Source organism: Streptomyces sp. NPDC088387, assembly GCF_044753385.1.
GTDB lineage: Bacteria > Actinomycetota > Actinomycetes > Streptomycetales > Streptomycetaceae > Streptomyces.
Genome location: NZ_JBIVNC010000020.1, coordinates 55,495 through 111,287, shown reverse-complemented (window position 1 = coordinate 111,287; position 55,793 = coordinate 55,495). Strand labels below are relative to the sequence as shown.

The 55,793-nt window shown below is 72.5% G+C and carries 52 protein-coding genes and 3 pseudogenes (2 of these 55 only partly in view); 25 read left to right on the top strand and 30 right to left on the bottom strand.

Annotated elements, in window-relative coordinates:
* Positions 1-89 carry the final stretch of a WD40/YVTN/BNR-like repeat-containing protein gene (locus ACIQAC_RS37050; RefSeq protein WP_402199278.1) on the top strand. It extends 997 nt beyond the left edge of the window, so 89 of the gene's 1,086 nt are visible here — the last part of the coding sequence; its start codon lies beyond the left edge, outside the window; its stop codon occupies positions 87-89.
* A gap of 319 nt (positions 90-408) precedes the next feature.
* Here ACIQAC_RS37050 and ACIQAC_RS37045 read toward each other — a convergent pair whose 3' ends face one another.
* On the bottom strand, positions 409-1,086 hold the full coding sequence (locus tag ACIQAC_RS37045) for a uracil-DNA glycosylase (protein WP_402199275.1): 678 nt from the start codon (positions 1,084-1,086) through the stop codon (positions 409-411).
* A 229-nt stretch (positions 1,087-1,315) separates the two neighbouring features.
* On the opposite strand from ACIQAC_RS37045, the gene ACIQAC_RS37040 reads away from it, so the two are divergent.
* Both ACIQAC_RS37040 and ACIQAC_RS37035 read left to right on the top strand, forming a co-directional pair.
* The gene (locus ACIQAC_RS37040; RefSeq protein WP_402199376.1) at positions 1,316-2,293 is read left to right on the top strand and encodes an N-acetylglucosamine kinase; all 978 of its coding nucleotides are present in this window, start codon (positions 1,316-1,318) and stop codon (positions 2,291-2,293) included.
* A gap of 110 nt (positions 2,294-2,403) precedes the next feature.
* Entirely contained in the window at positions 2,404-3,327 is a 924-nt protein-coding gene (locus tag ACIQAC_RS37035) for a sirohydrochlorin chelatase (RefSeq protein WP_402199273.1), read from the top strand.
* 103 nt (positions 3,328-3,430) lie between these two features.
* Here ACIQAC_RS37035 and ACIQAC_RS37030 read toward each other — a convergent pair whose 3' ends face one another.
* On the bottom strand, positions 3,431-4,462 hold the full coding sequence (locus tag ACIQAC_RS37030) for a lactonase family protein (protein ID WP_402199271.1): 1,032 nt from the start codon (positions 4,460-4,462) through the stop codon (positions 3,431-3,433).
* A 112-nt stretch (positions 4,463-4,574) separates the two neighbouring features.
* Positions 4,575-6,068, bottom strand: a complete 1,494-nt coding sequence (locus tag ACIQAC_RS37025) for an FUSC family protein (RefSeq protein WP_402199269.1) — start codon at positions 6,066-6,068, stop codon at positions 4,575-4,577.
* 246 nt (positions 6,069-6,314) lie between these two features.
* Between ACIQAC_RS37025 and ACIQAC_RS37020 the strand changes: the two genes are divergently transcribed.
* Together ACIQAC_RS37020 and ACIQAC_RS37015 are read left to right on the top strand one after the other, a co-directional pair.
* Positions 6,315-6,791 carry an Lrp/AsnC family transcriptional regulator gene (locus ACIQAC_RS37020; protein WP_402199266.1) on the top strand — a complete coding sequence of 159 codons (477 nt, stop codon included), beginning with the start codon at positions 6,315-6,317 and terminating at the stop codon, positions 6,789-6,791.
* A 47-nt stretch (positions 6,792-6,838) separates the two neighbouring features.
* Positions 6,839-7,519 (top strand): annotated as a pseudogene (locus tag ACIQAC_RS37015) (HAD family hydrolase); the annotation flags it as partial.
* Between the two features lie 28 nt (positions 7,520-7,547).
* Here the strand turns inward: ACIQAC_RS37015 and ACIQAC_RS37010 are convergent.
* Entirely contained in the window at positions 7,548-8,309 is a 762-nt protein-coding gene (locus ACIQAC_RS37010; protein ID WP_402199264.1) for a LysR substrate-binding domain-containing protein, read from the bottom strand.
* Positions 8,310-8,367: 58 nt separating this feature from the next.
* Between ACIQAC_RS37010 and ACIQAC_RS37005 the strand changes: the two genes are divergently transcribed.
* Positions 8,368-8,760, top strand: a complete 393-nt coding sequence (locus ACIQAC_RS37005; RefSeq protein WP_402199261.1) for a DUF5997 family protein — start codon at positions 8,368-8,370, stop codon at positions 8,758-8,760.
* Between the two features lie 74 nt (positions 8,761-8,834).
* Here ACIQAC_RS37005 and ACIQAC_RS37000 read toward each other — a convergent pair whose 3' ends face one another.
* The 6 genes from ACIQAC_RS37000 to ACIQAC_RS36975 form a co-directional block, all read right to left on the bottom strand.
* Positions 8,835-10,721 (bottom strand): ABC transporter ATP-binding protein, encoded by a 1,887-nt coding sequence (locus tag ACIQAC_RS37000; protein WP_402199374.1) that lies wholly within the window; start codon positions 10,719-10,721, stop codon positions 8,835-8,837.
* A gap of 55 nt (positions 10,722-10,776) precedes the next feature.
* Positions 10,777-11,307 (bottom strand): hypothetical protein, encoded by a 531-nt coding sequence (locus tag ACIQAC_RS36995; RefSeq protein WP_402199260.1) that lies wholly within the window; start codon positions 11,305-11,307, stop codon positions 10,777-10,779.
* Positions 11,308-11,455: 148 nt separating this feature from the next.
* Positions 11,456-13,096, bottom strand: a complete 1,641-nt coding sequence (locus ACIQAC_RS36990; RefSeq protein ID WP_402199257.1) for a thiamine pyrophosphate-binding protein — start codon at positions 13,094-13,096, stop codon at positions 11,456-11,458.
* A 23-nt stretch (positions 13,097-13,119) separates the two neighbouring features.
* Entirely contained in the window at positions 13,120-13,905 is a 786-nt protein-coding gene (locus ACIQAC_RS36985; RefSeq protein ID WP_402199256.1) for a cyclase family protein, read from the bottom strand.
* 90 nt (positions 13,906-13,995) lie between these two features.
* Entirely contained in the window at positions 13,996-15,195 is a 1,200-nt protein-coding gene (locus ACIQAC_RS36980; RefSeq protein ID WP_402199253.1) for a CaiB/BaiF CoA transferase family protein, read from the bottom strand.
* 208 nt (positions 15,196-15,403) lie between these two features.
* A complete protein-coding gene (locus tag ACIQAC_RS36975) occupies positions 15,404-16,048 on the bottom strand; it encodes a DUF6629 family protein (RefSeq protein ID WP_402199252.1) in 645 nt (214 codons plus the stop codon).
* Between the two features lie 74 nt (positions 16,049-16,122).
* Here ACIQAC_RS36975 and ACIQAC_RS36970 point away from each other — a divergent pair, with 74 nt between their 5' ends.
* From ACIQAC_RS36970 to ACIQAC_RS36955, 4 genes are all read left to right on the top strand, one after another.
* Complete coding sequence (locus tag ACIQAC_RS36970; protein ID WP_402199250.1) at positions 16,123-17,130, top strand: LacI family DNA-binding transcriptional regulator; 1,008 nt, start codon at positions 16,123-16,125, stop codon at positions 17,128-17,130.
* Between the two features lie 138 nt (positions 17,131-17,268).
* Positions 17,269-18,243 (top strand): alpha/beta hydrolase, encoded by a 975-nt coding sequence (locus ACIQAC_RS36965; RefSeq protein WP_402199249.1) that lies wholly within the window; start codon positions 17,269-17,271, stop codon positions 18,241-18,243.
* A 91-nt stretch (positions 18,244-18,334) separates the two neighbouring features.
* The gene (locus tag ACIQAC_RS36960) at positions 18,335-19,354 is read left to right on the top strand and encodes a helix-turn-helix domain-containing protein (RefSeq protein ID WP_402199246.1); all 1,020 of its coding nucleotides are present in this window, start codon (positions 18,335-18,337) and stop codon (positions 19,352-19,354) included.
* Between the two features lie 265 nt (positions 19,355-19,619).
* Positions 19,620-20,810 carry an NAD(P)/FAD-dependent oxidoreductase gene (locus tag ACIQAC_RS36955; protein ID WP_402199244.1) on the top strand — a complete coding sequence of 397 codons (1,191 nt, stop codon included), beginning with the start codon at positions 19,620-19,622 and terminating at the stop codon, positions 20,808-20,810.
* Between the two features lie 57 nt (positions 20,811-20,867).
* Here ACIQAC_RS36955 and ACIQAC_RS36950 read toward each other — a convergent pair whose 3' ends face one another.
* From ACIQAC_RS36950 to ACIQAC_RS36885, 14 genes and pseudogenes are all read right to left on the bottom strand, one after another.
* Positions 20,868-21,500 carry a DUF1345 domain-containing protein gene (locus ACIQAC_RS36950; protein ID WP_402199243.1) on the bottom strand — a complete coding sequence of 211 codons (633 nt, stop codon included), beginning with the start codon at positions 21,498-21,500 and terminating at the stop codon, positions 20,868-20,870.
* A 49-nt stretch (positions 21,501-21,549) separates the two neighbouring features.
* Entirely contained in the window at positions 21,550-22,614 is a 1,065-nt protein-coding gene (locus tag ACIQAC_RS36945; RefSeq protein WP_402199241.1) for a sugar kinase, read from the bottom strand.
* Positions 22,611-23,549 (bottom strand): SMP-30/gluconolactonase/LRE family protein, encoded by a 939-nt coding sequence (locus ACIQAC_RS36940; protein WP_402199239.1) that lies wholly within the window; start codon positions 23,547-23,549, stop codon positions 22,611-22,613. Before ACIQAC_RS36940 ends, ACIQAC_RS36945 begins: the two co-directional genes overlap by 4 nt.
* Positions 23,546-24,178, bottom strand: coding sequence for a bifunctional 4-hydroxy-2-oxoglutarate aldolase/2-dehydro-3-deoxy-phosphogluconate aldolase (locus ACIQAC_RS36935; RefSeq protein WP_402199236.1), 633 nt, complete (start codon positions 24,176-24,178; stop codon positions 23,546-23,548). Before ACIQAC_RS36935 ends, ACIQAC_RS36940 begins: the two co-directional genes overlap by 4 nt.
* An 84-nt stretch (positions 24,179-24,262) precedes the next feature.
* Positions 24,263-25,183: a hypothetical protein gene (locus ACIQAC_RS36930; RefSeq protein ID WP_402199235.1), complete on the bottom strand. Its 921-nt coding sequence runs from the start codon at positions 25,181-25,183 to the stop codon at positions 24,263-24,265.
* Positions 25,184-25,185: 2 nt separating this feature from the next.
* The gene (dgoD, locus tag ACIQAC_RS36925; protein ID WP_402199232.1) at positions 25,186-26,331 is read right to left on the bottom strand and encodes a galactonate dehydratase; all 1,146 of its coding nucleotides are present in this window, start codon (positions 26,329-26,331) and stop codon (positions 25,186-25,188) included.
* Positions 26,328-27,086 carry a FadR/GntR family transcriptional regulator gene (locus ACIQAC_RS36920; RefSeq protein ID WP_402199231.1) on the bottom strand — a complete coding sequence of 253 codons (759 nt, stop codon included), beginning with the start codon at positions 27,084-27,086 and terminating at the stop codon, positions 26,328-26,330. Before ACIQAC_RS36920 ends, dgoD begins: the two co-directional genes overlap by 4 nt.
* A 43-nt stretch (positions 27,087-27,129) precedes the next feature.
* Positions 27,130-27,900 carry an SDR family NAD(P)-dependent oxidoreductase gene (locus ACIQAC_RS36915; RefSeq protein ID WP_402199228.1) on the bottom strand — a complete coding sequence of 257 codons (771 nt, stop codon included), beginning with the start codon at positions 27,898-27,900 and terminating at the stop codon, positions 27,130-27,132.
* A 146-nt stretch (positions 27,901-28,046) separates the two neighbouring features.
* Positions 28,047-30,140 carry an alpha-galactosidase gene (locus ACIQAC_RS36910; protein WP_402199225.1) on the bottom strand — a complete coding sequence of 698 codons (2,094 nt, stop codon included), beginning with the start codon at positions 30,138-30,140 and terminating at the stop codon, positions 28,047-28,049.
* Complete coding sequence (locus tag ACIQAC_RS36905) at positions 30,137-31,003, bottom strand: carbohydrate ABC transporter permease (protein ID WP_402199224.1); 867 nt, start codon at positions 31,001-31,003, stop codon at positions 30,137-30,139. Before ACIQAC_RS36905 ends, ACIQAC_RS36910 begins: the two co-directional genes overlap by 4 nt.
* Positions 31,003-31,938, bottom strand: a complete 936-nt coding sequence (locus tag ACIQAC_RS36900; RefSeq protein WP_402199222.1) for a carbohydrate ABC transporter permease — start codon at positions 31,936-31,938, stop codon at positions 31,003-31,005. The genes ACIQAC_RS36905 and ACIQAC_RS36900 overlap by 1 nt, the downstream gene beginning before the upstream one ends.
* Position 31,939: 1 nt before the next feature.
* Positions 31,940-33,235: an ABC transporter substrate-binding protein gene (locus ACIQAC_RS36895; RefSeq protein WP_402199220.1), complete on the bottom strand. Its 1,296-nt coding sequence runs from the start codon at positions 33,233-33,235 to the stop codon at positions 31,940-31,942.
* A 257-nt stretch (positions 33,236-33,492) separates the two neighbouring features.
* Positions 33,493-33,801, bottom strand: a pseudogene (locus ACIQAC_RS36890) (hypothetical protein); the annotation flags it as partial.
* A gap of 81 nt (positions 33,802-33,882) precedes the next feature.
* Entirely contained in the window at positions 33,883-34,866 is a 984-nt protein-coding gene (locus ACIQAC_RS36885; protein ID WP_402199217.1) for a GlxA family transcriptional regulator, read from the bottom strand.
* 201 nt (positions 34,867-35,067) lie between these two features.
* On the opposite strand from ACIQAC_RS36885, the gene ACIQAC_RS36880 reads away from it, so the two are divergent.
* Positions 35,068-35,499: a Rid family hydrolase gene (locus ACIQAC_RS36880; protein WP_402199215.1), complete on the top strand. Its 432-nt coding sequence runs from the start codon at positions 35,068-35,070 to the stop codon at positions 35,497-35,499.
* Positions 35,500-35,530: 31 nt separating this feature from the next.
* Here the strand turns inward: ACIQAC_RS36880 and ACIQAC_RS36875 are convergent, their stop codons facing one another.
* Positions 35,531-36,439, bottom strand: coding sequence for a LysR family transcriptional regulator (locus ACIQAC_RS36875; RefSeq protein ID WP_402199212.1), 909 nt, complete (start codon positions 36,437-36,439; stop codon positions 35,531-35,533).
* 87 nt (positions 36,440-36,526) lie between these two features.
* Between ACIQAC_RS36875 and ACIQAC_RS36870 the strand changes: the two genes are divergently transcribed.
* Positions 36,527-37,852, top strand: a complete 1,326-nt coding sequence (locus ACIQAC_RS36870) for an aspartate aminotransferase family protein (RefSeq protein WP_402199210.1) — start codon at positions 36,527-36,529, stop codon at positions 37,850-37,852.
* 144 nt (positions 37,853-37,996) lie between these two features.
* Positions 37,997-38,320 (top strand): annotated as a pseudogene (locus ACIQAC_RS36865) (FAD-dependent oxidoreductase); the annotation flags it as partial.
* Positions 38,321-38,327: 7 nt separating this feature from the next.
* On the opposite strand, the gene ACIQAC_RS36860 reads toward ACIQAC_RS36865, so the two are convergent.
* The gene (locus ACIQAC_RS36860; RefSeq protein ID WP_402199208.1) at positions 38,328-38,765 is read right to left on the bottom strand and encodes a MarR family winged helix-turn-helix transcriptional regulator; all 438 of its coding nucleotides are present in this window, start codon (positions 38,763-38,765) and stop codon (positions 38,328-38,330) included.
* A gap of 57 nt (positions 38,766-38,822) precedes the next feature.
* On the opposite strand from ACIQAC_RS36860, the gene ACIQAC_RS36855 reads away from it, so the two are divergent.
* Both ACIQAC_RS36855 and ACIQAC_RS36850 read left to right on the top strand, forming a co-directional pair.
* Positions 38,823-39,356 (top strand): DUF6790 family protein, encoded by a 534-nt coding sequence (locus ACIQAC_RS36855; protein WP_402199206.1) that lies wholly within the window; start codon positions 38,823-38,825, stop codon positions 39,354-39,356.
* Positions 39,357-39,396: 40 nt separating this feature from the next.
* Positions 39,397-40,125, top strand: coding sequence for an SDR family NAD(P)-dependent oxidoreductase (locus ACIQAC_RS36850; RefSeq protein WP_402199204.1), 729 nt, complete (start codon positions 39,397-39,399; stop codon positions 40,123-40,125).
* 98 nt (positions 40,126-40,223) lie between these two features.
* On the opposite strand, the gene ACIQAC_RS36845 is transcribed toward ACIQAC_RS36850, so the two are convergent.
* A complete protein-coding gene (locus tag ACIQAC_RS36845) occupies positions 40,224-40,646 on the bottom strand; it encodes a YjbQ family protein (RefSeq protein ID WP_402199203.1) in 423 nt (140 codons plus the stop codon).
* A 123-nt stretch (positions 40,647-40,769) separates the two neighbouring features.
* Here ACIQAC_RS36845 and ACIQAC_RS36840 point away from each other — a divergent pair, with 123 nt between their 5' ends.
* The 6 genes from ACIQAC_RS36840 (at position 40,770) to ACIQAC_RS36815 (ending at position 46,146) form a co-directional block, all read left to right on the top strand.
* Positions 40,770-40,853 carry a putative leader peptide gene (locus tag ACIQAC_RS36840; RefSeq protein ID WP_401533603.1) on the top strand — a complete coding sequence of 28 codons (84 nt, stop codon included), beginning with the start codon at positions 40,770-40,772 and terminating at the stop codon, positions 40,851-40,853.
* A 159-nt stretch (positions 40,854-41,012) separates the two neighbouring features.
* Positions 41,013-41,951 (top strand): ABC transporter permease, encoded by a 939-nt coding sequence (locus ACIQAC_RS36835; protein WP_402199200.1) that lies wholly within the window; start codon positions 41,013-41,015, stop codon positions 41,949-41,951.
* A complete protein-coding gene (locus ACIQAC_RS36830) occupies positions 41,924-42,664 on the top strand; it encodes an ABC transporter ATP-binding protein (RefSeq protein WP_402199198.1) in 741 nt (246 codons plus the stop codon). Before ACIQAC_RS36835 ends, ACIQAC_RS36830 begins: the two co-directional genes overlap by 28 nt.
* A 136-nt stretch (positions 42,665-42,800) precedes the next feature.
* Entirely contained in the window at positions 42,801-43,832 is a 1,032-nt protein-coding gene (locus tag ACIQAC_RS36825; protein WP_402199196.1) for an ABC transporter substrate-binding protein, read from the top strand.
* Between the two features lies 1 nt (position 43,833).
* A complete protein-coding gene (locus ACIQAC_RS36820; RefSeq protein ID WP_402199194.1) occupies positions 43,834-44,991 on the top strand; it encodes an LLM class flavin-dependent oxidoreductase in 1,158 nt (385 codons plus the stop codon).
* A gap of 72 nt (positions 44,992-45,063) precedes the next feature.
* Positions 45,064-46,146, top strand: a complete 1,083-nt coding sequence (locus ACIQAC_RS36815; protein WP_402199193.1) for an NAD(P)-binding domain-containing protein — start codon at positions 45,064-45,066, stop codon at positions 46,144-46,146.
* A 78-nt stretch (positions 46,147-46,224) separates the two neighbouring features.
* On the opposite strand, the gene mltG is transcribed toward ACIQAC_RS36815, so the two are convergent.
* Both mltG and ACIQAC_RS36805 read right to left on the bottom strand, forming a co-directional pair.
* Positions 46,225-47,082: an endolytic transglycosylase MltG gene (mltG, locus tag ACIQAC_RS36810; protein ID WP_402199192.1), complete on the bottom strand. Its 858-nt coding sequence runs from the start codon at positions 47,080-47,082 to the stop codon at positions 46,225-46,227.
* Positions 47,083-47,125: 43 nt separating this feature from the next.
* On the bottom strand, positions 47,126-48,994 hold the full coding sequence (locus ACIQAC_RS36805) for an ABC transporter ATP-binding protein (RefSeq protein ID WP_402199189.1): 1,869 nt from the start codon (positions 48,992-48,994) through the stop codon (positions 47,126-47,128).
* Between the two features lie 92 nt (positions 48,995-49,086).
* On the opposite strand from ACIQAC_RS36805, the gene ACIQAC_RS36800 reads away from it, so the two are divergent.
* Complete coding sequence (locus ACIQAC_RS36800; RefSeq protein WP_402199187.1) at positions 49,087-49,548, top strand: MarR family winged helix-turn-helix transcriptional regulator; 462 nt, start codon at positions 49,087-49,089, stop codon at positions 49,546-49,548.
* 120 nt (positions 49,549-49,668) lie between these two features.
* On the opposite strand, the gene ACIQAC_RS36795 is transcribed toward ACIQAC_RS36800, so the two are convergent.
* Complete coding sequence (locus ACIQAC_RS36795; protein WP_402199185.1) at positions 49,669-51,339, bottom strand: peptide-N4-asparagine amidase; 1,671 nt, start codon at positions 51,337-51,339, stop codon at positions 49,669-49,671.
* 276 nt (positions 51,340-51,615) lie between these two features.
* Between ACIQAC_RS36795 and ACIQAC_RS36790 the strand changes: the two genes are divergently transcribed.
* The 3 genes from ACIQAC_RS36790 to ACIQAC_RS36780 form a co-directional block, all read left to right on the top strand.
* Positions 51,616-53,550, top strand: a complete 1,935-nt coding sequence (locus tag ACIQAC_RS36790) for an ABC transporter transmembrane domain-containing protein (RefSeq protein ID WP_402199183.1) — start codon at positions 51,616-51,618, stop codon at positions 53,548-53,550.
* Complete coding sequence (locus tag ACIQAC_RS36785) at positions 53,547-55,328, top strand: ABC transporter ATP-binding protein (protein WP_402199182.1); 1,782 nt, start codon at positions 53,547-53,549, stop codon at positions 55,326-55,328. Before ACIQAC_RS36790 ends, ACIQAC_RS36785 begins: the two co-directional genes overlap by 4 nt.
* Before the next feature lie 332 nt (positions 55,329-55,660).
* Positions 55,661-55,793 carry the beginning of a DUF5709 domain-containing protein gene (locus tag ACIQAC_RS36780; RefSeq protein WP_402199181.1) on the top strand. The gene runs 347 nt beyond the window's last position, so the window shows 133 of its 480 coding nt (coding positions 1-133); its start codon is at positions 55,661-55,663; its stop codon lies off the right edge, out of view.

Genomic DNA, 55,793 nt, shown 5'->3' with positions numbered 1-55,793 from the left:
TCGCGTCGGCCGACGACGGCGACAGCTGGGAGGAGCTGGCCTCACATCTGCCCGACGTGCTCTGCGTGCGAGCGGCGGCGGTGAGCTGACCCTGGCGGGCGCCGGCCGAGCGGGGCGCCGGCCGAGCGGGGCGTCGGCTGGGCGGGGCGCCGGCTGGGCGGGGCGCCGGCTGGGCGGGGCGCCGGCTGAGTGGGCCGACGGCCGGGCGTAGCGACGGCCCGACCGGGTGACGGCCCGCCGGAATGGTGGCCGGTCCCGCCGGTGGGTCGCCGATGGCGACCGCAGGCGGGGGTCAGGTCCGTACGCGACGGAAGCGCTCCTGGCGGACGAGGGGCCCATCCCTGGGAACACCCGCGTCCGTCAGGAACCTGCGCGGCGCTGCGGTCCCGGGTGGCCCGGGACCGTGCGCTACGGCAGTCGCCAGTCCACCGGCTCGGCGCCCTGTCCGGCGAGCAGTTCGTTGGCCCTGCTGAAGGGACGTGAGCCGAAGAAGCCGCGGTCCGCCGACATGGGCGACGGATGCGCCGACTCGATCGCCGGCAGCTCACCCAGCAGCGGACGGAGGTTGCGGGCGTCACGCCCCCACAGGATGGACACCAGCGGCTTGCCGCGTCCGGCGAGCGCCCGGATCGCCTGCTCGGTGACCTCTTCCCAGCCCTGACCGCGATGCGCGCCCGGCTTGCGCGGTGCCGTGGTCAGCGCCCTGTTGAGCAGCAGCACCCCCTGCTGGGTCCACGGTGTCAGATCCCCGTTGGACGGCCTGGGCAGCCCCAGGTCGGTATGCATCTCCCGGAAGATGTTCTCCAGGCTGCCGGGCAGCGAACGCACCTCGGGCGCCACCGCGAAGCTCAGCCCGATGGCCATCCCCGGTGTGGGATAGGGGTCCTGACCGACGATCAGCACTCGGACGTCGTCGAAGGGCTGCTGGAAGGCGCGCAGCACGTTCGCTCCGGCCGGCAGATACGTCCGGCCGGCCGCTATCTCGGCCCGCAGGAAGTCGCCCATCGCGGCGATGCGTTCGGCCGCGGGTTCCAGGGCCTTCGCCCAGCCCGCCTCAACAAGTTCATACAAGGGTCGTGGAGCCACAGCGCGTCACCCTACTGGCACACACCGGGGTCCCGCACAACACGCTCCCCTCACGCACGGACGCCCCGCCCGCCGCTACTCTTCCTCCTCATCAAGGTCGTCGAGGAGGAGGACAGCCCGTGGACCGGCGCCTGCCGTGACCAGTGACAGGGACGTCTCCCCCGGCACCCCCGCGTCCCCCGCCTCCCTCGGGAGCACCTCCTCCCCAGGAACCGCACCCTCCCCCGGAATCCTCGCCGTCGACTCGGGCGGCTCGGGCCTGCGGGTGGTCGTCGGCACGGCCGCCCGGGGCGCACTCGCCCAACGCGAGTCACCGGAACCCGTCCGCACCGGGCCGCGCGGCATCGACCCCGATCATCTGATGCGGCAACTGGTGCCGATGGTCCGGTCGTTGACCGAGGAGACGGCGGTGGCGGAAGTCGGTACGGCGGCCGTCGGTGCGGCCGGTCTCAGCACGCTGGGCGAGGCGCTGCGGGCCGAGCTGCCGGGCGCGCTGCACCGGGAGTTCGGCGTCTCGACGCTGGCGCTGGCCGCCGACGCCGTGACCGCCTACGCCGGTGCGCTCGGGGCGAGGCCGGGCGCGGTGGTGGCCGCCGGGACCGGGCTGATCGCCGTCGGCACGGATCTGTCGCGGTGGCACCGGGCCGACGGCTGGGGTCATCTGCTGGGCGACTGCGGCGGGGGCGCGTGGATCGGGCGCGCGGGTCTTGAGGCGGCGCTGCGGGCGCACGACGGGCGGCCCGGTGGTTCGGCGCCGCTGCTGGCCTGCGCGGAGGAGGAGTTCGGGCCGGTGCCGGGGCTGCCCGGGAAGCTGTACCCGCGTCCGGACCGGCCCGCCGTACTGGCCGCCTTCGCACCCCGGGTCGCCGCCTGCGCCGAGACCGACCCGGTCGCCGCCGGCATCCTGCGCGCCGCCGCGCGGCACATGGCGGACTCCGCCGCGGCCGTGTGCCCCACCGCGGGCGAGCCCCGGGTGGCGCTCACGGGCGGTCTGTTCCGGATGGGTCCCGTCCTTCTCGAACCGCTGGAGGCCGAGCTGGCGCAGCGGCTGCCGCGGGCGCGGCGGGTGGCCGCGGAGGGGGATCCGCTGCACGGCGCGGTGCATATCGCGAGCCGGCTCGCCACCGGTGCGTTGACGCTTCCGTTCGACAAAAACATGCTGTCTGTCACGCAAACGCCTAGCAGAACAGGTGCAGAAGAGATCTGATCCGTACATTTCCGATCGATACGTAACTCATCAGACAAAACCGGACGGATACCGTTCACCTGCACCCTCCCCGAACAGGGGAACCGAGGAAACCAGTAACATTCGGCGCCATGAGCTCCCCCACTGGGCCCGCGTCCGGCCTGCCTGTACGAATGCCGCGCCCCCGCCAGCCCGGTCGGCACCGCCGACCCGAGCCGCTCGCGGCTCCCGAGGGCGCGCCCGCCCTCGTTCTCGCGGTGCCCGGTACGCCCAGCGCCGCCTCGCGCAGCATCACCGAGGAGATCGTGAGCATCGCGCGCTCCGAGCTGCCCGGCCTGGACGCCCGGATCGGGTACCTCGACGGCGACGACGCGGAGTTCCCCTCGCTGCGCTCCGTGCTCACGCACGCGGCCGAGGAGCGTACGGCCCGCTACGAGCAGGCCGTCGCCGTCGGTGCGGACGCCAAGGAGCCCGAGGGCCCGGTCGCGGTGGTCGTGCCGCTGCTGGCCGGTCCGGACAGCGCGCTGCTGCGCCAGGTCCGGCAGGCGGTGATGGACAGCCGTGTCGCCGCGGAGCTGACCGATGTGCTCGGCCCGCACCCGCTGCTCGCGGAGGCGCTGCACGTGCGGCTGTCGGAGGCCGGCCTCGCCCGCGCCGACCGCGCCCGGCTGTTCACCGTGGCCACCGCCGCGGACGGCATCATCCTCGCCTCGGTGGGTGGCGAGGAGGCCGTGCAGGCGGCCGGGATCACGGGCATGCTGCTGGCCGCGCGGCTCGCCGTGCCGGTGATGGCCGCCGCGCTCGACGAGGAGGGCGCGATCTCCGCGATCGCCGAGCAGCTACGCGGCTCCGGTTCGCAGCAGCTGGCGCTGGCGCCCTATCTGATCGGCCCGGAGATCGACCCGGCCCTGATCGAGGCCGCCGCGACGGAGGCCGACTGTGCCGCGGCCGAGGCGCTCGGCCCGTACCCGGCGATCGGCAAGCTGGCCCTCGCGAAGTACACGACCGCGCTGGGCATCGCGCCGCAGCAGACGCAGGGCGCCCAGGCGCGCTGACCCGCAGTTCCGCCGCCGTACGAGCTCACGTACGCGAAGGGCCCGCTCCTGGCGCAGGAGCCGGGCCCTTCGGCATGTTCCGGGGGAACCCCCGGACGGCTTCTCAGCCGAAGACCACGCAGGACGCGGCCGGCACGCGGATGGAGCCGGCGCGGCGCGGCAGTCCGGTGGCCTCGTCCAGGGCGAACCAGGTCACGTCCCCGGAACGTTCGTTGGCGACGTAGAGGAAACCGCCGGACTCGGTGATCGCACGCGGCCAGTGGCCCCCGCACGGCACCGTCCCGACCAGCCGCAGCTCCTCGCCGTCGACGGCGAGCAGGGACAGTACGTCCTCGCCGCGCGTGGCGGTCCACACGAACCGTCCGTCGCGCGAGGCCACGATGCCCGACGGGTAGGCGTCCCCGTCCGGGGAGCCCGGCAGCACCCGTACCTCGGCCAGCGGCTTCAGTGAGCCGTCCGCGGCGTCCCAGCGGCAGACGGTGACGGTGGGGGTGAGTTCGTTGAGGACGTAGGCGTACGAGCCGTCCGGGTGGAAGGCGAGATGGCGGGGGCCCGCGCCGGGGCGCAGCGCGAACTCGCGGTGCAGGGTGAGCCGGCCGTCCGTGAGAGTGCACACGCGCACCGAGTCCGTGCCGAGGTCGACGCTGACGGCCCAGCGGCCGCTCGGGTCGGGCTGCACCTGGTGGGCGTGCGGGCCCTGCTGGCGCGGGGTGTGCGGACCGGCGCCGGAGTGCGCGAACACGTCGGAGACGGCGGGGCCGAGCGTCCCGTCCGGGCGCACGGGGACCGCGCTGACGCTGCCGGAGCCGTAGTTGGCGGTCAGGACGTGCCCCGCGTGCACGCTGAGGTGGGTGGGCCCGCTGCCGCCGACGGCCACGGGCGGCCCGGCGGGCTCGGGGGTGTCGCCGTCGACACGGTAGGCGGCCACCGCGCCCTCGGCGGTCTCGCTGACCGCGTAGAGCATGCGCCCGTCGGGCGAGAGCGTCAGGTACGAGGGGTCGGGGACGCCGTCCACGCCGCTCAGCGCGGTCAGGGCGCCGTCGTGGGGATCCACCGCCGCCGTCACCACGCCGGAGCCCCCGGCCGCCGTGAACGATCCGACGAACGCCCGTTGCCGCCTGCCGCCTTGCGTCACCGCTGTCCCCTCTCGGTGGCTGTGCCGTCCCGGCTGACGGTAGCAGTCGATCTACGGCGGTCTAGACCAGCCGTACGTCGACTGCGGCGCTCCCTCGGGGGCCGGCGTGCCGTCAGGCGCCCACGAGCGGTGAACCGGAGGGCGCCCGCAACGGCGTGGCGAGTTCGGCCAGCGCCCGCTCCAGGCCGTGCAGATGGGCGAGTGCGGGGGCGTCCGGCAGCAGCTCGGGCGCCGGGGCGACGTCCTCGCCGGGGCCGCCGGTCAGCGCCTCCACCGCGGCCTCCACCCGCCAGCAGGCGGCGGCGAGGCGGGCGTCGTGCGAGGCCTCCGGGTCGGCGGCGACGGTCACCAGACCGCGGATCTCGCGGGCGCAGTCGTCGAGCAGGTCGCGGATCCGGCGGGCCCGGCGCTTGCGGCCGAGCATCGGGTTCAGCGGGTGCACGAGCGGGGCCAGGGCGAGCCGGACCCGGCCGAGGAACTGCTCCAGCTCGGCCACGCGCGGCGCCGGATCGGCGCCCGGGACCCCGGCGAGGCGCGCCGCCGCCTCCGCGGTGCAGGCGTGCACACAGCGCAGCGCGCGCCGGACCCAGGCGTGGGTGACGCCGTGTGTGGTGACCGGCAGCAGGAACAGCACGGCGAGGACGGCGCCGAGCGCGCCGACGCCGGTCTCGGCGAGCCGCAGCGCCAGCAGAGCGGGGTCGAGGACGCCGAGCAGGCCGTAGAGCAGGGAGGCCAGGAGCGTGACGCAGAGCATCATCCACGTGTACGAGACAGCCGCGGTGTAGAAGATGCCGAAGACGCACGCGGTGAGCAGGACGGCCGTCGGCAGGGCGGCGCCGTGCACGGGGACGGCGACCAGCAGGCCCAGTCCGATGCCGATGACCGTGCCGAGGACCCGGCGGAAGCCGCGGACCAGGGTCTCGCCGCGCGAGGTGGTGTTGACGAAGATCCACCAGGTGGCGCCGACGGCCCAGTACCAGCGCTCGCCCGACAGCAGCTGTCCCACGACCAGCGCGAAGCCCGCGCCGGCGGTGGCCTGGACGGCCTGGCGGGTGGTGACGCGGGCGAGGCCGGTACCGTCCGGCGGGGCGGGGGCCGGGGCGGGCGGCAGGCGGCGCTCGTAGCACCACAGGCCGAAGCGGACGGCCGCCGCGATCAGTACGGACAGCAGGACGGCGGCGTAGAGCTCGGGCAGCCGGGCCGGGGTGGCGTGCAGGAACTGGGCGACGAAGTACGTCATGAACGCGAACACACCGAGGCTGTGGCCGCGCGGGCCCCACCTGCGCGCGTACACACCGGCGCCGACGACCGTGAGGAAGACCAGGTCGCGGGCGAGGGGCTGGTCGTGCAGTTCGGCCGCGGCGGCGAGCACCGGCAGGCCGACGGCCGGGAGCAGCGCGGTGGTGACCGCCTGTCCGCGCACGGTGGCGTCGGTGACGGTGAACAGGGTGAGCAGCGCGGCGAGGCCGCCGGTGACTGCGCCGACCAGCGAGTGTCCGGCGAGGCCGCAGACGACGACCGCAAGGCCGATGCCGAGGACCGCCCGCGCGGCGAAGCGCAGTCGCACGCGGTCCGGGTCCGGCGCCACGAACACCCTCTTCAGCACTGCTTCCCGCCCCCTCGCGCATGAGAAAGGCGCCGCGGGGTCCGCAGCGCCATCGACGGCACCATAAGAGCATCTCCGTCACCTCTGGCTCAAGTGGCGACGAGCATGGTGGTCCAATGGCCCATCATGAGGTGGCGTGGCCTGCGTGGCGAAGGACCAACGGACCAGGTGGGGTGGCCCTGGCCGAATCCGGGCCACTGAGCCATTGGTACAGTCACCGAAGATCAACTAGGAAGGGGCGCCGCGATGGCCGTGGACGAACTGGACACCCGCATCCTGCGGCTGCTCCTGGAACAGCCGCGTACCAGCGTGCGGGAGTACGCGCGCATCCTCGGTGTCGCCCGCGGCACGCTCCAGGCCCGCCTGGACCGGCTGGAGCGGGACGGTGTGATCACCGGCACCGGGCCGTTCCTCTCCCCCGCCGCGCTCGGCCACCCCGTGCTGGCCTTTGTGCACATCGAGGTCACCCAGGGCCACCTGGACGACGTGGGCGACGCGCTGGCGGCCGTACCGGAGATCGTCGAGGCGTTCTCGATCACCGGTGGCGGGGATCTGCTCACCCGGGTGGTCGCGCGCGACAACGGGCATCTGGAGGACGTGATCCAGAAGCTGATCAGCATGCCGGGGGTGGTGCGTACACGCAGTGAGGTGGCCCTGCGGGAGCGTGTGCCGCACCGGCTGCTGCCGCTGGTCGAATCGATCGGACGGGCCGCCGGGAAGTGATCACCCGGGTCCCCGGCGTCGGTCGCCTCCTTGGCATGCTGGACCACATGAGCAACCTCGGCGCCCTCTCGGTCATCTTCGATCTCGACGGAACGCTTGTGGACAGCGAGCCGACCTACTACGAGGCCGGCCGCCAGGTGCTCGCCCAGCACGGCGTCCCGGACTTCTCCTGGGCCGACCACGAGCAGTACGTCGGCGTCAGCACGCTGGAGACGATCACCGCGTGGAAGCGGCGGTACGGACTCGCGGCCTCCGTCGACGAGTTGCTCGCCGCGAAGAACGCCCGCTACCTCGAACTGGCCCGGACGGCCACGCGCGCGTACCCGGAGATGCGCGAGTTCGTCGGACTCCTCGCGGGCGAGGGCGTCCCCATGGCCGTGGCCTCCGGCTCGTCGGTCGAGGTGATCGAAGCGGTCCTGGCGGGCACCGGGCTGGACGCCCACCTGCACACCGTTGTCTCCGCCGACGAGGTCCCGCACGGCAAGCCCGCCCCCGACGTCTTCCTGGAGGCCGCCCGCAGGCTCGGCGCCGCCCCGGCCGACTGTGTGGTCCTGGAGGACGCGGCACCGGGCGCGGCGGCCGCCCACGCGGCCGGAATGCGCTGTGTCGCCGTCCCGTACGTCACCGCGCAGGCCGATGCCCCGGAGTTCGCGACGGCCGCGCTGCTGCTGCGCGGCGGCCAGCCGGAGTTCACCGCGCGGGCGACGTACGACTGGCTGGCGCGGGCGTCGGAGCAGCGCCGGATAGGCACCGGGCCTAGGACTTGCGGCGCGGGCGCCCGCGTCTGGCCGGGGTGCCCGAGCCGCCGCGGGTCCGGCCGCCGGCCGGCTTCTTGCCGGGCGGGGGCTTGCGGCGGGCCGCTCCCCCGTCGTCGCGGCGCTTGTCCTTCGCCTCGGACTCGGGCTTGGTCCGGCCACGGGTGCTGTTGACCGTGCGGCCGCGCACGATCCCGATGAAGTCGTCGACGAGGTCGGTCGTCGCCTCCTCCGGCCAGGACAGGGCGACGCTCGACTGCGGTGCGTCGACGACCGGGCGGAAGGTCAGGTCCTTGCGGTGGTGCAGACGGGCCAGCGACTGCGGCACGACGAGCACACCGACGCCGGCCGCGACCAGCTCGATCGCGTCCTCCGTGGTCGCGGGGCGCTCGATCGCGGGCTGTCCCGGCAGCTCGGTCCAGTCGAGTACGTCGTCCAGCGGGTGGAAGACCACATCGTCGGCGAGGTCGGCGACAACGACCTCCTCCGCGGCGGTGACCAGGTGGTCCTTCGGGACCACCACGACCGACGTCTCGGTGTAGAGGGGGATGGCGCTGAAGTACGTACGGTCGACCGGGAGCCGTACGATCCCCGCGTCCGCGCGGCCGTCGCGCAGGACGTCGGACGCCTCCGCGGCGGACACCGCGACGAGGGCGAGGGGGAGGTCGGGCCGGCGCTCGTCCCAGGTCCGCACCCACTTGCCGGGGGTTGTCCCGGGGACGTACGCGAGCCGGAACGTGGGGGGTGCCGCCGAGCCTGTCACCCCGCAAGGCTACCGGCTGTGGTCGGACGTCTCGTGTCCGGCGGATAGTCTGGACAGCATGAAGTCGCACCAGACCGCCCAGACGATGAAGCCCGCGACCGCGGCGAAGAAGCTGGGCGTGCACCTCCCCGCCACCCCCGCCGAGTTCCAGGAGGGTGTTGTCTCGCGCGCCGAGCTGACCGCGCTCCAGGCCGACCCGCCGGAGTGGCTGCGCGAGCTGCGGCTCAACGGCCCGCACCCGCGTCCGGTGGTCGCCGCCAGGCTCGGTGTCTCCATCGCCGGTCTCGCCCGCGGCGGTCTGACCGATCCCCTCACCACCGAGGAGATCGAGGCGCTGAGGCAGGAGCGCCCCGAGTGGCTGGAGAAGGAGCGCGCGACCCAGGCGGACGTCCGCAAGGAGGCGGCCCGGCTGAAGGCACGGGACGCCGAGCGCGAGGACTCCGCCGAGTAGCGGACGGTCCCCGGACCCAGGTCCTCACCGCCCGCCCCTCGACACGTCGCACGACCCCGTGGGTCCCGGCCGCCTCACGCCGCCGTGTCGATCTCCACCGCGCCGGCCGGCTCCCTGAACTGGGTCCGGTACAGCTCCGCGTACCGGCCCTCGGTGGCGAGGAGTTGGTCGTGGGTGCCGCGTTCCACGATGTGGCCGTCCTCGACGACGAGGATGAGGTCGGCGGCCCGGACGGTGGACAGACGGTGGGCGATCACCACGGCCGTGCGGCCCTCCAGCGCCTCGGCGAGCGCCTCCTGAACAGCGGCTTCGGAGGTGTTGTCCAGGTGGGCCGTGGCCTCGTCGAGGATGACCACACGCTGGCGGGCCAGCAGCAGGCGCGCGATGGTCATACGTTGCCTCTCGCCGCCGGAGAGCCGGTAGCCGCGTTCGCCCACGACCGTGTCGAGCCCGTCGGGCAGGGCGCGTACGAGGGTGTCCAGGCGGGAGCGGCGCAGCACGTCCCACAGTTCGTCGTCGGTGGCCCCGGGCCTGGCGAGGAGCAGGTTGGCGCGCACCGAGTCGTGGAAGAGGTGGCCGTCCTGCGTGACCATGCCGAGGGTCTCGCGCAGGGACCGGGCGCTCAGGTCCCGGACGTCGACGCCGCCGATCCGGACGGTGCCCGTGTCGGCGTCGTAGAGCCGCGGCAGCAGGGCGGCGACGGTCGACTTGCCGGCGCCGGACGAGCCGACGAGCGCGACGGTCCGGCCGGGTTCGGCGCGGAAGGAGACACCGTGCAGGACCTCGGTGCCGCCGCGGGTGTCCAGTGAGGCCACCTCCTCCAGGGAGGCGAGGGAGACCTTGTCGGCGGACGGGTAGCCGAAGCGGACGTCCTCGAACTCCACGGACACCGGCCCGTCCGGCACCTCCACGGGCTTGGGCTTCTCCTCGATCAGCGGCTTGAGGTCGAGGACCTCGAAGACCCGCTCGAAGCTCACCAGGGCGCTCATGATCTCGACGCGGGCTCCGGCCAGCGCGGTCAGGGGCGCGTAGAGACGGGTCAGGAGCAGGGCGAGGGCGACGACCGCGCCCGGTTCCAGGGTGCCGCGCAGGGCGAACCAGCCGCCGAGTCCGTAGACGAGGGCCAGGGCGAGTGCGGAGACGAGGGTCAGGGCGGTGATGAACGCCGACTGGGCCATGGCGGTGCGTACGCCGATGTCCCGCACCCGTGCGGCGCGCGCGGCGAACTCCGCGGACTCCTCGTCCGGGCGGCCGAACAGCTTGATCAGGGTGGCGCCGGGCGCCGAGAAGCGTTCGGTCATCCGGGTGCCCATGGCCGCGTTGTGGTCGGCGGCCTCGCGCTGGAGCCGGGCCATACGGCTGCCCATCCGCCGCGCGGGGATCACGAACACCGGGAGCAGCAGCAGCGCGAGGAGGGTGATCTGCCAGGACAGGGTGAGCATCACGGCGAGGGTGAGCAGCAGTGTCACCACGTTGCTCACGACCCCGGAGAGGGTGTTGCTGAAGGCCCGTTGGGCGCCGATGACGTCGTTGTTGAGGCGGCTGACGAGCGCCCCGGTCCGGGTGCGGGTGAAGAACGCGACCGGCATGCGCTGCACATGGTCGAAGACGGCGGTCCGCAGATCGAGGATGAGCCCTTCGCCGAGCGTCGCGGAGAGCCGGCGGGCCAGCAGCCCGAGCGCCGCCTCCCCCACCGCGATCAGCGCGATGAGCAGGGCGAGGCGGACGACGGTCTCCTCGTCGCCGCCCGACACGATCGTGTCGACGACGCGTCCCGCGAGGACCGGCGTGGCTACGGCGAGCAGTGCCGTGACCACGCCGAGCAGTACGAACCAGGTGATCCTTCGGCGGTGCGGGCGGGCGAATCCGGCGACTCTGCGGAGTGTCGCGCGGGCGAGGGGCCGACGGGCCTGCTGGGCGTTCATCACGCTCTGGAGCTGGGTCCAGGCTGTGGTTTCCATGCTCATGCGGAAGACGCTAGGACCTCAACCAATGTTGAGGTCAAGCGTTCGTCCGTCAGCGAACGCCCGTCCAGGTGTGTGCCACGTCCACCACGACCCGGTCGGTCAGCACCTGGACCCGGAACGGCAGCCGTGCCCGTACGCCGAGACCGAGCTGGGTCTCGCCCTCGAAGCTGCCGACGAACCGGGCGTCCCTGAACGTGCGGTACCCGGTGAGGTTCACACCGGGCAGCGGCTTGCCCGCGCGTGCGGGGTAGGTCGGCTTTCCGGTCTCGGGGTCGTAGGCGGGTGCGGTCACCCGGACCTCGATGACGGCGCCGCCGCCGACGGTGACGGGTGTGCCGGAGCCGTCCTGGTGGATCCGGTCGACGTACTGGACCGAGTAGCCGAGTTCGCCGCGGCCCGCGCCGGGGACGTCGACGACCATCCGGTCGTAGCAGTCCTGGCGGCCGGTCCTGACGTTGGTCACCGAGTCCACCGTGGAGGTGGCCAGGGTCTTGGCCTGACTGCCCCAGCCCGTGGGGCAGTTGGCGGCCGTGGCCGCGCCGGCGGCCGGGGCGGAGGCCACCACCGCGGTGGCACCCATGATCGCGAGTGTGAGAAGGACTGTTCCCTTGCGTGCCATGACATCCCCTAAGGACGGCAAAGTGGAGATGTGTTGTAGGACATCCCATTTGGCGGAATGGTTGCACGCCTGAGCGCAGGCCGCCGACCGCAAGCGCGGGGGTGATCGGTCAGTGCCCCCTGAACGCCTCCTCCAGCCACCAGGCGCCCCGGTCGCGGACCACCTTGGCGTCGATGAGCAGCGGCGCGGTGCGTGGGCCGGCGACCCAGGCCTCCACCGCCCCGAGGTCGTCGCGGGTGTGCACGGTGACCGCCTCGAAGCCGTACCCCCGGGCCACGGCGGCGATGTCCGTCGGCGGGAACTCGACCGTGTCGAGGGGGTGTCCGCCCGGCCCGAAGTGGTGCACCTCGGCGCCGTAGGCGTCGTCGTTGTGGACGACGACCACCATGGGCAGTCCGAGCCGCCGTACGGTGTCGAGTTCGGCGGCGCCCATGAGCGCGCCGCCGTCCCCGAGGGCGGCCACGGGGAGGCGGTCGGGGCGGGCGAGGGCGGCGCCGATCGTGGTGGCCAGGCCGAGGCCGATGGACTGGAAGGCCTGGGTGAAGCAGAAGCCGTTCTCGTCCGGCACGGACAGGAACATGCTCGGGTGGCCCATGAAGTTCCCCGAGTCCACACCGACCACACGCTCGCCCGGGAGGATGTCGTCGAGCGCGATGTTCAGGGTCCGCGGGTCGATCCGCTCGCGGGTTCCGGTGTCCTCGTAGGGCACGTCACGCCAGCGGACGCCCGCGGCGAGGGCGGCGCCGACCTCCGGGGTGCGGTAGCCCCGCCGTTGTTCCGTGGCTGCGTCCAGCACGCGGCGCGCGGTGAGTTCCGTGTCGCCGGTGACGCCGAGGGCCAGTGTCCGGTGGGCGCCGAGCGCGGACGGGTCGTCGTCGATCTGGACGACCTCGGCCCGCGGACCGATCAGCCGGCCGTGGCGTGTGGTCCACATGTTCAGGGCACAGCCCCAGCCGACGACCAGGTCGGCGCCCTGGACGAGTTCGGCGGTCACCGGGGACGCGAAGCCGCCGCAGACGTCGAGGGACCAGGGGTCGCCGTGGAAGAGTCCGCGCGCGACGGCGGAGGTGGCGAGCAGTGCGCCGTGCTGTTCGGCGAGTGCGCCGAGGGCGTCGCGGGGGCCCGGTCCGCGGGCACCGCGCCCGGCCACGAAGACCGGCCGCTGCGCCCGGCCGAGCAGCTCCGCCAGCGCCGCGAGGTCCTGTGCCGACGGCTCGACCGGCTGCCGCGGCGGCGGGGGCGCGACCTGGGCGAGAGCGCCGTCCGGCACCTCCAGCGACTGCACCGCGAGCGGGAGGTTCAGCAGGACCGTGCGGCGCTCGTGCAGGGCCCGGCGCACGGCCGCGCAGGTCTCCGCCACCGCGTCCCGAGCCGACGTCACCCGTGCCGAGACCGCGCCGACCGCGTGCGCCAACGCCTCTTGGCCGACATGGAAGTTGGACGTCGGCTCGGTCGCCTCCGCCGCCAGAACAACAAGCGGGGTACGGCTCTTGGCGGCCTCGGTGATCCCGGTCATGGCGTTGGTCAGGCCCGGCCCCTGGTGCACGCTCAGCACACCGAGCCGGCCGCTCGTGCGCGCGTAGGCGTCGGCCATGGTCGCCGCGCCGCCCTCGTGCCGGGCGGCGACGAACCGGGCGCCGGACGCCACCAGGGCGTTGGTGACATGGAAGTTGCCCGACCCGACCACACCGAAGACCAGGTCGACGCCGGACGCCGTAAGGGCCCGGCCGACCGCCTCAGCGACGTTCACCGGTGCTCCAGCCTCGGCGACGTTCACCGGTGCTCCACCAGGGCCAGGACGCGTGCGGGAGAGCCGGAGCCGGTGACGATGGGCAGGGGCCCGGCCATCACGACGGCTCCGGTCGGCGGCAGCGCGGCCAGGTTCCTCAGCTGGGTCAGTCCGTACTTGTCGCTGCCCATGAGGTACGAGTGGCAGGGGAACGCGGGGTCGAACCCGGTGGCCGCTCCGGCGTCGGTGCCCACGGTCTCCACCCCGAGGCCGATCACCGGCGACTCCCGCGCCACCCAGCGGGCGCACTCGGCCGACAGACCGGGGGTGTGCGGGCCGTTCTCGTCGGCGTTGAGGAACGCCTCCTGCGCGTGCGCGCGGGTGTCCCAGCCCGTGCGCAGCAGCAGCCAGCCGCCGTCGGGCAGGGGGCCGTGCTTCGCCTCCCAGGCCCTCACGTGGTCCACCTCGACGAGGAAGTCGGGGTCCTGTGCCGCCTCGGCGGTGAAGTCCAGCACCGCGGCGGGCGCGACCAGCCGGCCGGCCGGTACGGAGGCCACGTCGTCGAGGTCCCGTCCGGTCACCCAGTGGTTCGGCGCGTCGAAGTGGGTGCCGGTGTGTTCGCCGGTGCGGAAGTTGTTCCAGTACCAGGCCGGTCCCCGGTCGTCGTACCGGCTGATCTCCTCCAGTGCGAAGACCGCCGTCTGGCCGAATTCCGGGGGCAGTTGGAGCACCGGCGTCGAGGGGGTCAGCGGCGAGGTGAGGTCAACGACCTCGATCGATCCGTTCCGCAGTCCGGACACGAGCGAGGCGAGGACGGACGGCTCGGGCATACGTGCCTCCACGGGACGACGACGCTGGAGCGGACAGCATCGCAGAGCCCCGCCGCCCGGCCGACGGGGCCGGAACGGTCCCGCACACGTTCAGACAGTCCCGTCCGCCCGCAGCCCCTCGATGTCGGCGGCGCCGTAGCCGAGTTCGGCGAGGATCCGGTCGGTGTGCTCGCCCACCGCCGGCACACCGCCCATGCGCGGAGTGGTGCCGGCCAGGTCGACCGGCGGCAGCAGCGCGGGGACCTGTGTGCCGCCGGGCAGTGATATGTCACGCCAGCGGTCGCGGGCGTCGAGCACCGGGTGTGCCAGGAAGTCGGCCACGTCGTTGACACCGGAGTTGGCGATGCCCGCCGCGTCGAGCAGTTTCGTCGCCTCGGCGCTCTCCAACTCCCCGAAGCGGTCGGCGACCACGGCGTTGAGTTCGGCGCGGTGCGCGACCCGGTCCGGGCCGGTGGCGAACAGTGGGTCGTCCGCCAGCTCCGGCCGCAGCAGGAACCGCTCGCACAGGGCCACCCACTCGCGCTCGTTCTGGATGGAGAACAGCACGTCCTTGCCGTCGGCCGCGGTGTAGGCGCCGTAGGGGGCGATGGTGGCGTGCTGGGTGCCGAGCCGTGGCGGCTGGGTGCCGCCGAACCGGGTGTAGTAGGCGGGCTGCCCCATCCACTCGGCGAGTGCCTCGAACAACGACACCTCCACGGCCCGTACGACCCCCGTGGTGGCCCGCGTGAACAGGGCCGTGAGAACGCCCGAGTAGGCGTACATCCCGGCGGCGATGTCGGCGACGGAGATACCCACGCGGGCCGCTCCCTGCTCGGTGCCGGTGAGGGACACCAGGCCCGTCTGGCACTGCATGAGCAGGTCGTACGCCTTGCGGTCGGCCCAGGGTCCGGTGGAGCCGTAGCCGGTGACCGCGCACGGGATCAGGGTCGGGAAGCGGTCGGCGAGGGCGTCGGCGCCCAGTCCCAGCCGGGCGGCGGCTCCGGGGGCCAGGTTCTGCACGAACACGTCGGCGCCCGCGAGGAGTTGCTCCAGGACCACGCGTCCCCGGTCCGTCTTCAGGTCGAGCGTGACCGATTCCTTCGAGCGGTTGAGCCAGACGAAGTAGCTGGACTCGCCGTGCACGGTCGTGTCGTACCGGCGGGCGAAGTCTCCGTCCCCCGGACGCTCCACCTTGATCACCCGGGCGCCGAGGTCGGCGAGCTGGCGGGTGGCGAAGGGTGCGGCGACCGCCTGCTCGACGCTGACGACGGTGATGCCGGAGAGAGGCAGGTCGGCCGCGGGGTCGGTCATACGGGGGCCTCCAGGGGTGAGGGTGCGCCTGCCCGGGTGGGGGCGCGGGTCCGGGGTGAGGGTGCGTGTCCGAGGTGGGGGTGTGTGTCCGAGGTGGGGGTGCGGGTCCGACGTGGGATGCGTGTCCGGGGTGGGATGCGCGTACCCCCATCCTGTGCCCCTCAGCGGCGGATCCTGAAGAGGGGGTGCAGACCCGGTCACCCGGGAGTCATCGCACCGATCGCACCGGTTCCACGGATCCCGTGGGGCGACTCGTCCGGGACCACCGGAACAGGACGACCGAGCACACCGCCGCGACCGCGCACCAGGTGGAGATGAACTCCAGGCGCCACACCGTCCAGCAGATCAGCGCGCCTGCGGCGGCCAGCGCCCCGAGCAGCACCAGCCCCCGGTCCCCGGAGAGCAGCAGCGCGCCGACGGTGGCCAGGAGGTAGCCGGCGACCAGCAGCCCGGCGTGGGACAGGGAGACGCTGTAGCCCACGGTGTGGCCGCGGATCTCGGCGCTGACCGGGGTGGTGACCAGGGCGTACGCCAGCGCGGCCGAGGTCGTCACTCCGGCGGCGAGCGGAACGGCCAGTCTGCTCCGTGCGGGTGATGGCGCCGCGAGGAGGACACCCACCGGGACCCAGAGCGGCAGCAGCGGCAGGGCGATGACGGCCCACGCGAGGGTGGCGGGACCGGTCCCGCCGTCGCCGGCCCAGACCGCCGCCTCGATCATCTGGTGCGCTCCCAGCAGCAGCGGCAGCGCCGCCAGCGGAAGGTCGCGGCGACGGCGGGTTCGCGCCACACAGGCGACGCCTACGGCGGCCACACCGGCACCGGCGACGAGGTCGGCCTCCGCGCTCCAGCACATCGCTCCACCCAGGGGTCGGCGGACGGGACTCCATCGTCGCTGCGCACAGCACGGCCTGCACTAATCTTGCGCGCATGACACGACGACTAGCCGAGGTAGCCAGGAAGGTCGGGGTCAGTGAGGCCACGGTCAGCCGGGTGTTGAACGGCAAGCCGGGGGTCTCCGAGGGCACCAGGCAGTCGGTGCTCTCCGCCCTCGACGTACTCGGCTACGAGCGGCCCACGCAGCTGCGCGGTGAACGGGCCCGACTGGTGGGCCTGGTCCTGCCCGAGCTCCAGAACCCGATCTTCCCGGCGCTCGCCGAGGTGATCGGCGGATCGCTCGCCCAGCAGGGGCTGACTCCGGTGCTGTGCACCCAGACCAAGGGCGGTGTCTCCGAGGCGGAGTACGTGGAACTGCTGCTCCAGCAACAGGTGTCCGGCGTGGTGTTCGCCGGTGGACTGTTCGCGCAGGCGGACGCCCCGCACGACCACTACCGGCTGCTCGCCGACCGGATGATCCCGGTCGTCCTCGTCAACGCCGCCATAGACGACCTCGAGTTCCCCTGCGTCGCGTGCGACGACGCCGTCGCGGTGGACCAGGCGTGGCGCCATCTGGCCTCGCTCGGACATGAGCGGATCGGGCTCGTCCTCGGCCCGTTGGACCACATACCTTCACGACGCAAGCTCGCCGCGGCCGAGGCGGCGGCGCGCAGGACGGGGCGGGAGCTGCCCGCCGAACATGTCGAGCGGGCCATGTTCTCCCTGGAAGGCGGCCAGGCCGCCACGTCCCGGCTGCTCGACCGGGGGGTCACCGGGATCATCTGCGCGAGCGACCCGCTGGCGCTGGGGGCGGTGCGTGCGGCCCGCAGGCGCGGGCTGACGGTCCCCGGCGACGTCTCCGTCGTCGGCTACGACGACTCGGCGTTCATGAGCTGCACCGAGCCGCCGCTCACCACGGTCCGCCAGCCCATCGAGGCCATGGGCCGGGCGGCGGTCGAACTGCTCACCACGCAGATCATGGGCGGGGACGTGCCACCGGGCGAGCTGCTCTTCGAACCGGAGCTTGTCGTACGGGGGTCCACGGGGCTCGCGGCCGGCTGAGCGCCCGCGTCGGTGACATGGGCGGGCCTCCCGGCACCCGCCGGTTGGCGGGCACCTTCCGCCGTACGGCGGCCAGGGGTGCGGGTCCCGTGCGCCGACGATGGGGGCAGGAACCGATCCCGGCGCGAGGAGAGAGTCATGACGCTGGTCCCGCCCCCGTTCGACCCGGAGCTGTCCGCGGCGCTGGAGCTGGTCAAGGAGCTGATGCCGACGACGTTCACGCTGGACACGGTGCGTGCCTACCGGGACGGGTCGCTCGGGGCCCCGCTGGAGAAGACGGATCCGACGGCCGGCGGAACGTTCGAGGCGGAGAACCGGCTCGTGCCGGGGGCCGAGGGGGCGCCCGGGGTCGAGCTGCTGATCTGCCGTCCGGTCGCGCCCGCCACGGCAGGTCCGCTGCCGGTGCTGTATCACGTCCACGGTGGCGGGATGGTGGTCGGCGACAACCGGACCGGCGTCGACGCGGTCCTGAACTGGGCGGCGGAGCTGGACGCGGTCGTGGTGTCCGTGGAGTACCGGCTGGCGCCGGAGCACCCGTACCCGGCCGCCATGGACGACGTGCTCGCCGGTGTGCTGTGGACCGCGGAGCACGCCGAGGAGATCGGCGGCGATCCCGAGCGGATCGTCCTGGCGGGGGCCAGCGCGGGCGGCGGTCTGACGGCCGGGCTCGCCCTGCTGCTCAGGGACCGCAACGGTGTGCAGCCGCTGGGCCAGGTGCTGCTGTGCCCGATGCTCGACGACCGCAACGACACCCCGTCCGCCCACCAGATGGCGGGGCTCGGCGTCTGGGACCAGGCATCGAACGAGGTCGGCTGGACGGCACTGCTCGGCGACCGCCGCGGCGGCCCCGACGTGTCGCCGTACGCGGCGCCGGCGCGGGCCGAGGACCTCTCCGGTCTGCCGCCGGCCTTCCTCGACGTCGGCTCCGCCGAGACCTTCCGCGACGAGGTCGTCACCTACGCCTCCCGGATCTGGCAGGCCGGCGGTGTCGCCGAACTCCATGTCTGGCCGGGCGGCTTCCACGGCTTCGACGCCCTCGCCCCGCAGGCCGCCCTCTCCCAGGCGGCACGGGCGGCGCACGTGGCGTGGCTGCGCAGGTTGCTCGGTCGGTGACGGGAGGCGGGCGGCCGGCTGTCCCTCCTCCGGCTGCGGCGATCTGCGCCCCCGTGCCCCCGATCCCGCCCCCGAGGCGCACCATGGACCTATGAAAGAGCTGGTCGGTCGTCTGAGCGCGTTGGATCCCGATGCCGGGGCCGCCGTGCAGGTCATCGCGTACTTCGACCGGCTCGTCGAGTCCCGTGCCGGTCTGGAGGCGCTGGTGCGCGCGGCCGCCGTGCTGTCCGGTGTGCCCGCACGGCTGGTGGACGCCGACCGGCGGGTGCATGTCCGGGTCGAGGCGGACGGGCGGCGCCGGGACACGGAGCTGCCGCCCGAGCCGGGCTGGCCGTCCGCCGCGCTGACGCCGGGCGGCGCTCCCGCGCTGTGGCTGGAGCGCCCCGAGGCGGCGCCCAGTGTGGTCGACGCGGTGATTCTGGAGCGCGGCGCGGGGGCCGTACGGCAGGTTCTCGACCGGACCCGGGGCCGGGTCCCGGTGGACGATCCCGCGCTGGTGGAGACCGTGCTGGACGCCACGGCGCCCGAGCAGGCGCGGCTGCACGCGGCACGTCGGATGGGCCTGGACCCCGCGGGCAGCTACCGCGTCCTGGCGACCGCCACCGGCGAGCCCCTGGTCCTCGCCGCGCATCCCGATTCCACGCGTCCCGAGTCCGCGCATCCCGATTCCACGCTGCCCGTCGGCCGGCTCGGGGTCGGCACCGCGGTGGCCGTGCCGGAACTGCCCAGCTCCTGGGCCGCCGCCCGGACCGCCCTGCGGCTGACCGCCGACGGCACGGCACACGACCCGGGTCCGAGGGTTGTGCACGCCGACGCCCTCGGCGACATCGAACTGCTGGCCGCGCTCGTCTCGCCGGGTGCCGAACTCCCGGCCGACGTACGGGCCGTGGAGTCCGCGGCGGCGGATGCGCCCTGGCTGCTGGCCACGCTGGAGGCGGTCGCCTCGACGGCGAGTCTGCGGGCGGCGGCGGCCGAGATCAGTGTCCACCACTCCACGCTCCAGGACCGGTTGACCCACGCGGAGTCCCTGCTGGGCTGGCCGGTACGCACACCGACGGGCCGGTTCCGCCTTCAACTCGCCCTGACTCTGCGGCGGTTGGCCAGGGCGTGACAGCGTGATCCACCCACTCCGAGCCGGTGGCAGGGACCAGGACGGGGTGCATCGACACCACGACGTCCCCGTGTGACGTGGGTCACGTCAGGTTGCTGACAGCTTACTGACCGGAAGATGTCAGTCCGCTCGGCTTCGCTACGGGTGGCGAGGTCCGCGACCGCCGCACCGACGGTCCCAGGGTCTCGCCCGCCCAGTGCCCGCGTCACCGAGGAGCCGCCATGACCGACGCCCTGTCCCGTCCGTTCGGCGACCCGGTGCCGCGATGAGGAGCGTGGTGGTCGTCGGCGCATCGGCGGCGGGCCTCGCGGCGGTCGAGACCCTGCGCCGGGAGGGCTACGACGGCACCCTGACCCTCGTCGGCGACGAACCGCACGTCCCGTACGACCGTCCCCCGCTCTCCAAGCAGTTCCTCTCCGGCGAGTGGTCCGCCGAGCGGCTGCCGCTGCGCGCGCACGCCGACCTCGGCGCCCTCGGGCTCGATCTCCGGCTCGGCACCCCGGCCACCGCACTGGACACGGCGGAACGCACGGTCCGGCTGGCCGACGGGACCGTGCTGCCGTACGACGGGCTGGTCGTCGCCACCGGGGTGCGGCCCCGGCGACTGCCCGGCGGCGGGGGCGCGCATGTGCTGCGGACCCTGGACGACGCCGTCGCGCTGCGCGGGCGGCTGACGGCGGGCTGCCGGCTGGTCGTGGTGGGGGCCGGGTTCCTGGGCGCGGAGGCCGCCGCCGTGGCCCGGCGGCTGGGCGCCCGGGTGACCCTCCTCGAACCCGCGCCCGTCCCGCTGGCGCACGCGGTCGGCACGGACGTGGGGCGGGTGCTGACCGAGGCGCACCGGGAGAACGGTGTGGAGCTGCGCTGCGGGGTCACGGTGTCCGAGGTGACGCCGGACGGTGTACGCCTCGCGGACGGCGAGCTGGTCGGGGCCGACGAGATCCTGGTCGCCGTCGGCTCGCTGCCCAACACGGAGTGGCTGGCGGACAGCGGGCTGACGGTGGCCGACGGGGTGGTCTGCGACCAGTACTGCGCCGCCGCGCCGGGTGTGTACGCGGCCGGTGACGTCGCCCGCTGGCACCACCCACTGTTCGGGGTGTCGATGCGGATCGAGCACCGTACGAACGCCGCCGAGCAGGGCATGGCCGCGGCCCGCAACCTGCTGGCCGACGGACCGGGCAGGCCGTTCGCGCCGGTGCCGTACTTCTGGTCGGACCAGTACGACATGAAGGTGCAGGCGTACGGGTATCTGCGCGGTCACGACGAAGTGACCGTCGTGGACGGGGACTTGGCCGAGCGCCGGTTCGTGGCCGCCTACCGCGCGGGCGAGCGGCTGGTGGGAGTGCTGGCGGTCGGGATGCCGCCGAAGACACTGCGGGCCTGGCGGCAGTCGGTGGCGGCGGGCGCGCGCTGGCGGGACGCGGTGGCCGGGGGCGAGGTCGTGCACGCGGGTCCGTGAGAAGCCGGGGCGTGGTCTCCCGGCCGCGTACCCACGGAGCCCCGGTGCGGCCGTGGCTCAGGCGCTGACGATGCCGACGACCAGGTTGATCGCGGTGGCGAGGATGCTGGTGCCGAAGACGTACGACAGCAGTGTGTGGCGCAGGACGACCGCGCGGACCCGGGAGCTGGTGACGTTGGTGTCGGAGACCTGGTAGGTCATGCCGAGGTTGTAGCTGAAGTAGAAGAAGTCCCGGTACGCGGGCGGCTCGTCCGAGTTGAAGTCGATGCCGCCCGCGGCCTCGTAGTACATGTAGGCATAGCGGGCGGCGTACATCAGGTGCAGGACCGCCCAGGCCAGGAAGGCGCCGCACAGTGCGGTCGCGGCGGCCGCGTGGTCGGTGCCGGAGTCGCCACGGACCAGCAGCAGGACGATGGCGAACAGCCCGCACAACGCCACGGCGACCACGATGAGTTCCTCGGCAACGGGCCGGAAGTCCTCGCGCCGGGCGTTGCGGTGGGTGGCGTCGGCGTCCATCGGCCACAGCACCGCCCAACCCGCGACGACGAAGAACAACTCGGTCGCGGCGATCCCGGCGAGCAGGCCGAGCGCCCCGTCGGTCGGCAGCCCGACGGCGAACCCGACGGCGGTGCCGAGCACCACGGCGCCGGCGAGCCGGGGTACGGCGTTCAGGGGCATCGAGAGCCTCATGCGTCACGACGGTAGCCGTGTCCTGGCGGGTGGGCCCGCCGGGGGCCGGTCAGGTCCCGGCCTCGCCGGGCCCCTCATCGGCTGAGGCGGCTGAAGCGGCTGAAGTGGCCGAAGGGTCTGGGTGGGCCGGGTGAGCCGAGTGGGCCGCCGCCCAGGCCGTCTCGGTGAGTCCGAGGAGGCGGTCCCGCTCGCCTGCCGGCGGCAGCGGCCCGTGGTCCGCCGTCACGACGAGTGCCGAGGCCGCGGTGATGTGGCCGAGCCGCAGGGCCCGCTCGACGGAGCCGCCCTGTTTCAGGCCCGCCAGGAATCCGGCGGCGAACGCGTCACCGGCGCCGACGGGTTCGACCACCGTCGTCCGCAACGCGGGTACCGTGCAGGCGCGTTGCTCCAGCAGGGCCGTGGCGGCCGTGCCGCCGTCCTTGACCACGACGATACGGGGACGCGGCAGCAGCTCCCGCACCTGCGCGGGCGTCAGGGACGCGCCCCACAGCCCCTGCGCCTCGTCCAGCCCCACGAAGACGATGTCCGCCCGGTCCGCCAACTCCCGCAGTACGGAAGGTGCTTCGCCGCTCGACCACAGGGACGGGCGGTGGTTGACGTCGAAGCTGACGGGCTGGGCGCGGTCGGCGGACGGGACGGCGAGGGCCGCGGTGACGAGGTCGCGGGCCGTGGACGACAGGGCCGGGGTGATGCCCGTCAGGTGCAGCAGCGCGGCCGACCGTACGGCCTCGCTCTTCAGGTCTTCGGGGCCCAGCGCGGAGGCGGCCGAGCCCTGCCGGTAGTACAAGACGCGGGTGCCATCGGGGCCGGGGTCCTTCACCAGGAGGCCGGTCGGGCGGTCGGGGTCGGTGCGTACGGGGGAGACGTCGACCCCGGCGGCGGCGACCGCGGTGCGGATGCGCAGGCCCAGCGGGTCGTCGCCGAGGGCGGACAGCCAGGTGGCCGGGACGCCGTGGTCCGCGAGATACATGGCGACGTTCGACTCCGCGCCCGCGACCGACAGCCGCAGCCGGGTGGCGTCGCCGAGCGGTTCGGGCGGCTCCGGGGCGAGAGCGGCCATGGTCTCGCCGATGCAGACGACCGGGCCGGGGGCGAGGGGGAACGCGGCCGTCATGACGCCGCTTCCGCGAGCCCGCCCGGCCGGTACGGGGGCGTCGGGGTGCCGGGGACGTCGACGCGGGTGGTGAACACGGCGCCGTCGTCGGGGCCGGGGGCGGTGAGTCCGATGCGGGCCGAGGTGATGTGGAGGACGTCGGAGCGCAGGCAGACGCCGGCCGGCTGGGTGGCGGGGAGCCGCACAACGCGGTCGGGGGTGCCGTCGGGCAGGAAGCGGCGCACGGTTCCGGTGCCCCACACGGCGACCCACAGCGCGCCCTCGACGTCGGTGACCATGCCGTCCGGGCTGCCGTCGGCCACCGTCACGAACGGCTCCGGGGCGCCCATCCCGCCCGTCACCGGGTCGAGGGCGTACCGGCGGATGACGCCGCGGGCGCTGTCGGCCAGGTACATCACCGTCCCGTCGGCGGTGAACGCGGGCCCGTTGGGAACGGTGATGCCGTCCAGGACACGGACCACGGTGCCGTCGTGGTCGACGCGGTAGAGCGATCCGGCGCCCTCGTCGGCGTCCATCGCCATGCTGCCGGCCCAGAAACGGCCGGAGGGGTCGGCGACGGCGTCGTTCATCCGCATGGTCAGGGCGGCGCGGTCCTCGGGCCGGGCAAGCCACCGCACGGCGGTCTCCTCGGGGCGGGCCGGAGGCTCGGCCGCCGCGTTCCCGGAGCGCATCGCGGACTCGTCCCGCCCGGATATCAGGCAGATCCCCGTCCCCGCCGCCGCGATCCACGTCCCGGCGCGGCCCGCCACGGGGGTCACCGCGCCCAGCGGCTCGGTCAGTCGGGCCAGTTGCCGCAGCGGTCCGCCGCTGTCGTCCGGGGCGGCGAACAGGCGGCCGGTGAGGATGTCCACCAGGACCACACCTTCGCCGGTCCAGCGGATTCCCTCGCCCAGTTCGAGGCGGTCGGGGGCGACGATCTGCGCGGCCGTGGTCATACGGCCACCTCCGCCGCCACGGCACGGAACGCGCGGGCCCGGGCGCGCAGGGCCGCCTCGTCACCGCCGTCGGCCGCGTCGCCGATCAGCGGCGAGCCGATGCCGACGGCCAGTGCTCCGGCCGTGAGGTAGGCGCGGGTGGCGGCGATGTCGACACCGCCCACCGGTACGAACGGCAGCTCGGGGAACGGGCCGCGCATCGCCTTGAGGTAGGCCGGCCCGCCCGCCTGTGCCGCCGGGAAGATCTTCAGGGCGTCGACGCCGAGCGCCTTCGCCGCGATGATGTCGGTCGGTGTGAACACACCCGCGAGCACCGGCATGCCCAGCGCCTGGGCCTCGGTGACGCCCTCCCCGAGACCGGGGGTGACGGCGAAGGCGGCGCCCGCGCGGTGTGCGGCTCGGGCGTCCTCGGCGGTGAGGACCGTGCCCGCGCCCAGCCGGCTGCCGGAGCCGAGGCTCTGGTGGGCGCGGGCGATGACCGTGAGGGCGTCCGCGCTGGTCAGGGAGACCTCGATGAGGTCGATGCCCTCGTCGGCGAGGATCAGTACAGTGCGTAGAGCGGCGTCCGGGTCGGTGCCGCGCACGATCGCGACGAGTCGGTGGTCCGCCAGTGCGGTTTGCAGGTCCACGCGGAGTACTCCTTGGTGCGGGTCGGGCCGGTCGGACGGGTCGGACGGGTCGGACGACGGTTCGGGGCGGCGGGCCGGTCAGGTTCAGGGGCAGCGGCAGTCGGCCGTAATGACCAGACGCCACCGCACCTCACCCGACCCGGGTACCGACGCGGCGTCCCCCGCTCCGGCCTCGGCGAGGTCGAAGACCCTGCCCAGCATGGGTTCCACGCCGGTGCTGCGGTACGGCGCCCCGGCCGGGAACCCGCCGAGGTTGCGCCACAGGGCGGTGGACGCCGGCTGGCCGTCGGCCTGGAGCTCGAACGCCAGCCGGTCGGCACCGTCGTGCACACAGCACACCGGGCTCTCGGCCACGGCTCCGACCGCGGTGCCGTCGTCCGGGCCGAACCGTTGGAGGTCGATGCCGTGCGGGGCCGGCCACTCCCCCGCGATCCAGGGCGCGCCGGCCGGCCACTCGTCCTCGATCAGCCCGGCCGCCTCCGGGAACAGGCGGGTCGGGGTGCCCGGCCGGATCCGTACCGTCGCCTCCGTGCCGAGGGCGAGCAGGGCGTGGGCCGCCCAGACGAAACGGAAGCCCGGGTCGGCGGTGAGGGTGTAGTCGGCGTGGGCCCCGTCGACCGTGCGGGACAGGGTGCGGGTCAGGGTGTAGCGCTCGCCGTGGACGGTCTCGCCGTGTCCGTCGCCGTCCACGGTCCACGGGCGGCTCCAGGCGTCGCCGTGGTCCGGTGTGCCGCGGACGGTGGGGACGCACTCCTCCAGGCCGCCCGCGTCGACGAACGCGTCCCCGGGAGCGACCCGTTGGCGTTCGGGTGCGTCCCGGTGCCACAGCCACTCCCGGTCACCGGCGCGCAGGGACGTCCAACGGCCTCCGTGCGCCGGGTCGGTGACGATGTCGACGTGGCGGGCACGGTGTCCGGCCGCGGGTTCGATGGGGGCCGGTCGCGCAGTTCCCCGCGCCCCTTGGGTGTCGGCTGCGCCGCCTTCGGACCTGAAGGGCCGTCGCATGGTCACCACTCCGCGAAGGAGCCGTCCGGGTGGCGCCAGACGGGGTTGCGCCAGGCGTGTCCGGTGCGGTCGGCCGCGCGTACGGCGGCCTCGTCGACCTCGACGCCCAGGCCGGGGGCATCGCCGCGGGGTGCGTGTCCGGCGACGAAGTTGAAGGGCTCCGGGTCGACGACGTAGGACAGCAGGTCGGCGTCCTTGTTGTAGTGGATGCCGCGGCTCTGTTCCTGGATCAGGAAGTTCGGTGTGGCGAAGGCGATCTGGAGGCTGGCCGCGAGCGCGATGGGGCCGAGCGGGCAGTGCGGGGCGAGCAGGGCGCCGTAGGTCTCGGCGAGTGAGGCGATGCGGTGCACCTCGGAGATACCGCCGGCGTGGGACAGGTCGGGCTGTGCGACGGCGACGCCGGCCGTGAGGACGGGCAGGAACTCGCTGCGGGAGTACAGCCGTTCGCCGGTCGCGAGCGGCACCGGGCTCGCGGTGACCAGGTCGGGAAGCAGGTGACCCTGTTCGGGGACGACGGGTTCCTCGACGAACAGCGGGTGCAGGGGCGCCAGTTCACCGAGGAGACGGCGGGCGCTGGCGGCGGTGAAGCGGCCGTGGAAGTCCACGGCGACGTCACGGTCGGGGCCGAGGACCTCGCGGGCGGCGGCGACCCGGGCCACGACCTCGGCGGTCTGGCGGGCGGTGGCCACGGGTGAGGTGGCGCCGGCCGCGTTCATCTTGACCGCGGTGAAGCCGGCCTCGACCTGGGCGGTGACCTGGTCGGTGAGTTCGGCCGGTTCGTCGCCGCCGACCCAGGCGTAGACACGGACCCGGTCGCGGACGGGGCCGCCCAGGAGGGCGTGCACGGGGGCGCCGTAGGTCTTGCCCGCGATGTCCCACAGGGCCTGGTCGAGGCCGGCGACGGCGCTGGCGAGGACGGGTCCGCCGCGGTAGAAGCCGCCCTTGGTGAGGACCTGCCAGTGGTCCTGGATGCGCAGCGGGTCCTGCCCGATCAGGTACTCGGAGAGGACGTCCACGGCGGCGCGGACGACTTCGGCGCGTCCTTCGACGACGGGTTCGCCCCAGCCGACGACGCCGTCGTCGGTCTCGATCCGGCAGAACAGCCAGCGCGGCGGGACCAGGAAGGTTTCGATGCGGGTGATCTTCACTTGCCGCCGGTGCCTTTCGTTTCGTCGGTGGCGCCGGCCGGGTCCAGGTCGCGTCCGGCCTGGTCGAGGTCGCGTCCGGCCTGGTCGAGCAGGGCGCGCATGGCGGCCTCCGCGGCCGCGGGGTCGCCGGCCCTGACCGCGTCGAGGACGGCGCGGTGGGCGGGCACGGGGTCCTCGCTGTGCGGGGAGCTGTGCACGATGCGGTCGCGGTGGGCGAGCCCCGACTCGATCACCATCTCCATCCGTTCGAGGAGTTCGTTGTGGGTGGCGGCGAGCAGGGCGCGGTGGAAGGCGAGGTCGGCCTCGACGGCGTGCGCGGGGCCGGCGTCCTCCTCCCCCATCGCGTCGAGGGCGGCGTCGAGGGCGGTGAGGTCGTCGTCGGTGCGCCGCGCGGCGGCCAGCCGTACGGCGGCGGGCTCGATGATGGCGCGCACCTCGCCGAGGTTCTGGAGCAGCGCGTTGTCCTCGTCGGCGGTGCGGCTGCCCTCGAACTGCCAGCGCAGCACGTCGGCGTCGAGCAGGTTCCAGTCGGCTCTGGCCCGCACGAACGTGCCGCGTTTCTGGCGTGCGTCGACCATGCCCTTGGCGGCGAGCACCTTGAGGGACTCGCGCAGGGCGGTCAGGCTGACGTCCAACTCGCTCTGAAGCGCCACCAGATCGAGGGTGGCCCCCTCCTTGATGGCACCGCTGAGGATGCGGCGGGCGAGGGCCTCCACGGTCTGACCGTGTACGCCGCGGCGGGCGTAGGGCGTCATGTCGTACTGCCTTTCTGCTCGGGGAGGAGCGTGTCGGCGCGGGTCATGCGGAGGCCTTGGTGACGCTCCAGCCGCCGTCCACCACCAGGTGGGTGCCGGTGATGTAGGAGGCCTCGTCCGCGCTGAGGAAGGCGATCGCGGCGGCCACCTCCTCGGGGGTGCCGAAGCGGCCGGCGGCGGTTCCGGCGACGCTGAGATCGCGGTCCTCGGGCGCCACCCGGTCCCAGGCGGCGGTCATGATCGGCCCCGGCAGTACGGCGTTGACCCGCACCTCGGGCCCGTACTCGACGGCGAGCTGTCCGGTCAGGGAGAGCAGGGCGCCCTTGGAGGCGGCGTAGGCGGGGTGTCCGGGGATGCCCATGTGGGCGTGCACGGACGACGTCAGCACCACGGCTCCGCGCCGCTCCCGCAGGTCGGGCAGGAGGGTGCGGAAGCCGAGGAAGCCGCCGGTGAGGTTGACGCCGATCTGCCGCTGCCAGGACTCCAGGGAGAGTTCGTGGGCCGGGGTGACGTCGACGGTGTAGGCGTTGCTCACCAGTACGTCGACCGGGCCGAATTCGTGGGCGGCCGCGGCGATCCGGGTCCAGGCGTCCTCGGTGGAGACGTCCGCGGTCACGAACCGGGCTCGTCCGCCGTCCTTGGTGATCCGCTCCGCGACCCCCTCGCCGCGCTCCGCCGCGATGTCGGCGAGGACGACGGCGGCCCCCTCCTGGGCGAGGCGTTCGGCGGTGGCGGCTCCGATGCCGGAGGCCGCGCCCGTGACCACGGCCGTGCGGCCCGTGAAGCGGGCGCCGTGCCGTTGTGGCTGGTCCATGGTGGGTTGGGACTCCTTGTCCGTGCGGCCCGGCGGGTGCCGGGACGGGGTTGGCCTCAGGTGGTGCTGTGCGGTGCGTGCGGTGCGGTTCTCACGTGATCATGCATCTCCCTGCTGTGCCGACGGTCCATCAGTCGATCCTGGGGTCATCGACGTCTCAGTTCCACCAGTTCCGCGTCGTGTTGGGCACTCCAGTGGAACGGCAGCCCGTAATGCATCAGGTGGGCTCCCGCGTACGTCGTCCCGGTCACCCGGTCCTCGTAGGCGGCGGCCGGGTCGAGGCCGCGCAACCGCAGCCGGGCCGGGCGTCCGGGCACCAGGGGCGCGCCGTCCAGGGGGCCGGTGCTGAAGGCGGCGACGACGGTCCGGCCGCCCCGGTCGTCGATGCCGTCGTACTGCACTCCGCAGGTGGCGTCCTTCGGGGAGCCGAGCAGGCGGGCCTCGCCGAGGTGGACGACGTCCCGGATCTCCTTGTAGCGGGCGATCCAGGCGGTGGCCTCGGCGAGCTGGTCCGGCGTCCAGGTGCGCAGGTCGGCGCCGATGCCGAGGACCCCGCACATCGCGGTGACGAAACGGAACGCGAGGGAGCGCGGGCGGGGGTCGAAGACGCCGGGGGCGTCGGTGACCCAGGAGCTCATCACGTGCGGGGCGTGCGCGTGCAGGAAGCCGTACTGGATGGCCAGCCGGTCCAGCGGGGCGGTGTTGTCGCTGGGCCAGACCACGTCGGTGCGCGCGATGGTGGCGCCCTCGATCCGGCCGCCGCCGCCCGCGCACCCCTCGACGGTGACGTGCGGGTGGGCGGTGCGCAGGTGGTCCAGGACACGGAGGTAGCCCTGGACGTGCTGGGCGTCCAGGTCGAGGTGGTCGGCGGGTCCGGCGCCGGGGCGGCCGCGTTCCGTCGGCGGGCGGTTCGCGTCCCACTTCAGGTAGCTGATGTCGTACGTGGTGAGGAGGTGGTCGAGGGTGGTGAGGACGTGGTCCTGGACGTCCTCGCGGCCGAGGTCGAGCAGGAGCTGGTTGCGGACCAGGCGGGCGGGGCGGCCCTCGATCCGGTAGACCCAGTCGGGGTGTTCGGTGTGCAGCCGGCTGCCGGGGCTGACGGCCTCGGGTTCGACCCAGAGGCCGAAGTCGAGACCGAGCGCGCGGACGTCGGCGACGAACGCGTCGAAGCCCTGGGGGAACGCGGCCGGGTCCGGGGTCCAGTCGCCGAGGCCGCCGGTGTCGTCGGCGCGGCCGGGGAACCAGCCGTCGTCCACGACGAAGAGTTCGGCGCCGATACCGGCGGCGGACTTGGCCAGGTCCAGCTGGCCTGCGGCCTCCACGTCGAAGCCGGTGGCCTCCCAGGAGTTGTAGAGGACCTTGCGGGTGCGCCCCAGCCGGTCGCCGGTGAGCCGGCGTTCGTAGCGGTGCCAGACACGGGCGAGCCCGTCGAGTCCCTCGGCACTGAACGCGCAGGCCAGCCTGGGCGTGACCAGGGTGGCGCCGGGGGCGAGGTGGACCACGCCCTCGTGCGGGACGCGGCCGGCGCGCACACGGACGGCGCCCGCGGGCTCGGCGTCCACGTCGATGTGCCAGTTGCCGGACCACTCCAGGGCGACGCCGTAGGCGCAGTCCTCGGCGAGCGGGTCCTGGACGGCGAGCCAGGGCGCGTAGGCGTGGCCGGGTGCGCCCTGGCGGCTGCCCATGGTGAACGTGCCGCGGGTCAGGTCGAGTTGGGTGTGCGTGAACTCCTGGGACCACTGGCCGGTGAGACAGGTCAGCCGGGCCCCCGCGGTGGTGACGGGGATGTTCACGGCGGCCGAGTCGAGCTGTTCCAGGCGCAGTTCCTCGTCGCCCGTGCAGGTCAGCTCGGTCCAGCGGTGGATGACGTCGGTGGCGGGCACCACGGCGTAGCACAGGGTGGTGCGCAGGCCGATTACGTCGTCGGTGAAGGTGAGGCGCAGGGTGCCGTCGCCCTCTTCGGCGCCGGTGAAGGTCCACCACACACCGCGTTCGTGGCCCGCGCGTCCGGCGACGAGGTCGGCGGCGGTGAACGGGCGCAGTCCGTGCGGCAGGTACTCGGCCGGGGCGGCGTCGGCCGGGGTGATGTAGTGCGTGCGGTGCGACCAGTCGAGGGCGGAGGGGCCGTGCTCCGCGCCGTGCGGTCCCCATGCCTCGAGTTCGGCCCAGGGGCCGTCCGGGGAGAGCCGCACGGTGTAGCCGGTGCGGTCGGTGCGCAACGTCCAGCGCTGGTCGGTCACTTGACTGCTCCGAGATTGAGGCCCGCCACGAAGTGGCGCTGGAACCTGAGGAAGACGGCCACGGTCGGGGCGGCGGCGATGACGGATCCGGCGGCGATCACGTTCCACATGGAGACGTACTGTCCCTGGAGTCCGATGAGGGCCGCGGTGATGGGCATCTTGGTGTCGCTGCGCAGCACGGTGATGGCCCACAGCAGGTCGTTGAAGATCCAGGTGAAGGACAGGGCGCTGAGCGCGGCCAGTGCGGGCCGGGTGAGCGGCAGGATGATCCGCCAGTACAGCTGCCAGGGGCCGGCGCCGTCGACGGTGGCCGCCTGCTGGATCTCGATGGGGATGGCGCGCATGAAGCCGTGCAGGACGAAGACGTAGAAGCCGACGCCGAAGCCGATCTGCACGCCGACGAGCGCGGGCAGGGTGTCGTAGATGCCCATGAGTTCGCTGAGCTTGGACACCGGGATGAGCAGGATCTGCGGCGGGAGCAGGTTGCCGCCGAGCATCAGCAGCAGCAGGGAGCGCCGGAAGGGCAGGTCGTAGCGGCTGAGGGCGAACGCGGCCATCGAGGCGAGACCCAGGGTGATCAGCACGGTGGGGATCGTCACGATCAGGCTGTTGATCAGGGCGCGTTGCTGGCCGCCGTCGACCCAGGCCTGACGGAAGCTGTCGAAGGTGAAGGAGTGCGGCCAGCTGCCGAGGCCGTTGGCCGCGATGTCCTCGAAGGAACGCAGGCTGGTGACCAGGACCAGCAGGATCGGCAGCAGCCACAGCAGGGAGAGGGCGCCGGCACCGAGGTGGAAGCCCGCGGTGGCGGCCCGGCGGCGGCGCAGCGCGGCCGTCGACGAGCGGGGGCCGTGAGTCGTGGCCATCAGTCGGCCTCCCGGAAGGCGCGGACGAGGTAGGAGGCGATGACGCCGAACGCGAGCACGAAGATGACGACGGCGAGGGCGGAGCCGTATCCGAGCCGCAGGGACTGGAAGGCCGTCGAGTACATGTAGGTGCTGAGCAGTTCGGAGGAGTGGTAGGGGCCGCCGCGGGTCAGGGACCACACCACGTCGAAGGAGCGCAGCGAGTCGATGACGATGACGGACAGGACGACGGCGTTGACGCTGCGCAGCTGGGGCAGGGTCACATGGCGGAAGCGCTGCCAGGGGCTCGCGCCGTCGACCTTGGCGGCCTCGTAGAGGGCGGGGTCGATGCCCTTGAGGCCGGCGAGGTAGAGGACCATGACGTAGCCGACCTGGCGCCACAGCGCGGGCACGATGACGGCGTAGAAGGCGGTGTCCTGGTCGGCGAGCCAGGCGTGGCGCAGACTGCCGAGGCCGACCGACTCCAGGACCTGGTTGAGGACACCGTCGGGCTGGTAGATCGCCTGCCAGACCAGGGCGGTGGCGACCAGGGAGAACACCACGGGCAGGAACAGGGCCGCGCGGTAGAAGCCGATGAACCGGCGCTCCTGCTGGAGGAGCAGTGCGGCGCCGAGGCCGAGCAGTGCGGACAGTCCGCCGAACAGCGCCAGCCAGAGCACGGTGTCGATCGCGGCGGTGCGGAAGATGTCGTCGTGGACCATCTCCCGGAAGTTGCCGAGGCCGACGAAGCGCGGGGCGGAGACGCCGTCCCAGTCGGTGAGGGCGAGGTAGAAGCCCTGCACCGCCGGCCAGAACACCCATACGGCCTCGGCGAGCAGCGGCACCAGCACAAAGGCCAGGACCATCGGGGGTGTACGGCGCCGCCCGCGCCGGGGCCCGCCCGGCGAGGGTGCGCGGGCCGGGGACTTGCGTGCGTCCGCGGTCAGTACTGCCATGTCATGCCTGCCAGATCTTCTCGGCGTCCCGCTGCCAGTCGGTGAGGATGCTGCCGATGTCCTTCGGCCGGGCGATGAACTTGGTCAGGGCGTTGTCCGCGGAGGGCTGGAGGGCGTCGCTGGAGTCCCGGTTGAAGAACTGGGTGATCTCCGCGGCCTCGGCGACGTGCTTTCGGCCCTTCTTGACCAGGGCGGTGCCGGTGTCCTTGGCCTTGGGGTGGCAGGGCAGGGCGGTGCCGGAGGAGCCCTTGAGGTAGATCTCCTGCGCCTCGGGGGTGGCCAGGTACTGGAGCAGAGCGCCGACGTCGTCCTTGCGGCCGGTGCGGGCGGTGGCGAAGTAGCCGTCGGTGGGGGCCTCTTCGGCGACCGGGACCTTGGGGTCGATGATCGGGAAGCGGAAGAAGTCGATGTCGTCCAGGGCGTCCTTCGGCGCGGCGTCGGCGAAGAAGGTGCCGATGAGCATGGTGCCGCTGCGGCCGTTGAGCAGGGAGGTCGAGGCGTCCTGGAAGGCGACGGCGGTGCCGTCGGGGTCGAAGAACGGCAGCACCTCCCGCCAGCGGTCGAAGACCTTGCGCACCTCGGGGTCGTCGAAGCGGTGGCGGCCGGCGAGCAGTTCGCGGTGGTAGGTGGCGCCGTTGATCCGGATGTTGAGGTAGTCGAACCAGGCGGAGGCCACCCAGGGGGTGTTGCCGCCGGCGCCGAGACCGATGGGCGAGATGCCCTTGGTCTTGAGCTTGTCGCACATGTCGAGGAAGTCGTCCCAGCTCTGGGGCTCGCTCACGCCCCACTTCTCGAAGTTCGACTTCCGGTAGAACATGCCCCACCAGTAGTAGGTGGTGGGGACGAAGACCTTCTTGCCCGAGCTGGCGGTGCACAGGGACTGGAGGGCCTTGGAGTACTGCTTGAGGTCGGGCGACTCGGCCCAGACGTCGTCGAGTTCCAGCAGCAGGTTCTTCTTCGCGTACGCGTCGGCGACCGAGCCGGGGTACCAGGTGTAGACGTCCGGCGGGTTGGAGGACGTGAGGTACGTGGGCAGCTGGGTGCGGAACGTCTCGGCCGCGACGGTGTTGAGGCTGACGCGCTTCGAGCCCTTCTTGCCGTAGGCGGACACCAGGTCCTCCATGGCCGCCTTCGCCTGGGGCGCGGAGAGGTTGGACTGCAACGCGACCGGGCCGCCCTTGTCGGAACTCGAGCCGGACGACGACGTGTCGGTGACACAGCCGGCCAGCAGTGCCGACGTCCCGGCGGCTCCGATGCCGGCGAGGAACCGGCGTCGGCTGGTCTGGTGGTTCGTCATGAAGGACTCCCTGTGGGTCCGCAGGGGGCGCGGGTCTCGTATATCGGCTCGCCCCGCACGCTGCGGATCCAGATTCGCGTGGCTGACCGGCCACGTCAAGGATAATTACTAATTTATGTGAACTCCCGGCGGGATCCACGAGAGCGCCACGCCGACGCCCCAGTGCCCGGGACGTCGGCGTCACGGCGACGACTGTGGCCCGAGCACTGGGGCGTGTCAATATTAATTACTAATTTAATGACGCAGGGAGGTTCCGACTACCGAGCGTCACGCGCCCCGGCAGCCGTCTTGAGGTCGCTCAGCCACATCTCCAGACCTTGCCCGAGCATTTCCGTCGCCGGCGAAACGTCCGCCTCGACCTGCTCTCCGGTCCAGGTCTCCTCGGTGTGCACACGCACCCCGCCCTTGACCCCGGTGAAGGTCCACAGGTGGACACCCTCGTCGATCCGCAGCCCCTCCCCGACCGCGGGACCCGTCCACAGCAGGCACTTGCCGTCCGTGGCCTGCTGCACGGTGGACGTGATGTTCAGCGTGGTGGCCGGGGTGGAGGGGGTCGCGGGCGCCGGCATCCCGTCGAACGCGGCGGGTCTCCTGCCGGCACCCGACCGAGCAGCTGCCGATGCACGGAGACGCTTGTTCCGCGTACGTCAGCCCGTGCGGGGCATGGCCGAACCGCTCTCGACGTGCGACTTCCGGTAGGCGCTCGGCGTCATCCCGACCTCCCGGCGGAAGATGGTCCGGAAGTTGGCGGCCGTACCGAAGCCGCTGGCGCCGGCGACACGCTCGACGGACCAGTCGGAGCCCTCCAGGAGGCGGCGCGCCATGAGGATCCGCTGGAGCGCGACCCACTGCATGGGCGGCATTCCCGTCTCACGGACAAAACGCCGGATGAAGGTCCGCCGCGAGAGCACACTGTGGTCGGCCATCTTCTGCACGGTGATGGCCGACCCGATGTTCTCCATCGCCCATTCCCGGGTGGCGCGCAGAGTCTCCGGGGAGCGGGCGGGCATTTCCGTGTACTGCGGCTCGTTCGCGTCACGCACAAAAGAGAAAACGACCTCTTTCGCCACGTCGTCCGCGACGGTGGTGCCGAAATCGCTCTGGACGACGTGGAGACAGGCGTCCATTCCCGCGCCGGCGCCCGCGGACGTGAGAATTCCGCCGTCCTCGACGAACAGCCGGTTCTCGACGACCTCGATCTCGGGATGCATCAGGCGGAGTTGTTCGGTGTGCCGCCAGTGGGTCGTGGCCGCCTTCCCGTCCAGCAGCCCGCCGGCCGCGACCGCGAAGACCCCCGTGCACACGGCGACGACCCGGCCGCCCCGGGCGAACGCGCTCCGCAGCGCCGCCAAGTAGGCGTCGGGAGCGGGGAGATGGGGATCCTCGTAACCGGGGACCACTAAAATGTCGGCGTTCTCCGCGTCCGCGAGCGAGTGCGTCGGCCTGATCTCCGCGCCCACGTCGTCGTACGACTCCCCGCCGCCCGCCTCCTCGCCGGCACCGCACACCAGCACGCGGTAGCCGGGGTGCCGGCCGAACACATGCGCCGCGATGCTGACGTCCAGGGCGTACGCGCGCGGCATCGCGAGAATCGCGACCACCACCGTGCGGTCGTTGGATGGCAATGACACTCCCCGGTCTTGACGCTGCCCGTCCAGCATACGAGCGCGGCGGCCGTCTCCCTTCGGGCGGTCACTGGCACAATCCTTGCCTCAACTGGCACGGCCGCATCTGGTCCGCCTCTGAGGCACTCTCATATCGTCATTCGCACAAACTCCCGTAAGCGGTGTCGACCCGCCTTTACGAGAACCCCTTTTGGTGATCGGAGCATCATGAGCAATGCGCCTCAGGTCGAGTCCTTCGGAGTTCCCTGGGAAAAGGAGTACGGCTATGTCCAGGCGGTCAGGCGCGGCGACACCATCCACCTCTCCGGCCAGGTCGCGCATGACGGGCCCGACCTCGTCGCGCCCGCTCCGGTCGACGGCACCCGGCCGGTCACCGATTTCACCAACACGGGCGCCCAGATGCGGCAGTGCTATGTGAACGCGGCGGAAGTGCTGGGCCGTTTCGGAGCGTCGCTGGACGACGTGGTCGAGGAGGTCATCTTCGCGCTGGACGTCGACGCCGCCAACGAGGCCGCGGGGCCGGTCCGCAAGGAGGCGTACGGTCGGCCCGACCCCCAGGTGGCCAGCACACTCGTCGGCACGACGCGGCTCGCGTTCCCCGAGCTGCTGGTCGAGATCAAGTTCGTGGCACGGGTCTGAACGGTCGGGCGGTCAGAGGCCGGTCGGCCGGTCACGTCTCCCCCGGCAGCGGCAGCTCCGGGTGGTGCCGCAGTGCGTCGAGCACCACACGTACGGCCGCGCGGGGCGGTGAGCCGCGGCGGACCGCCGCCGTGATCGTGCGGGTCACGGGCGTGGCCAGCTCGCGTGTGACGACGCGATAGCGGGGGTCGACCGCGAGGCCGGGCAGCAGTGTGATCGACAGTCCGGCCTCGACGTGCTGCAAGGCCAGCATGTAGTTGCTGAACCTGCACACCACCCGCGGCTCGAAGCGTGACTGCCGGCACAGCCGCAGCGCGAGGTTCGCCATGTACGACTGCGGCATGTCGAAGGCCCACGGCTCGTCCGCGTAGGCCGCGAGGTCGACGGGGCCGCGCCCGGCCGCCGGATGCCCGAGCGGGACGACGAGCACCACGGGGTCGGTGGCGAGCGGCACGAGATCGACGTCGGGGCCCAGTTGCTGCTCGCCGAAGTCGGTGGTCGTGATGATGACGTCGGCGTCCCCGACCCGCAGCGCGGGCATGCTCGCGTGCGGCTCCAGCTCCAGCAGCTCCACTTCGAGATGCGGATACGTGCGCGCGAGCCGGGTCACCGCCGGTACGGCCATGGTGTGGATCGCGCTCTGGAACGCCCCCAGCCGCACCAGGCCCGCCGGTTCCTCGCCGAATCCGCGCAGCTCCGCCTCGACGGCGTCCATCTGATCGAGGATGCTCCGGGCCCGCCGGGCGAGGATCAGCCCGGCCGAGGTCAGCCGCACCCGGCGTCCCGTGCGTTCGAGCAGCTGGGTGCGGGTCTCCGACTCCAGTACCGCCAGTTGCTGGGAGACGCTCGACGGGCTGAGATTGACGGCCTGGGCGACCGCGCGGACGGTGCCCAGTGTGTCGAGCTGGCTGAGCAGCCGCAGCCTCCAGGGGTTCATCACGCCCCCATTGTTGTTCGGTTCTTCCGAACAGGACAGCCGGAATCGTGAGATGGACGTGTCGCTCGGGCCGCCCCTACCGTCGGTGGCATGGCCGCTACGACCCCCACCCCACAGTCCCCCGATTCCTTCTGGCAGGACGCCGACCGGCATCTCGTGCGCTACGGCGGCGGTTTCACCCGCGAGATCGTCGACCGGGCCGCCGGGAGCTTTGTGTACACCGCGGACGGCAGGAAGATCCTCGACTTCACCTCCGGCCAGATGAGCGCGATCCTCGGTCACTCGCACCCGGAGATCGTCGCGACCGTCCAGCGGCAGGTGGCGACCCTCGACCATCTATACAGCGGCATGCTCAGCCGCCCGGTGGTCGACCTCGCCCGGCGGCTGGCGGAGACGCTGCCCGCGCCGCTGGAGAAGGCGATGCTCCTGACGACCGGCGCCGAGTCCAACGAGGCCGCGATCCGGATGGCCAAGCTGGTCACCGGTGGACACGAGATCGTCTCGTTCGCCCGCTCCTGGCACGGCATGACCCAGGCGGCCGCGTCCGCCACGTACAGCGCGGGGCGCAAGGGTTACGGTCCCGGCACGCCCGGCAACTTCGCGATCCCGGTCCCGAACGCCTACCGCCCCGACTTCACCGCCGCCGACGGCACTCTGGACTGGCGGCGCCAGCTGGACTTCGCCTTCGACCTGATCGACGCCCAGTCGACGGGGAACCTCGCCGCGTGTCTCGTCGAGCCGATCCTCAGCTCGGGCGGTGTCATCGAACCGCCGCTCGGCTACTTCGCGGCCCTGCGGGACAAGTGCCGTGAGCGCGACATGCTGCTGATCCTCGACGAGGCCCAGACGGGACTGTGCCGCACCGGCACGTGGTACGCCTTCGAGCGCGACGGCGTGGTCCCCGACATCCTCACCCTCTCCAAGACGCTCGGCGCGGGCCTGCCCCTCGCGGCGGTGCTCACCAGCGCCGAGATCGAGCAGGAGGCGTACGACCGCGGGTTCCTGTTCTTCACCACCCATGTCTCGGACCCGCTGGTCGCCGCGGTCGGCAACACGGTCCTCGACGTGCTGGTGCGTGACGGCCTCGACGAGCGCGCCCGGACGCTGGGCGCGTATCTCCACGACGGTCTGGTCGACATCGCCAAGCGCCATCCGGTCGTGGGTGACATCCGCGGGCGTGGCCTGCTGGCCGGCCTGGAACTCGTCGCCGACCCCGCCACGGGCACCTCCGACGAGCTGGGCGCCCGCATCACCCGCCGCTGCCTGGAACTCGGCCTGCACATGAACATCGTCCAACTCCCGGGTATGGGCGGCGTCTTCCGCATCGCCCCACCGCTCACGGCGACGGAGGAGGAACTGGCGCTGGGCCTGGGCATCCTGGACGAGGCGATCGGGGAGGCCGGGGCGGGGCTCTGAGGCGGGGGGCTCTGAGGCGTGGTGCGGGGGCGGGTGTCCCCGGGAGGGGGGACGGGCACCTGCCGGCGGCGCCTCCGTGCGGATCGGTCTCAATATCGGTGTCGATGTCGGTGTCGGTGTCGGTCGTCTGTCGGGGGCTGTAGGCGACCCCACCACGCCCTGCCGGCCGGGCTCCGGTGGGACCGGGCGCCGGGCGTGACGCTGCTCGGTGACGCCGCGCATCTCGCGGCGCCGAACGGCGAAGGCGCCAACCTGGCCATGCTCGACGGCGCCGAACTCGGCGAGGCTCTCGCCACGCATCCCCACGACGTCGAGGCCGGCCTCACCGAGTACGAGCAGGCCATGTTCGCCCGCGCCGCCGAGCCCGTCACCTTCGAGGGTGACGAGTTGCACGGGATCGACTCCGAGCACAACACCGCCCGCGCCATGCTCAGGATGATCACCGAGCACGATCAGCAGCGGGCCTAGGGCACAGTCACGGGCGGGCCGACCGGGCGGATTCGAGGATCTCGGCCAGCCTGGCGGTGTCGGCGAGGTAGCGGTCGTAGGGGAAGTCCTCGTTCTGTAGGCCGCGCCGGAGGAGTTCGGCGAGGGGTTTCCCGCTGGAGTGGTAGGCGTCGCGGCCGGTGGTGGTGAGTTCGACGAGGCGGCGGCGCGCGTGCTGCGGGTCGCGCGTGATGCGGACCAGTCCGTCCTCCTCCAGTGGTCGCAGGGCCCGGCTGATCGCCGGGTCGGAGACTCCCAGTGCCTGGGCGAGCCGGTGCTGTGTGGCCGGCTCCACGTCTTCCAGCGCGCCCAGCAGTCTGATCTGGCTGTAGGTGAGGTCGCCGTCCGGGCCGGTCTCCCGGCGGGCGAGATCGCCCAGCAGTGAGACCACGCGGTGCAGCAGATCCGAGAGTCCGTCGTCGTCCATCCGTGCAGCGTACCGCAATGTTGCATTGTTAATATTAACCATGCAAGACTGAATGCCATGGACACACTCTCGTACGTCGCACAGTCCGCGTTCCCTCTGATCTGGCTGCTGGTGGCGGCGGTCGGCGCACTGATCCGTACCCGGCACGTCACCTCCCGGCGCGAAAGGCTGGAGACCTGGCAGCGGTGGTGGGCGATCTGGGCGCTGGGGTTCGGAAGCCTGTGGATGACCGTCGCGTTCGTCGCGGCGCCGGACGTGATGGCCACGGCGATCGGGTTCCACCGCACTCCGTTCGAGTTCGAGATCGCCTTCGCCAACCTCGGCCTCGCCGTGATGGGCTTCCGCGCGGCCTCGCCCTCCGCCTCGGCCAGGGAACGCATCACCATCGGCCTGGGAGCCGGCATGTTCCTCTGGGGCGCGGTGGTCGGTCACCTCTACCAGTGGTTCGCCAACGGTGACCACGCCCCCGGCAACACCGGAGGGGTACTGGTCAACGACCTCCTCATCCCGGCCGTCCTGATCGCCCTGGCCTGGCGCTCGCAACGCACAGCCACCACCGAGCGCACCGCGGCGACACCGGCCCTCGCCTGAGCCGGCACCCACCACAACTCCGCGGAAGGACACCCCCACCATGCCCCCCAGGACCGCCCTGGTCACCGGAGCCGGCCGCGCGGCCGGACTCGGCTTCGCCGTGGCCCGCCGCCTCGCCGAACTCGACCACCATGTCGTCCTCACCGCACGCGATCCCGCCGCCGTGGAACCCCTCGCCGAGCGACTGCGCCAGGAGGGCCACGCGGCCACCGCCCTGCGCCTGGACCTGTCCGACCGGGCGAGCATCGACGAGGTGGCGGACCACCTCACCCGGACGTTCGACCAGCTCGACGTGCTCATCAACAACGCCAGCGCCATGCCCGACTTCAGGACCCTCTCCGCGCTCGACGCCGACATGGACACGGTGCGCTCCGCGATGGACGTCTCGGTGATCGGCCCCTGGGCCCTGACCCAGGCGGTACTCCCCCTGCTGACCGCCGCGCCCGCGGCCCGCATCGTGAACGTCTCCAGCCTGGCCGCCCAGCAGATCGCCACCGGCTTCGACCTGGGCGCCCCCTTGCGCTCCCCGGCCTACTCGATGGCCAAGTACACCCTCAACGCCCTCACCGAGGTCCTGGCCCGCGCCCTCGCGGACACCCCGATCCTCGTCAACGCCGTCGACCCCGGCAACACCGCCACCCACCCCGAACGCGACGACCCCGAAGACCGCCCCGCGTCCGAAAGCGCCGAGGACATCACCCGCGCGGCCACCCTGAGCCCAACCGGCCCCACAGGCCAACTCTTCAGCCGGGAACACCCGGTGCTCTGAGATCCGGCCCGGCGCAGGTGCCCGATTCCCCACGCTCAGGGCAATACGGCCCACTCCCAGCGCCCTGCGCAAGAAGGCGCCCTTCGGGCCGAGTCGGCTCAGCCCAGGAAGCTCAGCCGGACCTTCCTGTCAGGGTTGTCCTTGTTGGTGTCCACCAGGCATACCGACTGCCATGTGCCCAGTTCCAGGTGGCCGGAGAGGACCGGGAGGGTGGCGTGGGGTGGGACCAGGGCCGGGAGGACGTGGTCGCGGCCGTGGCCGGGGGTGCCGTGGCGGTGCTGCCAGCGGTCGTCCGCCGGGAGGAGGGTGTGCAGGGCCGCGAGGAGGTCGTCGTCGCTGCCCGCGCCCGTCTCGATGACGGCGATGCCGGCCGTGGCGTGCGGGACGAAGACGTTGAGGAGTCCGTCCCGGCCGGCCGCCACCTCGTTCAGGAAGGCCTCGCAGTCCCGGGTGAGGTCGTAGACCGTCTCCGCCGAACCGGTGGAGACGTGCAGCACACGGGTCGTGAACGCAACTGACATGGGTCCATCCTGACCCATCCGCCGGGCTTCACGCTGCCGCGGCCATCCGGTGTGCGATACGGATGGTCCATTCCGCGAGACGCCCGTTGACCGTGGGCACGCCATCTGGCTACTTTCATCGGCATGTTGCGTTCAGCCATGCTCACCACGCGCGGTCACATCGACCTGCTGCGGGTGGCCTCCGCCGCGTGTTGTCGCGGCTGCTGACGCCTTTCTTCTGACTTCCGCCTCGCCCCACCCGTACGTTCGGGCTGCTCCCACGCCCCCGTGACGTCACGGCCGTAGCGCGTGCGCTTCCCCGTTTCCGGTCGCTCCCCGCCGATCCGACCCGACGCTCCTCCACCCCGCTTCTGCCCTGGAGCCCTCATGAGCATCAGCCATGCCCCTCCCGACTCACCCGAGCCGGATATTTCTGATATATCCGGTCCGCGTGACGACTACCTGACCAAGACGGCTCCCTCCGGATCGGATGCCGGCAACGTCCCGCACGTCTCCGCCGAACCCACCCTCGAACCGATCCTCCCCGCCTCCTCCCGGCGCACCCGCGTCCCCCGCTGGCTGCGCCGCACCTCCGGCCCCGTCCTGCTGGTCGTCCTGTGGCAGATCCTCAGCGCCACCGGTGTGCTGACCGCCGACGTACTCGCCTCGCCGGGGCGGATCGCCGAGGTCGGATGGGACCTCGTCCAGGACGGCTCGCTGCCCACCGCCATGGGCACCTCGCTGCAACGCGTCGCCGCCGGGCTGCTGTTCGGGACCCTGATCGGCACCGGACTCGCCCTGGTCTCCGGGCTGTTCCGGGTCGGCGAGGACCTGGTGGACGCGTCCGTGCAGATGCTGCGGACCGTGCCGTTCGTCGGTCTGATCCCGCTGTTCATCATCTGGTTCGGCATCGGCGAGACCCCGAAGGTCGCCATCATCACGCTCGGCGTGACCTTCCCGCTCTACCTCAACGTCTACGCCGGAATCCGCGGAGTCGACTCCCAGCTCATCGAGGCCGGCGAGTCCCTCGGCCTGTCCCGCTGGGGCCTGGTGCGGCACGTGGTGCTGCCGGGAGCCCTGCCCGGCGCGCTGACCGGGCTGCGCTACTCGCTCGGTATCGCCTGGCTCGCGCTGGTCTTCGCCGAGCAGGTCAACGCCGACTCCGGGATCGGATTCCTGATGGTGCAGGCCCGCGACTTCCTGCGCACCGACGTCATCGTGGTCTGCCTCGTCGTCTACGCCTTCCTCGGCCTGCTCGCCGACTTCATCGTCCGCTCCCTCGAAAGGCTGCTGCTGCAATGGCGACCGACCTTCACCGGCCGGTGAGCACGCCGGCCGCGGTGCACGTGGCCGGCCTCACCCGCTCCTTCGACGGCCGTGCCGTCATCGACAACCTCGAACTGGACGTCCAGCCCGGCGAGTTCGTCGCCCTGCTGGGCCGCAGCGGCTGCGGCAAGTCGACCCTGCTGCGGATCCTCGCCGGGCTTGACCGGGACATCGAGGGCACCGTGCTCGTACCGCGCCGCAGGGGTGTCGCCTTCCAGTCACCCCGGCTGATGCCGTGGAAGAGGGTGTGGCGCAACGTGGTGCTCGGCCTCCCGGGCCGTCCCGAACGGGCCCTCGCCGAACGGGCGTTGACCGAGGTGGGCCTGGAGAAACTCGCGGGCGCCTGGCCCAAGACACTGTCCGGCGGCGAGGCCCAGCGCGCCTCACTCGCGCGGGCGCTTGTGCGCGAACCCGATCTGCTGCTGCTCGACGAGCCGTTCGGCGCGCTGGACGCACTCACCCGGATCAAGGCGCAGCGCCTGGTGGGCGAGTTGTGGCAGCGACGCGGTTGCGCGGTACTGCTGGTCACCCACGACGTCGAGGAGGCCGTACTGCTGGCCGACCGGGTCCTGGTCATGGACGGCGGTGTCATCGCGCACGAGCAGCGCGTCGACCTCGACCGGCCGCGTGACATCGCCGACCCCCGCTTCGCCGAACTGCGCACCGGGCTCCTCGAACGGCTCGGCGTCGACACCGCCGTAGCCGCCGCCTGAACGGGCCGGCGCACCCCACCTCCCCCGCACCCGCACCCGCACCCGCACCCGCACCCGCACCCGCACCCGCACCCGCACCCGCACGGCATACGTCCCCGACCCCTCAAGCACTCCAACGCACATGAACGGATCCGTCATGCGACGACGTCTTCTTCCCGCCGCTCTGCTGCTCCCGCTCGCCCTGCTGGTCTCCGCCTGCGGCGGCAACTCCGCGGCCAGCACCTCGTCCGGAGGCGGCACGGACGGCAAGGGTTCCCTCACGCTCAACGTCGGTGACCAGAAGGGCGGTTCGGAGGCGGTGCTGCGGGCCGCCGGTGAACTCGACGACCTCGACTACCGGATCAAGTGGTCCACCTTCTCCTCCGGTCCGCCACTGCTGGAGGCCGTCAACGCCAAGGCCGTCGACATCGGCGGGGTCGGCAACACCCCGCCCGTGTTCGCGGCGGGCGCCGGTTCGAAGATCACGGTGGTGGCGGCCTGGCACGGCACCTCGCAGGGCGAGGCGGTGCTGGTGCCCAACGGCTCCAAGCTGACCAAACCGGAGCAGCTCAAAGGCAAGTCCGTGGCGGTGGCGCAGGGTTCGTCCGCTCACTTCCAGCTGATCGCCTCCCTGAAGGAGGCCGGGCTCACGCTCGGCGACATCAAGGTCAAGTACCTCCAGCCGGCGGACGCGCTGGCCGCGTTCACCAGCGGCAAGGTCGACGCGTGGGCGGTCTGGGACCCGTACACCTCGCAGATCCTCAACGGCAAGCAGGGGCGGGTGCTGACCACCGGGGACGGGGTCGTCAACGGTCTCAGCTTCCAGGTGGCGGCGCCGGGCGCGCTCGCCGACCAGGACAAGTCCGCGGCGATCAAGGACTACCTGGACCGGCTGCGCCGCGCCCAGGACTGGGTCTACGACCATCCGGAGGAGTGGGCGAAGGTGTGGGCGAAGGACACCGGACTGCCCTACGAGGTGGCGCTGGCGTCCGTGAAGCAGACCAACGCCTCCCGGGTCCCCGTCGCGGTCGACGAGCCGCTGATCAAGTCCGAGCAGGAGATCGCGGACGCCTTCACCGCGCTGAAGCTGATCCCGGACAAGGTCGACTTCTCGAAGTACGTCGACGACCGCTTCAACGGCGATCTGCCGCCCTCGACCACCGCGCCGCGCTTGTACAAGGAGTCCTGACATGACCGTCCGTCTCCACTGGTTCCTGCCGACGGGCGGTGACGGCCGCACCCTCGTGGACCGGCACGCCTACGCGTCCAACGACCTCGGCGCGGCCCGCAGGGTCAGCGGTGTGCGCGCCCCCGACATCGAGTACCTCGCCCAGATCGCGAAGGCGGCCGAGCAGCTCGGTTTTGAGGCCGTGCTCACGCCCACCGGCACCTGGTGCGAGGACGCCTGGCTGACGACGGTCGCGCTCGCCCAGCACACCGAGCGGCTGAAGTTCCTGGTGGCGTTCCGGCCGGGCGTGATCTCGCCGACGCTGGCCGCGCAGATGGCGGCGACGTACCAGCGCGTGACGCGGGGGCGGCTGCTGCTCAACGTCGTGACCGGCGGCGACTCCACCGAGCAGCGCCGGTTCGGCGACCACCTCGACCACGACCGGCGGTACGCCCGCACGGACGAGTTCCTGACGGTCGTCCGCGGGGTGTGGCAGGGCAAGCCGTTCGACTTCGACGGCACGCACTACCAGGTCGAGGGCGGGCTGGCCGCGCTGCCGCCCGACCCGGTGCCGCAGGTCTTCTTCGGCGGGTCGTCGCCGGCGGCGGGGCCGGTCGCGGCGCGGCACGCGGACGTGTATCTGACGTGGGGCGAGCCGCCGGCGCAGGTGAAGGAGAAGATCGACTGGATCCGGTCGCTGGCCGAGCGGGAGGGCCGGGACGTCCGGTTCGGTGTACGGCTGCACACGATCTCCCGGGACTCCTCGGCCGAGGCGTGGGCGGTGGCGCACCGGCTGCTCGACGATCTGGACCCGGACACGATCGCCGCCGCGCAGTCGGCGCTGGGGCGCAGCGAGTCGGTGGGGCAGCAGCGGATGCTGGCCCTGCACGGCGGTTCGCGGGACAGCCTGGAGATCCACCCGAATCTGTGGGCCGGGGTCGGGCTGGTCCGCGGTGGTGCGGGGACCGCGCTGGTCGGCAGTCACGCCGAGGTCGCGGATCTGATCGAGGAGTACCACGCGCTGGGTGTGGAGCACTTCGTGCTGTCGGGCTATCCGCATCTGGAGGAGGCGTACTGGTTCGGGGAGGGTGTGATTCCGGAACTGGCCGGGCGCGGGCTCCTCGACCGCGCGGCCGGGGCGGGCGGCGGTGCGCCGCTGCTCGTCGCGAGCGGACGCTGACGCCGGGACTGAGGACACACGGAGGCGTGGTGGGCCGGGAAGATCCACGGCCCTCACGCCGTTGGTAGAAGCGTGAACAACACGCGTGAGGTCGAGGTGGTTGTCGCGGGCGCTGGACAGGCCGGTCTGTCCAGCGCCTTTCACCTGCGCCGCGTCGGCTTCGAGCCGGAGCGCGACTTCGTGGTCCTGGACCACTCCCCCGGTCCGGGCGGCGCCTGGCAGTACCGGTGGCCCTCCCTGACGTACGGCAAGGTGCACGGGATGCACGCGCTGCCCGGCATGGAGCTGACGGACGCCGATCCGGCGCGGCCGTCGTCGGAAGTCATCCGCGAGTACTTCGCCGCTTACGAGAAGCGCTTCGACCTGCGGGTGCGGCGGCCGGTGGACGTCCGGTCCGTACGGGAGGGCGAGGGCGGGCGGCTGCTCGTCGAGACGTCCGACGGCGACTGGTCCACGCGGGCGCTGATCAGCGCGACCGGCACCTGGGACCGGCCGTTCTGGCCGCGCTACCCGGGCCAGGAGACCTTCCGGGGACGGCAGTTGCACACCGCGCAGTACTCGGGGCATCCGAAGGAGTTCGCGGGGCTGCGGGTGATCGTGGTGGGCGGCGGCGCCTCGGGGACCCAGCATCTCCTGGAGATCGCACCGTACGCGGCGGCCACGACGTGGGTGACACGCAGGCCGCCGGTCTTCCGCGAGGGGCCGTTCACCGAGGAGTTCGGCCGGGCCGCGGTCGCGCTCGTGGAGGAGCGGGTGAAGCAGGGGCTGCCGCCGCGGAGTGTGGTGTCGGTCACCGGTCTGCCGCTCAACGACGCCATCCGCGAGGGCATCGCGGACGGGGTCCTGGACCGGCAGCCCATGTTCGACCGGATCACACCGGACGGGGTGGAGTGGGCGGACGGGCGGCGCGTGGACGCCGACGTCATCCTGTGGGCCACCGGGTTCCGGCCGGTCATCGACCATCTGGCGCCGCTGCGGCTGCGGGGTCCGGGCGGTGGCATCCAGCTGGAGGGCACCCGCGTGGCCGCCGATCCGCGGATCCATCTCGTCGGCTACGGCCCGTCCGCCAGCACCATCGGTGCCAACCGGGCGGGCCGCGCGGCCGTACGGGACATCAGACGGCTGCTGGCCGGGGAACAGCCGGTCGCCGTCTGACGGCCCGGCGCCCGGCCCTCGACCGTCCGACGACCCGTCACCCCACCGTCGGCCGTCCGACGTCCGGTCGCGCCGCCCTCACTTCTGCGACGGCTGCGGGCTGCTCGGACTGCTCGTCCGCTGGTGGGCGTTGAACTCCGCGACGTTGCGCTGGTGCTCGGCGTAGTCGGCGGTGAAGCGGGTGTCGCCCGGCTTGACCGTGACGAAGTACAGCCAGTCCCCGGGCGTCGGACTGATCGCGGCCTTGACGGCCTCCTCGCCCGGGTTGGCGATCGGCGTGGGCGGCAGCCCCATGCGCTGGTACGAGTTGTAGGGGCTGTCGATCCTCGTGTCGCCGATCGTCGTCTTCAGCGTGGACCGGTTGAGCGCGTAGTTGATGGTGGAGTCCATCTGGAGCGGCATACCGCGTTCCAGCCGGTTGAAGACGACCCGGGCCACCTTGCCCATGTCGGCGGTGGTCGCGGCCTCGGCCTGGACGATGCTGGCGATGGTGACGGCCTGATAGACGTTCATGGCGTTGCGCTGGGCGCCCGCCGCGATGGGCGCGCCGTTGAACTTCCTGTTCGCCGTGTTGGCCATCTGCGTCAGCAGCGACTCGGGGGTCGATCTGTCGTTGAGGGGATACGTCGCCGGGAAGAGGTAGCCCTCCGGGTTGCCCTCGGCGTCGTTCGGCAGCTTCAGCTGCGCCTTGCCGAGGGATTTCTTGGTGGTACCGGCCGGGAGGGCGAGGGCCTTGTCGACGGCCGCGTAGATCTGGCTCGCGCGCCGGCCCTCGGGAATCACCAGTGCGGTGGGCTCGGCCTTCTCCTCCTTGTCCAGGGACAGCAGCGGCACCGCCACGGCGGTGCCGGCCACGACGGCCCCGGTCACGATGAGGGCGATACGGCCCCTGCGCGTCAGTCGGATCGTGCTCCATGGCGGAGTGTTCGTCTGCATGCGGGCACGGTAACCCGCATATCGCCATAAACCCGGCATATCTTCATCTTGTAGGCTCCAGTCGGGCGTCCCGGCGGACCAGGGCCGCGTACCGCCCGTCGAGCTCCAACAGCTCCTCGTGCGTGCCGCGTTCCGCCACCTGGCCCCCGTCGAGGACCACGATCTGGTCGGCACCCCGAATGGTGGACAGCCGGTGGGCGATGGTGAGAGTGGTGCGGCCCGCCGACAGCGCGTCGATGGCCTCCTGCACGGCGTGCTCGGTACGGGTGTCCAGCGCGCTCGTCGCCTCGTCGAGGATCAGCACCGGCGGATCGCGCAGGATGGTGCGCGCGATGGCCAGCCGCTGCTTCTCGCCGCCGGAGAACCGGTGCCCCCGCTCCCCCACGACCGTGTCGTAGCCGTCGGGCAGGGACGCGATGTGGTCGTGGATCTGCGCGGCGCGCGCCGCCCCGTACAGCTCCTCGTCCGTGGCGTCGGGCTTCGCGAAGCGCAGGTTGTCCGCGACCGAGGCGTGGAAGAGGTACGTCTCCTGCGAGACGACCCCGATGCCACGGGCGAGGCTGTCGAAGTCGAGGGCGCGCACGTCGACCCCGTCGAGGGTGACCCGGCCGCCCGTCACGTCGTACAGCCGCGGCACCAGATGACCCAGGGTGGACTTGCCGGCGCCGGTCGGGCCGACGACCGCGAGGCTGCTCCCGGCGGGGACGGTGAGGTCGATGCCGTCGAGGATGGGCCTGCTCTGGTCGTCGTAGCGGAACTCCGCCTTCTCGAGGCGGACCTCGCCCCTGATCCGGTCGAGGTGGACCGGACGGTCCCGCTCGGTGATGTCGATGGGCAGGTCGAGGTACTCGAAGATGCGCTGGAACAGGGCCAGCGAGGCCTGGATCTGGACACCCGTGCCGAGCAGGCTCACCGCGGGGCGGAACAGGCCCTGCTGGAGCGAGACGAACGCGACGATGGTGCCGATGGAGATGTCCGGGCCGCCGGAGTGCAGGGCCAGGCCCGCGGTCCAGTAGATGACGGCCGGCATCGCGGCCATGACGACCGTGATGACCGCCATCCGCCAGCGTCCGGCCATGTTGGAGCGGACCTCCAGGTCGACCAGCTGCTCGGACTCCTTCGCGAAGGAGTCGGTGAGCGAGTCGGAGCGGCCCATGGTGCGGCCGAGCAGGATGCCGCTGACCGAGAGCGACTCGGTGACCGTGGCGGCCATCGCGGCCATCTGCTTCTGGCGCTGGGTGGTGATCTTCCGGCGTTCGTTTCCCACGCGGCGGCTGATCCAGACGAAGACCGGCAGCAGGACCAGCGAGACGACCGTCAGGCGCCAGTCGAGGGCGATCATCGCGACGATGGTGGCGATCACGCTGGTCGCGTTGGACACCAGGGACGTGGCGGTGGAGGTGACGGTCGCCTGCATGCCGCCGATGTCGTTGGCGATGCGGGACTGCACCTCGCCCGTGCGGGTGCGGGTGAAGAAGGCCAGCGACATGCGCTGGAGGCGGCCGTAGACGGCGGTGCGCAGGTCGTGCATGACGCGCTGGCCGACGGTGGTCGAGATCAGGGTCTGGAGCACACCGAAGACGCTGGTCAGCACGGCGCTCAGGATCATGCCGAGGGCGAGCAGACTGAGCAGGCCGGTGCGGCCCTGCGGGATCGCGGTGTCGAGGATCGCCTTGAGCAGGAACGGGGTGGCCACGGAGACCAGGGAGGCGGCGCCGACCAGCAGGCCGACGACGGCGAGGCGTCCGCGGTAGGGACGGAAGAGACTCAGGATGCGGCGGACCTGGCGGGGCTGGTTCTCGTCGTCGGCGTGCTGCTTCCCGGCCGGGTCGGGGCCACCGGCGGACGGGGTTCGCCGGGATTCACGGTCACCTTCGGACCAGGTCCGGGTGAGGTCTTTGTCGGGGCGCATGTGCTCCTTCGGAGGGGTGTGGTGATGTCGGGCGGAGCCTAGCTCATTGTTACCTATACTCACAATGAACATAGTGCTGATATTGTTCCCGCATGACCTCCCCCGATCCCGACGGCCTGCTCGCCGAGCAGCTGCTGCGGCTCACCCGCCGGGTGCACCGCATCCAGAAGCGCCATCTGGAACAGCGCGCGCTGGGCATCACACCGGCCCAGTCCCGGCTCCTGCGCACGCTCGCGCACTTCCCCGCGCCGCCGCGGATGGCCGATCTGGCGGAGCGGCTGGAGGTGGTGCCCCGCGCGGTGACGACACTGGTCGACGGCCTTGAGGCGAACGGCAAGGTGCGCCGGGTCCCCGACCCGCACAACCGCCGGGTCATCCGGATCGAACTCACGGACGACGGACACAAGGCACTGCGCGCGCTGCGGGAGGCGCGGCGGTCCGCGGCGGAGGAGATCCTGGCGCCCCTGGGCGCGGAGCAGCGCGAGGTGCTGGGCGGGTTGCTGGACACGCTGGTCGACGGGGGGCCGGAGGTGTCGGCGGGGCGGGAGTGCTGAGCCCTTGCCGGGAGCGGCGCCGGGTGCGGCGCCGGGTGCGACTGCCACGCCCGGTGGGATCGGGGTTCGGCGTGGCAGCCGCGGGTGGAGCGGATGCTGCGGGTGGTGCGAGGGCGCGCGTCAGCAGCGCAGGCGGTTCTCCGTCACCACTCCCTGGACCGTGGTGAGCGCCCGGTCGTAGCAGCCGGCCGACCCGTACAGCCGGTAGCGCTCGCTCGTGGTGCCCACCGCGTGGCGCTGGTCGCGCGGCACGTTCGCGGTGTACGTGGCGTCGCCGGTGTAGGTGTCGTCCAGCCGCGACCAGCCGGTCGTCCGCCCGTCACGAGACGCGGTGACGGTGGCACGGTCGGCGAGCGTGAGCACGGTACGGAGCCGGTCCCCGGCGCCCAGGGTGGTGGTGCCGTCCATGGCGTACGTCCGGTGCGTGCGCGTGGTGCGCGCCGGTCCGCGTCCGTCCACGGTGACGGACTCGCTGTCCGTCCAGGTCGCGTCGAGGGCATCGGTGCTCTCGCCGTCGGTCCAGCGGTGGACCGAGGTATTGGTGAGCGAGCGGCTGACGGTGGTGGAGACCCGGCCGTGCGAGGTGTTGACGTACCCGGAGACGGACAGCCGGTGCGCGCCCTCGGTGTTCAGACGGTGTTCCGAACCGGGTTCGTACGTCGAGGAGTTGGCCAGGTCGCCGACCTTGTGCCCGGTGAGCGCGCCGGTGACGCGGTCGCTGCCGGAGTCCTGCCAGACGAGGACGTTGACCGGGGTGCTCCAGCCGCTCTGCCCCTCGGGGACGCCCGCGACGGAGACCTCCACGCGGTGCGCACGACCGTCGTTCAGCAGGCCCGCGAACGGGGTCAGGTCGTACTCGACCGGCTTCACGTCGAAGGCACGCGGGCCCGGGACGACGTACCAGAGGAACGGGTTGGACCAGCCGCCGGTCCACACCGTCGGAAACGGCGCCGCGATGCCGGCGAGCCGCCCGTCGATCCGCAACTGCACCTCGCGGTACGGGCCGGTGTCCGCCTTGCAGGAGTACGGGGCGGCGGCGGGCACGGTGAGATACCAGTACTCCTCGCAGCCGCCGCCGGAGCCGGTGGCGTACACCTCGGCGACGATCCGTTCGCTGTTGCGCGGGGTGGTGAGGCTCGTTCCCCCGGTGAGGGTGAGGACACGGTCGGGCGTGGCCTGCCGGGCGGCGGCACCCTCGTAGAACGTCAGGGTGACCTTGACGTCGATGATGCCGGTGTACGTCTCGTCGACGACGTTGCCGATCAGCATCTCGACGTCGTGCGCGCCGCGGAGGGTGTCGCGGTAGCGCGTGACGTCCTTCTCGACCGACCACTCGATGCCGTCGGGGGACGGCTGCGGTGTGGAGGTACGGAGGATCTCGACGCCGCCGAGGTGGAGGTACCCGAGCCGGTCGTACTGGCGTCCCTTGACGTTGCCGTCGAGCCGGAGCACCACCTTGCTCCAGTCGTCGCCGCAGCCGTCCGGCGGGGTGTACCGGCCCCGGTACGGCGTGAAGTCCCTGAACTGCGCCTCGGCCAGAGTGACTTGGCAGGACTTCACGTCGGGCCTGGTGATGGGCGGGGTGGCGGTCAGGGGGTCGTGCCAGTCGGTGCCGAACTCGGCGGGGGCTTCGGGGGTGGGGGCGGCGGTGGGCGCGGTGGTGGCCGCCGCGGGGGCCGCTCGGAGCGTGGGGGCCGCGGGGGCCGCCTGGGCGGCTGGGGTCGTGCCGAGGAGGGTGCCGGCCGCGAGGGTCGCTCCGGCGAGCAGGGACACGAGCAGACGTCTTGTCATGCACGTGTTCTACGGGGCGGGAGTGCTGTGCCGCAACGAGGCATCGGGCCGTCCCGGTCTGCGCGCGAGCGACCCGACGCGTCCCTGCCGACCACGTAAAACCGGTTGCTTTCGAACACCCTCCGGGGTGAACCTTGCACGGTTTGCTACCGCCGTTCGCGGCGGCACGCGGTTGCTCCGCCGGGGCCGTACGCCGCACTTCGGCCGTGACTCTCCGTCACCCACCACGCGCTGATCCGACAACCGTCCACCCCTGACACGAGCCGCTGGGACGTCATGCAGATCCAAGACCTTCCGTATCCCGACCCCGGTGTGCCGGACGCGCGCTCGGGGCCACGGTTCCTGTGGTGGCTGTTCCGGAATCAGCTGGGCGGCCAGCTCAAGGCACTGGCCTGGGGAGTGCTGCATTTCGTCTCGGTCTCCTCGATGCCGTTCTGCGTCGGGTTCGCCATCGAGGCCGTCATCGACCGGTCCGGTTCCCGGCTGGCCGTCGCGGGCGGCCTGATGGCGCTGGGCGGGGCGGGCATCGCCATCGGTGACACCTGGCTGCACCGCACCGCCGTCACCAACTGGATAACCGCAGCCGCCCGCGTCCAGCAGCTGCTGGCCCGCAAGGCCGCCCAGCAGGGCTCGGCGCTGACCCGGAGTGTCGCGGCCGGTGAGGTGGTCGCCGTGTCCACCAGTGACGTCGAGAAGATCGGCTGGTTCGTGGAGGCCGTGTCCCGGTTCACCGCGGCACTGGTGACCCTGGTGATCGTCGCCGTCGGACTCGTCTTCTACCAGCCGGCGCTCGGTGTCGTCGTCGCCGTGGGACTGCCCGTCCTGGCGCTCGCGGTACTGCCGCTGCTGCCCCGCGCGACGCGGCGCGCCGACTTCCAGCGCGAGAAGGCGGGCCACGCCACGGAACTCGCCTCCGACACCGTCGCCGGCCTGCGGGTCCTGCGCGGCATCGGCGGCGAGGAACTGTTCCTCGACCGCTACCGCAGCGCCTCCCAGGACGTCCGGCACGCGGCCGTGCGGACCGCCCGGATGTGGTCGCTGATCGCGGCGGTCCAGGTACTGCTGCCCGGACTGCTGCTGATCGGTGTCGTCTGGTACGGCGTGGGACTGGCCCGTGACGGCCGGATCAGCGTGGGTGAACTCGTCACCGTCTACAGCGCGGTGATGATCCTCAGCTACCCGCTGCGGCACTTCGAGGAGATCGCCATGGCGTACTCCTTCTCCCAGCCGTCGGCGCGGCGGGCCGCCCGTGTGCTGTCGCTGGACCGGCCCACGGACACCGGCGGTTCCCGGGACGCCGAGGTGCCGAACGGCGACCTGCACGACCCGGAGACGGGGCTGGGGGCGCCGACCGGCCTGTTCACCGCGGTGGTCTGCGGCGACCCGGACGCGGCGGGCCGGCTGGCCGAACGGCTCGGCGGGCACCCGTCGGAGGAGGGGACGCCGGTCCTGCTCGACGGCGTACCGCTGGACGAACTTCCCCTGGACTCGGCGCGCACCGCCGTGCTGGTCCAGGACAAGGACCCGGTCCTGCTCTCCGGCACCCTGCGCGAACTGCTCGACGTGCCCTCGTCCGGCAAGGTCACGCCCGAGGCGGCTCTGGCCGCCGCGCAGTGCGAGGACGTGCTCGCGGCGCTGCTCCAGGGCGCGCTCGGCACGACCGACCCGCTGGAGGCCCACCTCACCGAGCGGGGCCGGTCCCTCTCGGGCGGCCAACGGCAGCGGCTCGCGCTCGCGCGGTCGCTGATCACGGACCCGGAGGTGCTGGTGCTGGACGAGCCGACGTCGGCCGTCGACTCGCACACGGAGGCCCGGATCGCCCGTGGGGTGCGTGAACTGCGCGCGGGCCGCACCACGGTGGTCTTCACCTCGTCGCCGCTGCTCCTGGACCGCGCCGACCGGGTCGTCCTGGTCCACGAGGGCGAGGCCGTGGCGGTCGGCCCGCACCGGGACCTGATGCGGACCGAGCCGCGGTACCGGGCGGTGGTCACACGGGAGACGGACGAGGAAGTGGCGGCGGGCGGGGGCGAGCTGCTCGGGGTTCACGGTGTTGACCGGGCCGACCGGGCTGACGCTGTCGACGGGGTTGCCGGGGTTGACGGGCTGAGGAGGCTCGGCGACCTCAGCGACATCGACGAGCTGAACGACGTCGACAAGATCAACGGCATTGACGGCATTGACGAGCTGAACGAAATCGAGGAGAGCGCATGATCGGCGTGGCGCCACCGGCGTACGACCCGGCGGCCCCGACGACCGCGAACACCCTTCCGGTCGGGGCCCCGGCCACCGTGCGCGCCTACGTGACGGAACTGTTCCGCCGGCACCGACGGGCCTTCCTGATCCTCGTCAGCGTGAACACCGCCGCCGTGATCGCCTCGATGGTGGGCCCCTGGCTGCTCGGCGGTCTGGTCGAGCGGGTGTCCGACGGTGCCCGGGAGATCCATCTGGAACTCACCATCGGGGTGTTCGTCGGCGCGCTCGTCGTCCAGGCCGTCTTCGTGCGGCAGGTCCGGCTGCGCGGGGCGATGCTCGGCGAACGGATGCTGGCCGACCTGCGCGAGGACTTCCTCGTCCGGTCGGTCGGCCTGCCGCCGGGTGTACTGGAACGCGCCGGTACCGGCGATCTGCTCTCCCGCATCACCACGGACATCGACCGACTCGCCAACGCCATGCGCGAGGCCGTACCCCAACTGGCCATCGGCGTGGTGTGGGTGGTGCTGCTGCTGGGCGGACTGGTCGTCACGGCACCCCCGCTGGCCGCCGCCGTACTGCTCGCCCTGCCGGTACTCGTCGTGGGCTGCCGCTGGTACTTCAGGCGGGCACCGTCGGCGTACCGCTCGGAGGCCGCCGGGTACGCCGCCGTCGCCGCCGTGCTCGCCGAGAGCGTGGACGCGGGCCGGACCATCGAGGCGCACCGGCTCGGCACCCGCCGCACCGAACTGTCCGACCAGCGGGTCCAGGAGTGGACCGCCTGGGAGCGGTACACCCTCTGGCTGCGGTCGGTGCTCTTCCCGGTCATCAACGTCACCAACGTGATGCTGCTCGGCTCGGTACTGATGATCGGCGGCGTGTTTGTACTCAAGGGCTGGATCGACGTCGGTCAGCTGACGACGGGGGCGCTGATCGCCCAGATGATGGTCGACCCGGTGGGCCTCATCCTGCGCTGGTACGACGAGTTGCAGGTGGCGCAGGTGTCCCTGGCCCGGCTCGTCGGCGTCCGGGACATCGAACCGGAGGCTGGTGACGCGTCGTTGGCCCCCGACGGCCGCGATGTGCGGGCCGACCAGGTGCACTTCGGGTACGTCGAGGGCGTGGACGTGCTGCGCAAGGTCTCCCTGGAGGTCGCACCCGGCACCCGGCTCGCACTGGTCGGCCCGTCGGGTGCGGGCAAGTCCACCCTGGGCAGGCTGCTCGCCGGTATCTACGGACCCCGGAAGGGCCGCATCACCCTCGGCGGCGCCGAACTCTCCCACATGCCCGCCGAGCGCGTCCGCTCCCACGTGGCCCTGGTCAACCAGGAACACCACGTCTTCGTGGGCTCCCTGCGCGACAACCTCCTCCTCGCCCGCACCGGCGCCGAGGACGCGGAGCTGTGGGCGGCGCTGGGGGCGGTCGACGCCGACGGCTGGGCGCGCGCGCTCGACAACGGGCTCGACACGGAGGTCGGTTCGGGCGGGCTGTCGCTCACCCCGGCGCAGGCCCAGCAGATCGCGCTGGCCCGCTTGGTCCTGGCGGACCCGCACACGCTGGTCCTGGACGAGGCGACGTCCCTGCTCGACCCCCGTGCGGCCCGGCACCTGGAGCGTTCCCTGGCCCGGGTCCTCGACGGCCGCACGGTCGTGGCCATCGCCCACCGCCTCCACACGGCCCACGACGCCGACATCATCGCCGTCGTCGAAAACGGCCGCATCACAGAACTGGGCAGCCACGAGTCCCTGGTAACAGCGGACGGCGCATACGCGGCCCTTTGGAGGTCCTGGCACGGGTAGGGGTGTGCCGCTTCCAGTCGAGCCGCGGGCATGCGTGCCGCCTGGGGCGATGGGTTCCCCCGCTCGAGCGAAGCCGAGAGTGGGGGAGGGTGGGCGCGGGCGGCACCCGGCAAACGCCGGGCAGCGCGACCGGCCCGGCACCGGCCCCGCCGCAGGTCAGCACCGGTGCCGTTGCGCGGTGCCGAACCCTGGTGGAAGGCTGGAGGGCGGCAGTGGCCGGGAATGCTCCACCCGTCACCCCTGCCACGGCGGCCGAATCCCGTGCCCGGTGCACCGGCGAACCGCCACCGACGTCCACGTGGCAGGCACCGCCCCAGCACCTGGAGGTATCCGTGAACAGCGCCGAAGGATGGGGAGACGACGTCTACCAGCCGGACGGATCCGAGATCCAGGAGGACGCCGGTCTGCTCGACCCGGAGGACACCCTTGAGGACGACGGTGTCGGCGACCCCCTGGACCGCGGCT

Coding starts and splice junctions, on each gene's coding strand:
- ACIQAC_RS37035 (WP_402199273.1), top strand. CDS start 2,404: ATGAGCTCCCCCACTGGGCCCGCGTCCGGCCTGCCTGTACGAATGCCG.
- ACIQAC_RS37020 (WP_402199266.1), top strand. CDS start 6,315: ATGGCCGTGGACGAACTGGACACCCGCATCCTGCGGCTGCTCCTGGAA.
- ACIQAC_RS37005 (WP_402199261.1), top strand. CDS start 8,368: ATGAAGTCGCACCAGACCGCCCAGACGATGAAGCCCGCGACCGCGGCG.
- ACIQAC_RS37000 (WP_402199374.1), bottom strand. CDS start 10,721: ATGGAAACCACAGCCTGGACCCAGCTCCAGAGCGTGATGAACGCCCAG.
- ACIQAC_RS36995 (WP_402199260.1), bottom strand. CDS start 11,307: ATGGGTGCCACCGCGGTGGTGGCCTCCGCCCCGGCCGCCGGCGCGGCC.
- ACIQAC_RS36985 (WP_402199256.1), bottom strand. CDS start 13,905: ATGCCCGAGCCGTCCGTCCTCGCCTCGCTCGTGTCCGGACTGCGGAAC.
- ACIQAC_RS36980 (WP_402199253.1), bottom strand. CDS start 15,195: ATGACCGACCCCGCGGCCGACCTGCCTCTCTCCGGCATCACCGTCGTC.
- ACIQAC_RS36975 (WP_402199252.1), bottom strand. CDS start 16,048: ATGTGCTGGAGCGCGGAGGCCGACCTCGTCGCCGGTGCCGGTGTGGCC.
- ACIQAC_RS36970 (WP_402199250.1), top strand. CDS start 16,123: ATGACACGACGACTAGCCGAGGTAGCCAGGAAGGTCGGGGTCAGTGAG.
- ACIQAC_RS36965 (WP_402199249.1), top strand. CDS start 17,269: ATGACGCTGGTCCCGCCCCCGTTCGACCCGGAGCTGTCCGCGGCGCTG.
- ACIQAC_RS36960 (WP_402199246.1), top strand. CDS start 18,335: ATGAAAGAGCTGGTCGGTCGTCTGAGCGCGTTGGATCCCGATGCCGGG.
- ACIQAC_RS36955 (WP_402199244.1), top strand. CDS start 19,620: ATGAGGAGCGTGGTGGTCGTCGGCGCATCGGCGGCGGGCCTCGCGGCG.
- ACIQAC_RS36950 (WP_402199243.1), bottom strand. CDS start 21,500: ATGAGGCTCTCGATGCCCCTGAACGCCGTACCCCGGCTCGCCGGCGCC.
- ACIQAC_RS36945 (WP_402199241.1), bottom strand. CDS start 22,614: ATGACGGCCGCGTTCCCCCTCGCCCCCGGCCCGGTCGTCTGCATCGGC.
- ACIQAC_RS36940 (WP_402199239.1), bottom strand. CDS start 23,549: ATGACCACGGCCGCGCAGATCGTCGCCCCCGACCGCCTCGAACTGGGC.
- ACIQAC_RS36930 (WP_402199235.1), bottom strand. CDS start 25,183: ATGCGACGGCCCTTCAGGTCCGAAGGCGGCGCAGCCGACACCCAAGGG.
- ACIQAC_RS36920 (WP_402199231.1), bottom strand. CDS start 27,086: ATGACGCCCTACGCCCGCCGCGGCGTACACGGTCAGACCGTGGAGGCC.
- ACIQAC_RS36915 (WP_402199228.1), bottom strand. CDS start 27,900: ATGGACCAGCCACAACGGCACGGCGCCCGCTTCACGGGCCGCACGGCC.
- ACIQAC_RS36905 (WP_402199224.1), bottom strand. CDS start 31,003: ATGGCCACGACTCACGGCCCCCGCTCGTCGACGGCCGCGCTGCGCCGC.
- ACIQAC_RS36900 (WP_402199222.1), bottom strand. CDS start 31,938: ATGGCAGTACTGACCGCGGACGCACGCAAGTCCCCGGCCCGCGCACCC.
- ACIQAC_RS36895 (WP_402199220.1), bottom strand. CDS start 33,235: ATGACGAACCACCAGACCAGCCGACGCCGGTTCCTCGCCGGCATCGGA.
- ACIQAC_RS36880 (WP_402199215.1), top strand. CDS start 35,068: ATGAGCAATGCGCCTCAGGTCGAGTCCTTCGGAGTTCCCTGGGAAAAG.
- ACIQAC_RS36870 (WP_402199210.1), top strand. CDS start 36,527: ATGGCCGCTACGACCCCCACCCCACAGTCCCCCGATTCCTTCTGGCAG.
- ACIQAC_RS36860 (WP_402199208.1), bottom strand. CDS start 38,765: ATGGACGACGACGGACTCTCGGATCTGCTGCACCGCGTGGTCTCACTG.
- ACIQAC_RS36855 (WP_402199206.1), top strand. CDS start 38,823: ATGGACACACTCTCGTACGTCGCACAGTCCGCGTTCCCTCTGATCTGG.
- ACIQAC_RS36850 (WP_402199204.1), top strand. CDS start 39,397: ATGCCCCCCAGGACCGCCCTGGTCACCGGAGCCGGCCGCGCGGCCGGA.
- ACIQAC_RS36845 (WP_402199203.1), bottom strand. CDS start 40,646: ATGTCAGTTGCGTTCACGACCCGTGTGCTGCACGTCTCCACCGGTTCG.
- ACIQAC_RS36840 (WP_401533603.1), top strand. CDS start 40,770: ATGTTGCGTTCAGCCATGCTCACCACGCGCGGTCACATCGACCTGCTG.
- ACIQAC_RS36835 (WP_402199200.1), top strand. CDS start 41,013: ATGAGCATCAGCCATGCCCCTCCCGACTCACCCGAGCCGGATATTTCT.
- ACIQAC_RS36830 (WP_402199198.1), top strand. CDS start 41,924: ATGGCGACCGACCTTCACCGGCCGGTGAGCACGCCGGCCGCGGTGCAC.
- ACIQAC_RS36825 (WP_402199196.1), top strand. CDS start 42,801: ATGCGACGACGTCTTCTTCCCGCCGCTCTGCTGCTCCCGCTCGCCCTG.
- ACIQAC_RS36820 (WP_402199194.1), top strand. CDS start 43,834: ATGACCGTCCGTCTCCACTGGTTCCTGCCGACGGGCGGTGACGGCCGC.
- mltG (WP_402199192.1), bottom strand. CDS start 47,082: ATGCAGACGAACACTCCGCCATGGAGCACGATCCGACTGACGCGCAGG.
- ACIQAC_RS36805 (WP_402199189.1), bottom strand. CDS start 48,994: ATGCGCCCCGACAAAGACCTCACCCGGACCTGGTCCGAAGGTGACCGT.
- ACIQAC_RS36800 (WP_402199187.1), top strand. CDS start 49,087: ATGACCTCCCCCGATCCCGACGGCCTGCTCGCCGAGCAGCTGCTGCGG.
- ACIQAC_RS36795 (WP_402199185.1), bottom strand. CDS start 51,339: ATGACAAGACGTCTGCTCGTGTCCCTGCTCGCCGGAGCGACCCTCGCG.
- ACIQAC_RS36790 (WP_402199183.1), top strand. CDS start 51,616: ATGCAGATCCAAGACCTTCCGTATCCCGACCCCGGTGTGCCGGACGCG.
- ACIQAC_RS36785 (WP_402199182.1), top strand. CDS start 53,547: ATGATCGGCGTGGCGCCACCGGCGTACGACCCGGCGGCCCCGACGACC.